This window comes from Mycobacterium sp. (assembly GCF_032159775.1).
Lineage (GTDB): Bacteria > Actinomycetota > Actinomycetes > Mycobacteriales > Mycobacteriaceae > Mycobacterium.
On record NZ_JAVHWK010000110.1, the window covers coordinates 55,234 to 111,740 of the forward strand.

Below are 56,507 nucleotides of genomic sequence, written 5' to 3' on the forward strand. Positions count from 1 at the left end.
CACCGTCCATGCGCAGTGCGGGTGCTGGTCCGGGGATTTCCGCGGCGGGCGATGAATCGGGCGGATCTGGGCCCTGCGGTTGGTCGCGACGGCCGTGGCGTCGAACGTCGGATCCTCGATGTCGTGACACATCCCGCGGACGTAGTCCTCACCCATCGGCTCGACGTCCATGAGCGCACCGCAGTGGTCGAGGTGAAACTCGCCGTGCCAGCGATCATGCACGGTGTACCGGAAGTCCATGAACTGCGGTGGCGCACCGATGTCGAGTTGCAGGCCCTTGAAGATGGTGATGACGTCCTCGCCCTCGTATTTGAGAGCCTTTTGCATGCGCTTGGTATAGATGGGGCTCGCACCCATCCACTCCTCGATCGCGATCTCGAGCATGCCTGGGTGCCCGAAAGGCTTGATGCACCAGCCCATTCCGGACCGATCGATCAACTGGCCGATCAACAGCAGCTCAGGTATCAGAGTCGCGAGCTGATCTCGGGAGAGGCTCGCGAACCTACTTGTCATGAAGGTCCTTGCGCGCGTACATCTGAACGGCCTCGTTGACGTTGTCCTTCTCATCCCTGGCCGCGCCGGTCGCCTCGGCCTTCTTGCGCTTTTGCACCACGCGATGAATCGCCCCATCCAGCTTCGAGCCGAGCGGAAACCCGACGTAATGCGTAAGAAAGATCGAGATTTCTTTCAGCTCGTCGACAGTCAGCTCTCCGTTGGAAAGGATCGCGTTGAGCTGAACTTCCAACAGAGATTCCTGGTTCTGCGCGGTCAGCACGGCGAGCAGCATCAAGCGGCGGTCTCGCATCGACAGACCGTCGCGCGTCCAGATGGTACCGAAGAGGTGGTCGACCGTGAGCGCGAAGAAACGGCCCGGCATGTCGGGCATGTCCCACGCGTAGACCTCCTTCATCTTCTCGAGGCCCTTCTTGCGCAACTCGTCCATCGACTTACTCCTTACCATGAGGCACACCGAGGCCGGGTGCGAGTTCCCGAAGCGCCACTTCGGCCAGAGGGAGGTCCACCCCGGCTTTTTCGCCTAGCGCCAACGCCAACCGAAGATCCTTCTCGCCAAGTCCGCGGGTGTGGATGAACATGTCGTGCAGGAAGTGTTCGGGCTGGAGCGGTTTCGTGTCGTCGCGGTACATGATGGCGCCCGGCCCGCCGCTCTGCTCGTCGCTGTGCCGTACCACCCGGCCGAGCTGCTGCAGGTCGATGCCTGCGGCCTCCGCCAACTTCTGCGCCTCGCATGCCGCCGCAAACCCCGTGAAGGTCAGCATGTTGCGCGCCAGCTTCATTCGCGTGCCGGCACCCGGCTCTCCGGCCCGCACCACCAGCGAAGCCCACCTTTTGAAAACGGGCTTCACTTTCTGGAAGGCGACGTCGTCAGCGCCGACCATCACGGCGAGTTCACCCTTGTCTGCCGCTCCCGCGCCCCCGCTGACCGGAGCATCGACGACGTGAATGCCCTCGGGCTCAAGCTGACGGGACAGCTCTGCCGCTGTGGTGTCGCTGATCGTCGAGTGGATTGCTATCACGGTGCCTGGCTTCGCGTAACGGGCCAGACCCTGCTCACCGGCGACCACATCGCGCACCTGCTCGTCGTTGAGAACGGTCACGCTGATGACGTCGGCGACGGCGACGTCGGCCAGACTGTCGGCGAGGGTGGCGCCCGATTCCGCCAACGGCGTCATGGCGTCGAGACGCACGTCGTACACCACAAGGCCGCCCGGCCAATCGACGAGCCGTTTCGCCATCGGCGCACCTTGGTTACCCAGCCCGACGTAACCCAACTTCAGCTGTTCGCTCATGACCGGATGATCTGGCCGCCGTCGACGTTGAAGATCTGACCTGTGATCCACTTCGCCTGGTCGGAAAGCAGGAACAGACACATGCCGACGAGATCGTCGACTTCGCCCATGCGGGACAGCGGAATTCGCTTCACGATGTCCTCGACCATCTCCTGCGGGGTCGTGGTCCGGTTGGCCTCGGTGTTGATCGGGCCAGGAGCGATCGCGTTGACGCGGATGTTCTGACCGCCTAGTTCGGTGGCCAGCTGCTGGGTCAGGCCGTTGATGCCGACCTTGGCCAGCCCGTAGAAGTTCGAGTACAACCACGCTGCGGTCGACGACTGGCTGACGATCGCGCCGCCGCCGCGCCTGGCCATCTTGCGATACACCGCCCGCGTGCACACCAGCGCACCGTCGAGGTTCACGCTCATGAATTTCTTGTAGTAGTCCCAGTCGACGGTGATGAGGAAATCGAGCTTCATGCCGCCGAAGATCGCGGCGTTGTTGACGAGGTAGTCGATGCCGCCGAACTCGGAAAGTGTCTGCGCGGCCATCTCCTTGGCCGAGTCGGGATCAGATACGTCGACCCGCACCGCGATCGCGTTCCCGCCTTCGCCCAAGATTGCGTCGGCGACCTTCTGCGCGCCCTCGGTGTTGATGTCGGCGACGACGACGGCCGCACCCTCGCGGGCGAGCGCCTCGGCATACGCCTGGCCGATGCCGCCACCGGCACCGGTGACAATCGCCACCTTCTCCTTGAACTGATCACCATAAAGACCCACGCACAGGCCCTCCGCTCTTTCTAGTTGACTCCGGTAGCGATGGCCTTGGTTTCCAGGTACTCCTCGAAACCGGCGAGGCCCATCTCCCGGCCGATACCGGACTGCTTGTAACCGCCGAACGGCATATCGGCCGAATACCAGACGCCACCGTTGATGTTGACGGTGCCGACCCGCATCCGCGCGGCCACACCGGAGGCCCGCTCGGGGTCTGAGCTGAAAACCGTGCCCGACAGCCCGTACGGCGAGTCGTTGGCGATGCGCACCGCGTCGTCGTCGCCGTCATGAGCGATCACCGTGAGTACCGGACCGAAGATCTCTTCGCGGGCCACCTTGGCGTTGTTGTCGAGGCCTGCGATGACGGTCGGCTCGATGAAGAAGCCGGCGTCACGGTCCTCGGGACGTCCGCCGCCACAGGCGAACGCACCGCCTTCGTCGATCGCGGAATCCAGATAGCTCTGCACGCGATCCCGCTGGCGGGCCGAGATCAGCGGTCCGCATACGGTGCCCGCGTCGGTGGGGTCGCCCGGTTTGATGGAGCCCATGGTCGCCGCGGCTGCCTCGACGGCCTCGTCGTACCTGGCACGCGGCACCACGAGGCGGGTGGTGATCGCACAACCCTGGCCGGCGTGCATCGACGCGGTGAACGCCGACATCGCGCATGCGCCGGCGAGATCGGCGTCATCGAGGACGAGGAATGCCGATTTGCCGCCGAGTTCGAGGAAGACCCGCTTCAACGTCGCCGCTCCGTCAACCATCACGGCGCGCCCGGTCGCCGTCGACCCGGTGAACGAAACCATGTCCACCCGTGGGTCTTTGGACAGCAGCGCACCGACGGCATGGTCGCTGGACGTGACGATGTTGACGACGCCGGGCGGTATGTCGGTGTGTTCGGCGATGAGTTGGCCCAGCGCCGCGGCGCACCACGGGGTGTCCGGTGCGGGCTTCAGCACGACGGTGTTGCCTGCGGCGAGCGCCGGTCCGAGTTTGGCGAGGTTGATCTGGTGCGGGAAGTTCCACGGGGTGATGGCGCCGACGACACCGACCGCTTCCTTCGCGATCGTGCGGTGGGTCTTGATGCCCATCGGGGAGGCGATACCCGCATCGGTGGTCCACTGGTAGGACCCGGCGGTGTCGGCGCAGAAGCTCAGGTCGGCGATCGGACCTTCGAGCTGCGCCATGGACGTCAGCATCACCGGCGCTCCCACCTCGGCGATCGTGATCTCGCGCAGTTCTTCGACGTGGTTGGTCAGCACCTCCTGCAACTGCCGGATGCAGCGCACCCGCAGCGCGGTGTCCGTCGACCAGTCGGTTTCGTCGAAAGCGCGACGGGCCGCCTCGATCGCGCGGCCCATATCCTCCTGGCTCGCATCGGCGGCGACGCCAAGCACCTCTTCGGTTGCCGGATTGACCGTCGGGAACGTGCCCGCGCTGCCCGCCACGAGCTTCCCGTCGATGAGCAGCTGACTCTGGCGATCGGCCAGTATCCCCATTCCGACTCCCGTTTGTCGCTGGACAAGTGTCCGAATAATCAACTCGAACGATAGCCGCAGACGGGTGGGAGACGCAAGGTTGACCCGCCTATGCGCAAGAATATCGGCCCGGATAGACGCGGTGTGCTGGCACTTTTGTCGGCGCACTTGCTTGTCGCCGTCTTGGTCCGATAACTTGGACATGTGTCCAGTCATGGGATGGCCACCGTCGCCGACGAGGACGGGGGAACGCCCCGCAACCGTCGGCAGGAAGAGACATTCCGCAAGGTCCTCACCGCAGGTGTGGAGATGCTGCGGGAGTCGTCATACGCCGACCTGACCGTGCGCGCCGTCGCCGCACGCGCCAAGGTCGCGCCCGCGACCGCCTATACCTACTTCTCGTCGAAGAACCATCTGATCGCCGAGGTCTACTTGGATCTGATGCGCCAAGTGCCCTACTTCACCGACGTGAACGACAGCACTTCCGTGCGCGTCGAGCAGGCGCTGCGCGCCATGACTTTGATGATCGCCGACGAACCGGAGGTCGCGGCGGCCTGCACGACTGCCCTGCTGAGCAACGGCGACGCGGCCGTGCGCGCCGTTCGCGACCGCATCGGTGCCGAGATTCACCGGCGCATCCGCTCGGCGATGGGCCCCGACGCCGACGCGCGCACCGTGTCGGCGCTGGAGATGACGTACTTCGGTGCACTGGTGCACGCAGGCAGTGGCTATGTCAGCTATCGCGAAATCGCCGATCGACTGACGTACGTCGTCGGCCTCATCCTTGGAGAAGATCGATGACGGTTCCCACCAGCGAGGCGATCCTCGATCCGTACGACTACGACTTTCACGAGGATCCGTACCCGTACTACAAGCGGCTTCGTGACGACGCCCCGCTCTACCACAACAACGAGCTCGGGTTCTGGGCGCTCTCGCGACACCAGGACGTGCGCGAGGGGTTTCGCAACAGCACGACGCTGTCCAATCGCGACGGCGTCTCCCTCGACCCGATATCCCGCGGTCCGCATGCGAGCAAGACCATGTCCTTTCTCGCGATGGACGACCCCGCACACCTGCGCCTGCGCACATTGGTGTCGAAAGGCTTCACGCCGCGACGAATCCGGGAGCTCGAACCACGGGTCACCGACCTCGCCGTACAACACCTCGACGCCATGTTGGACAGGGCTCACAGCGGCGAAACAGTCGACTTTGTCGCGGAGTTCGCGGGCAAACTGCCGATGGACGTCATCTCCGAGCTGATGGGTGTCCCGTTCGAGGACCGGGACCGCATCCGGGCCATGGCGGACGGCGTCATGCATCGCGAGGACGGGGTCAACGATGTACCTCAGTCCGCCATCGAGGCGTCCATCAACCTGATGGTCTATTACCACGAGATGATCGCCGACCGCCGTAGGAAGCTCACCGACGACCTCACGTCTGCGCTCCTGGAGGCCGAGATCGACGGTGACCGTCTGACCGACGAAGAAGTGCTCGGCTTCCTGTTCCTCATGGTGATCGCCGGCAACGAGACGACCACCAAACTGCTTGCCAACGCGGCGTTCTGGGGCCACCGCAATCCCGACCAGCTGAGCCCGCTGTATGACGACCTCGACAAGATCCCGTTGTGGGTCGAGGAGACATTGCGCTACGACACGTCCAGCCAGCTGCTGGCGCGCGTTGTTGCAGGAGACTTCAACTTGTACGACACCACCATTCCCGATGGCGACATCCTGTTGTTGCTCCCCGGTTCGGCGCACCGCGACGAGCGAGTGTTCCCCAATCCCGACGACTTCGTCATCGGCCGCGAGATCGGTTCAAACCTGCTGAGTTTCGGCAGCGGTGCTCACTTCTGCCTGGGCGCCCACCTCGCCCGCATGGAGGCCCGGGTAGCCCTGGCCGAACTGTTCAAGCGGATCCGCGGGTTCGAAGTCGACGAGTCCAACGCCGTGCGCGTCCACTCCAGCAGTGTCCGCGGGTTCGCCCACCTACCCATGACCGTGGAGGTCTGAGTACATGCCGCGGTTCGAACCCCTCCCCGAACGCAGGCCTGCTCTCGTAGCGGGCGCATCGTCGGGTATCGGCGAAGCCACTGCCATCGAGCTCGCCGCACACGGATTTCCGGTTGCGCTCGGTGCACGTCGTGTCGAGAAACTCACCGAGCTGGTCGGCAAGATCCAGGCCGATGGTGGCGAGGCCGTAGGTTTCCACCTGGACGTCACCGATCCGAATTCGGTCAAATCCTTTGTCTCGCAGTCGGTCGACGCCCTGGGTGACATCGAGGTACTGGTGGCAGGTGCCGGTGACACCTACTTCGGCAAGCTGGCCGACATCACCACCGACGAATTCGACTCACAGCTCCAGATTCACCTCGTCGGGGCGAACCGGCTGGCGGCGGCCGTGCTGCCGGGCATGCTCGAGCGGCGCCGCGGCGACCTCATCTTCGTCGGCTCCGACGTCGCACTGCGGCAGCGGCCACACATGGGCGCGTACGGAGCGGCCAAGGCGGCCCTCGTCGCGATGGTGAACAACCTGCAGATGGAACTCGAAGGCACCGGTGTCCGGGCATCGATCGTGCATCCAGGGCCGACGAAGACCAACATGGGTTGGAGCCTGCCCGCCGATCTGATCGGGCCTGCACTCGAGGACTGGGCCAAGTGGGGACAGGCACGCCACGACTATTTCTTGCGCGCAGCAGATCTCGCGCGCGCGATCACGTTCGTCGCCGAGACACCGCGCGGCGGCTTCATCGCGAACATGGAGCTTCAGCCCGAAGCGCCGTTGGCCGACAACACCGACCGCCAGAAGCTCGCGTTGGGCGACGAGGGGATACGGGAACAATGACAACCGCGATGGTGCCACGCGTATCGGGTGGCGAAGAAGAGCACGGCCACCTCGAAGAGTTCCGGACCGACCCCATCGGGTTGATGAAGCGGATTCGTGACGAATGCGGCGACGTCGGCTGGTTCCAGCTCGTCGACAAGCACGTCATCCTGCTGTCGGGCGCCGAGGCCAACGAGTTCTTCTTCCGTTCGGCAGACACCGATCTCGACCAGGCTGAGGCGTACCCGTTCATGACGCCGATCTTCGGTGAAGGGGTGGTGTTCGACGCCAGCCCCGAGCGGCGTGCCGAGATGCTGCACAACTCGGCGCTGCGCGGTGAGCAGATGAAGGGGCATGCCGCCACCATCGAGGGCGAGGTCAAGAAGATCATCGCCGACTGGGGCGACGAAGGCGAGATCGAGCTGCTGGACTTCTTCTCCGAGCTGACCATCTACACCTCCACTGCGTGTCTCATCGGGCTGAAGTTCCGCGAGCAGCTCGACAGTCGCTTCGCGCACTACTACCACGAATTGGAGCGTGGCACAGACCCGCTCTGCTACGTCGACCCGTACCTGCCGATCGAGAGCTTCCGGCGCCGCGACGAGGCGCGCGTGAAACTCGTTGCGCTGGTGCAGGAGATCATGACCGGGCGCATCGCGAATCCGCCAACGGACAAGAGTGACCGCGACATGCTCGACGTGCTGGTATCCATCAAGGGCGAGGACGGCAATCCGCGCTTCTCCGCCGACGAGGTCACCGGGATGTTCATCTCGCTGATGTTCGCCGGGCACCACACCAGTTCCGGTACTTCGTCATGGACGCTCATCGAGCTGCTCCGCAACCCGGACGTGTACCGCGACATCGTCGCTGAGCTCGAGGATCTGTACGCCGACGGCCAAGAGGTGAGCTTCCATGCGCTGCGCCAGATTCCATTGCTGGACAACGTAGTCAAAGAGACTCTGCGGCTACATCCGCCACTGATCATTCTGATGCGGGTAGCCCAAGGCGAGTTCGAGGTCGAAGGCTTCCCGATTCACAAGGGTGACTACGTCGCCGCCTCCCCTGCGATCTCCAACCGGATAGCCGAGGACTTCCCCGACCCCGATTCCTTCAACCCCGACCGTTACAACAAACCCGAGCAGGCCGACATGGCCAACCGGTGGACATGGATCCCATTCGGCGCGGGCAGGCACCGCTGCGTCGGCGCCGCGTTCGCCACGATGCAGATCAAGGCGATCTTTTCGGTCCTGTTGCGCGAGTACGAGTTCGAGATGGCACAGCCCGCCGACAGCTACCGCAACGACCACTCGAAGATGGTTGTTCAGCTGGCCCGTCCTGCGAAGGTCCGCTATCGCAGGCGCACCTCCTAGGAGCGAATGAGCGTGGGCATCAAGATAGAAGTCGACCTGGATCTGTGCCAGGGCCATGCCATGTGTGAGCTAGAGGCGCCGGACTACTTCAAGGTGCCTAAACGCGGCAAGGTCGAGATCCTCAAGGACACCGCACCGGAAGAGGACAGGGCCGAAGTCGAGCAAGCCGTGTGGGCCTGTCCCACGCAAGCACTGTCTATCACCGATCAGGATTAACGAAAGGGACACGCCAATGCCGTCACTGCCCCGCGAGGACCTTGATAGATGGGTCGACGAATGGCTGGAAGCCAACCGCGTCTGCGAAGAGAAGGGTGACTGGACGCCGCTGGCGAACTTCTACACCGAAGATGCCACCTACGGCTGGAACATCGGCCCCAAGGAAGACGTCATGTGCGTAGGCCGAGACGAGATCCGCGACGTCGCGCTGGGCCTCGAGATGCAGGGCCTGGAGAACTGGAACTACGAGTACCAGAAGGTACTGGTGGACGAGAAGCTCGGCGAGATCGTCGGTTTCTGGAAGCAGATCGTCAACAAGACCGACGGCTCGCGCGACGAGATCTACGGCATCGGCGGCAGCTGGTTCCGGCTCGATGACAACCTCAAGATCGAGTGGCAGCGAGACTTCTTCGACTTCGGTCATGTGTCCAACATGTTCGGAAAGCTGATTCAGTCGGGCGATCTGAGCGCCGGCATGCAGAAGCGGATCGAACGGGCGGTCGCCGGCGAGAAACTGCCTGGTTACTACCCCCTCGGGCAGGCACCCGTCGCCATCTGGTAGCTCCCACCCAAGCGGTTGCTTGGGGGCCGTGTGATGTGGCTAACTAGACCCTCTAGTCTTGTTCAGACGCGCAATCGAAAGCAGGTACAGATGAAGACCAAAGGTGCTCTGATCTGGGAGTTCAACCAGCCGTGGTCGATCGAGGAGATCGAGATCGGCGATCCCGTCAAGGACGAAGTCAAGATCCAGATGGAAGCGTCCGGGATGTGCCATTCCGACCACCACCTGGTGACCGGCGACATTCCGATGGCCGGCTTCCCGGTGCTTGGCGGTCACGAGGGCGCCGGCATCGTCACCGAGGTCGGCCCCGGGGTCGAGGACATCGCTCCGGGCGACCATGTCGTGCTGTCCTTCATCCCGTCCTGCGGCAGGTGTCCATCCTGTCAGGCAGGACTGCGCAACCTGTGCGACCTCGGCGCGGGCCTGCTCGGTGGCCAGGCCGTCTCGGACAACACGCACCGCATTCACGCCAAGGGCCAGCCGGTGTTCCCGATGACACTGCTCGGCACCTTCAGCCCGTACATGGTGGTGCACAAGAGCTCGGTCGTGAAGATCGATCCGTCGATCCCATTCGAGGTGGCGTGCCTCGTCGGCTGCGGCGTGACGACGGGCTACGGCTCGGCCGTCAAGGCGGGTGACATCCGCCCGGGTGACGACGTCCTGGTGATCGGTGTCGGCGGCGTCGGCATGTCGGCGGTGCAGGGTGCCGCGAACGCAGGTGCCCGCAACCTCTTCGTCATCGAGCCCGTCGAGTGGAAGCGCGACGCGGCACTGAAATTCGGCGCGACGCACGCCTATCCGGACACCGACGCCGCCTTCGCGGGTATCGCCGAGGTCACCCACGGCTTGATGGCGCGGCAGGTCATCGTGACGGTCGGCGAGCTCAAGGGTGCCGACGTCGACACCTACGTGAACCTCACCGCCAAGGGCGGCACCACCGTCCTCACCGCCATCGGCAGCCTGCTGGACACCAACGTCAACCTCAATCTGGCGATGCTCACGCTGATGCAGAAGCGTGTGCAGGGCACCATCTTCGGCGGCGGCAACCCGCATTTCGACATCCCTCAACTGCTGTCGATGTACAAGGCGGGCAGGCTCAACCTGGACGACATGATCACCACCCAGTACAAGCTGGAGCAGATCAACGACGGGTACAAAGACATGCTGGAAGGCCGCAACATCCGCGGCGTGATCCGCTACACCGACGCCGACCGGTAAGGCCCAATCATCGTGTCCCAGGGGACGATCGAGCAGACGCCCGCAATGACTGCGTCACAGGCCTCGTGGCGCGCCGTGATGGCAGGTGACAAGGCCGGCTGGCTGGCGCTGATGACCGACGACGTGGTCATCGAAGACCCGATCGGCCCGGCGTACACGAACCCCGACGGCAACGGTGTGGTCGGCAAGGACGGCGTCTCGCAGTGGTGGGAGCGCAGCGTTGGGCTCGCCACCATCACGATCACGTGTGAGGAGACGTTTCCGTCGAGCTCGCCCGACGAGATCGCGCACATCCTGAATCTGCGCTTCACGTTCGGCAACGGGTCGACGAGCTCGGTGCGCGGCATCTTCACCTACAAGGTCAACGACGCCGGGCTGCTGACCAACCTGCGCGGGTACTGGAACATGGACATGATGAGGCCCGTTGAGGGCGAGGGCGATTAGCGCTTCATTGTCCGGCCGCGGTGCCGTCGTCGTCGGCGGATCCCGCGGTATCGGGTTCGAGGTCGCCGCGCTCCTCGCCGCACACGGCGCAGGTGTCGTCGTGAACGGCCGGGACGCCGATGCCGCGACAGAAGCCGCGACACGCATCGACGGTGCGGTCGCCCACCCCGGTTCGCCTGCCGACCCCGCGACGGCCGATGCGTTGATCGACAGGTGCACAAGCGAATTCGGCCGAATCGACATCCTGGTGAACTGTGCGGGCACCGCGGGCCTGGCCAGCGAGTCGATTCTCGAAGTCACCAGTGCACAGTTTCACGACCTACTCGACGGCCATCTCGTCACGACGTTCGAAACCTGCCGTGCGGCGGCGCCGAGAATGGTGCAGGCAGGCGGCGGCACGATCATCAACACCAGCTCGTTCGCGTTTCGCGGCGACTACGGCGGCACCGCCTACCCGGCAGGGAAAGGTGGGGTCAACGGAATGACGCTGGCCATCGCGGGCGACCTCAGGGACTCCGGAGTGCGGGCGAATGTGGTCTGCCCCGGCGCCAAGACCCGGCTGTCGACCGGTAAGGATTACGAGGATCACATCGTCGGGCTGAACCGCAGAGGCCGGTTGGATGCCGCAAGCACACAGGCCGCGCTCGACGCACCTCCGCCGGAGTACGCGGCGCCGATATACGCCTACCTGGCGAGCGACGAGGCCGACGACATCACGGGCAGGATCTTCATCGCCGCGGGCGGATTCGTCGGGGAGTTCGCGCGTCAGAAGACAAGCGTCATCGGCTACCGCGACCATCAGGACTCGCCGCCGTGGTCGGTCGACGAGCTGCACGCCATGATCGCCAGATAAACAGCGCGCGGTTGCGCCACGCGGATTGTCACATGGATTCGCCCGCCAGCAACTTTGATTTTCTGAATACGGCGTGCAGCCGCACAAACGCCCGATTTTGGTTCACAATCAGCTAACTGACATGACTGGAACGAACCAAAGAGGGCAAAAGGAGTCGGCACCCGTGAACCAGCCAGGCGACACCGTCATCAACAGCTCGACTTCGACCCCGGTCACGCTTGTCGTATACCGCGACTTGCGCATCGGCTTGGCGGTGACAATGGCGATGTTTGCAGCGGCGATCATCATCGAAGTGGCAGGGAAACACTGCGTGCAAGGGGCGCTCAGCGAATACTTTTACACGCCCGCGCACAGCATCTTCATCGCAACGCTCATAGGGTTCGGCACGCTGTTCTTCATCTATCGGGGCAGCAGTGACTCCGAGGATGCATTGTTGACTCTGGCCGGGGTCGCGGCGTTGATCGCCGCGCTGGTGCCCCAGGGGCGACCCGAGTTGTGCAGCCCATCCTTCGTGCCGGAGGGCTTCAAGACAGAAGTAATCGTCCGGCCCAATGTCTGGGCCGTCGTGGTGGCACTCATTCTGGGCTGGTCGGTGACGTGGTGGAAAAACCGGTCCAACCATGCCAGCCAAACACGAAGTGCGGGGGGAACACTGGCGCTGTACTTTCTGCGGCTGGTGGTGGTGGTCGGCCTTCTTTGCCTGATCTTCAAGAAGGACTGGTTCCTGATCCATGCACACGGCGCGGCGGGGGTACTGATGCTCTCGGCCTTCATCGCCACCGTGTTCACCACCGCACACCTCGCCAAAAAGGAGGTACGGTCGCCGGACCGGACCGACTACGCGGGTTTCTATACGGCGATCGCCTGGTTGATGGTGGTGACGTTGACTGCCATTGTGGCACTGCATATCACGCGTCCGCATTGGTTCCTTATTCCGTGGATCACTGTTCTCGAAGCGCTGCTGATCCTGGAGTTCCTCGCATACTGGTTGGCTCAAACCGTCGAGCTGTGGGAGACACCTGACCGGGCCGAGCGTCTTTCGGACGCTGACCAAGAACGGCTCGCGCACCAATCCGAGCAGAGTGGTATACCCGGACTGATGACCGAGATGCGGCGAGTCTGGAACGCTCCCGCGGGTGAAAAGCTCATGAACTTCCTGTAGTGCAGCGAATTCAGACCGCGAGGGGCCGGCGGCCGAGCCGGTGCCGGAGGTCGTGAATCGGCAGCGCGCCTGTCGCGAGCGCCAGGCCCACTCGCCAACAACCCAACAGGTCGGCCAGCACCGTCGGCGCGATGTCGACCCACGTCGGCGCGCACCGCCTTTAAGCCGCACTGGGCATCGGAGAAACGGGCGCCGAATGCGGCGCGCAGCAACACGTTGTAACCGCGGGCGACGAACTCACGTTTCGCGCTCCGGACCACCCGCGATGACGGCGCGAACCGCGAGCCGATCGCAAGATCTGAGTGCCCCGAGATCACCGGTGCGACAAGGGGCATCAGCGCTGACAGCTCCGTGGAGAGATCAACGTCCATGTAGGCGACAACGTCGGCGGAGGATTTGGCCCACGCCGTCTGCAGTGCGGCTCCGCGGCCCTTCACGTCGATGTGTATCACCTCGACATCGGCCAGTCCGTCGGCGAGCCGGTGCGCCACCCCGAGGGTGTCATCGGTACTTGCGTTGTCGGCCAACGTGATCCGCGTCGAGTACGGCACGGAGGTGCAGACGTATTCGCTGAGGCGGCGGATACAGCCGGCAAGGCCACGTTTTTCGTTATAGACGGGTATGACGATGTCGAGCACGTGGTCCGACGCGCGTGAATCCGCCGGATCCGTCATATCGACAACCGTCTCCGAGGGAGCTGCCACCCCACTGCCATGCCACTGAGAGCTTGCTGGAATGCTCGCGAGTATGGCTACCGTCTTCACCCAGATCATCAACGGCGACCTGCCTGGCCGGTTCGTATACGAAGACGACGAGATTGTGGCGTTCCTGACGATCCAGCCGATGACGCAGGGACACACGCTCGTCGTTCCGCGCGCCGAGATCGATCAGTGGCAGGACCTCGACTCCGCCGTTTTCGGCAGGGTCATGGAGGTCTCGCAACTGATCGGAAGGGCGGTGTGCAAGGCGTTCGACGCCGAACGCGCGGGCATGATCATCGCCGGGTTGGAAGTTCCGCACCTGCACGTGCACGTCTTCCCCGCCTACAACCTGACCGATTTCGGTTTCGCCAACGTCGACACCGATCCTTCGCGGGAGTCACTCGACGAGGCGCAGGCCAAGATCACGGCCGCGCTGGCCGACCTGTCCTGACCGCTCCTCGCGTGCGCAGTCCTAGCCGACGTGTGCCGCGACGTCGTGTGAGGGGACGTCGGCGATCCGCGGCAGTTTGACGGTGAACCTGCAGCCCCTGCCCGGCGCGGTGGTGACGCTGACGGTGCCGCCGTGGGCGTAGACGAGGGAGTCGACGATCGACAGGCCAAGCCCGGTGCCGCCGCTGGCGCGGTCACGCGAGGAATCGGTGCGGTAGAACCGTTCGAAGATGCGGTGGGCGTCATCGGCGCTCATGCCCGGGCCCTCGTCGGCGACCTCGAGCACGGCGTTGTCGTCGTCCGTGCCCACCCGCACGGTGACGCGGGCGGATTCGGGTGTGTGCTGCAGCGCGTTGGCCACCAGGTTCCCCAGCACCTGGCGCAGGCGAGCCTCGTCGCCAAGTACCTCCGGCGTCCCCGGGCCGTCGATCACCTCCATGGTGACGGGGCGCTTCGGGGCGATCGACCGGGCATCGTGCACGGAGTCGCTGGCCAGCGCCAGTAGATCAACCCGGTGGCGATCCAGAGGCCGCTGCGCGTCGAGTCGGGCCAGCAGAAGAAGATCCTCGACGAGAAGCCCCATGCGGCGCGATTCGCTCTCGATGCGCGACATCAGCATCTCGACATCGCGGGCCGCACCCTGGCGGTACAACTCGGCGAACCCGCGGATCGTGGTCAGCGGTGTGCGTAGTTCATGGCTGGCGTCGGTGATGAAGCGCCGCATCCGTTCTTCGGAGCGGCGGGCGTGTTCGGCCGATGATTCCGACGACGCGACGGCGCGCTGGATCTGCGCAAGCATGCCGTTGAGCGCCAACGACAACCGCCCCACTTCTGTGCGCGGATCACGTTGCGGGATACGACGATCCAGCTGTCCGGCGGCGATGTCTGCGGCTGTCTGCTCGACTTCTGCCAGCGGCCGGAGGCTGCGGTGTACGACCCAGAAGCCGGCCACACCGAGCACCAGCAGCACGGCGGCACCGATGCCGGCCTGCGACCAGATCAACGCACGGACCGTGGACTGAACGTCGGACAGATCGATGGCCACCGTCGTCAACTCGTCATGGGGACCGTGCACCGACATGGCCCGCCACTGGACATGCGAATTGTCTATCGAGCCGACTGTTACCGGTTCCGGACCGACATCGTTGTTCGCGGGTAATTCCGGTTCGGCGGCGCGATCGTTGACGGCCATCCAGATGCGACCGTCGGCGTCGACGCCGCGGACATAGAAGTCCGACGGCGGCCTGGCCGGGTTCGGCCCCTCCAGGGGAGGCGTCGGCATCCGCCGGGGGGCCTGCGCCCAGCTGCGGGACGCGTCGAGCAGCGTCTCATCGACGCGGTTGGTCAGGCTGTGACGCAGGATCGAGGTGACGGCGATGCCGGAAGCCAACAGGCCGAACGCCACTAAAACCAGGGTCGCGGCAACCAGCCCGACCCGCAGCGGCACACCTCGCCCGCCCAGACCCTTCACACCCCTAGTGTTCGCTAAAAACTAGCGCGGTTCCCGCAGAACGTAGCCGACGCCCCGCAGCGTGTGCAGAAGGCGCTTCTCGCCGGTGTCGATCTTGCGTCGCAAGTAGGAGACGTAGGACTCGACGACGTTGACGTCGCCACCGAAGTCGTAGCGCCAGACATGGTCGAGGATCTTCGGCTTGGACAGCACGGTGCCCGCGTTGATGATGAAGTACCGCAGCAGGGTGAACTCCGTCGGCGACAGCGAGACAGGCTCCCCCGCCTTCCATACCTCGTGGGTGTCCTCGTCGAGTTCGATGTCGGCGAACGTCAGCCGGGCACTGCGCGTCTGCTCGACCCCCTTGCCCGTCCGTCGCAGCACGACCCGCAACCGGGCGACCACCTCTTCGAGGCTGAACGGCTTGGTGACGTAGTCGTCACCGCCGAGCGTCAGGCCGGCGATTTTGTCTTGGAGGGTGTCGCGGGCGGTGAGGAACAAAGCGGGGGCGTCGATGCCGTCGGCTCGCAGGCGGCGCAGCACGCCGAAGCCGTCCATTCCGGGCATCATGACATCGAGGATGACCGCGTCGGGTCGCACTTCACGGGCCTTGTCGAGCGCGGCGGGGCCGTTGCAGGCGGTGTAGACCTCGAAACCCTGGAACTTCAGGCTCACCGAGAGAAGCTCGACGATGTTGGTCTCATCGTCGACGACGAGGACTCGGGCCTCCGGGACGTTATCTGGGAGTGCAGCCATGGCCATCGTCCAAATGTCTCCCAACTTCCTGGCAATGAAGCTGCAGGGCGGCTGTCAACTTCCTGTGAATACCAGTGTGCTCTCTTCGGTGGTCCCCAGGGAGCGGATAGCTGGACCCATACACTGAGGCCATGAACCTCGGCAAGAACCTGGTCGATCTCGCGACGGCCCCGGTCCGAGTCGGGCTTGCCGCCGCCGAAACCGGCCTTGACGTGGCCAACGGCGCTCTCGGCTTGGCGCAGCGGACCTTGAATCAGGCGAACTCGACCGCCAGGGGCGGGACGGGCTCGGTCGCCCACCTGCTCGGCATCGACGAGGCGGTCGACCGGGCGAACCGGCTGGCCAGGCTCATGGACCAGGATCAGCCCCTGGGCCGGGCGCTGACTCCAGGCGGGCCCATCGACCGGCTGCTCGCGCCCGGCGGCCTGGTCGACAAGCTCACCATGGAAGGCGGTGTGCTGGACAGGCTGACGCAAGACGACGGCGGCCTGATGCGCGCCATCGAACCGGGCGGCCTCGTCGATCAACTGCTCAACGAGGACGGTCTCGTCGAGCGGTTGCTGGCCGAGGACGGACTGGCCGATCGACTGCTCGCCGAGGGCGGCCTTGTGGACAAGCTGACTGCCAGGAACGGGCCGCTGGAGCAGCTGGCCGACGTGGCCGACACCCTCAACCGCCTTACGCCGGGGCTCGAGGCGCTGGAGCCGACGATCGAGGCGTTGCGCGAGGCCGTCATCGTGCTGAGCCAGGTCGTCAACCCGCTGAGCAATATCGCCGACCGGATCCCGTTTCCCGGCCGTCGGCCACGTGGCAGCCGCTCGTCGTCGCGGTCGGTGACGTCGCAGCGCGTTGTCGACGCCGACGAGTGAAGAGTTCTTGACGCTGACGTAGGCATTTCCCAGAACGGGTATGCGGTTGACCATGACGGTCGTCGGCTTTCACTGTTCGCACGAGCAGATCAGTCCGGCCCAGCTGCTGAAGGACGTCCAGCAGGCCGAACAGGCAGGCTTCACCGCAGGCATGTCCTCTGACCACTTCAGCCCATGGAGTGAACGCCAAGGCGAGTCCGGCTTCGCCTGGTCCTTCCTCGGCGCTGCGCTGGCGACGACGAACATTCCGTTCGGGGTCGTCAACGCGCCAGGTCAGCGCTACCACCCGGCGATCATCGCGCAGGCCATCGCGACGCTGGCGCAGATGTTCCCGGGTCGGTTCTGGGCAGCGCTCGGGTCGGGTGAGGCGTCCAACGAGCGGGTTACTGGAGAAGTATGGCCGCGCAAGGAGATTCGCGACCAACGCCTCATCGAATGCGTCGACGTCATCCGGCGGCTGCTGTCCGGCGAGGAGGTCAGTCACGAGGGTCTTGTGCACGTCAACCGCGCCCGGTTGTGGACGCTGCCCGACACCGTCCCAGACCTCGTCGGTCCGGCCGTCACCCCGCAGACGGCAGCCCGTCACGCCAGCTGGGCGGACGCACTCGTCTCGGTGAACCAGTCCAGGGAGACGCAGCAGTTGGTGCTGGACTCGTACCGGGAGGCCGGCGGCCGCGGACCGGCCCGCCTGCAGATCCACCTCAGCTGGGCCGCCACCGACGACGAAGCGCTGGCGATCGCCCACGACCAGTGGCGAAGCAACGTCTTCGCGCCACCGGCGTGCTGGGACGTCGAGACCGTCGAGACATTCGACGTCATCAGCGAGGATGTGTCGCCCGACCAGGTCCGCAAGTCGGTGAACGTATCCAGCGACCTTGGCAAGCACGCCGCGTGGTTGCAGTCCTACGTCGATCAGGGCTGGGACGAGCTGTATCTGCACTTCGTGGGTCAGAAGCAGGCGCCATTCATCGACGCATTCGGTGAACACGTGCTCCCCCAGCTGTCTCCGACGGCACCCAAGAAGAAAGCCGCGATCGCATGAGACGTGCCGACACCGGAGACCTGTGGTGGAAGAACGCCGTGTTCTACTGCGCGGACATCGAGACGTTCTACGACTGGAACGGCGACGGCACCGGCGATATCCGCGGGATGACCGACCGCATCGAATACCTCTACGACCTCGGCGTGACGTGCCTGTGGTTGATGCCCTTCTACCCGACCGCCCGCAAGGACGACGGCTACGACATCACCGACTTCTTCGGAGTCGACCCCGCGCTCGGAACTCTCGGCGACTTCGTCGAACTGGTGCGTACGGCGAGGGCCAGCGGGATCCGCGTCATCATCGACTTCGTCATGAACCACACGTCGGACCGTCATCCGTGGTTCAAGTCCGCCCGGCGCAGCAAGGACGACCCGTACCGCGACTACTACGTGTGGAGCGCGACCAAGCCCAAGTCGAGCCCACGGGACGTCGTCTTTCCCGATCAGGAGAACAGCCTCTGGGAACGCGACCCCAAGACCAACGAGTGGTACCTGCACCACTTCTACAAACACCAACCCGATCTGAACATCGAGAATCCCAAAGTGCAGGAGGAGATCTCGCGAACGCTCGGGTTCTGGCTCGAGCTGGGGGTGTCTGGCTTCAGGGTCGACGCCGTCCCCTTTCTCTTCGCCAAGGATGCGGTGCCGTCAAGCCCGGACATGTTCAACCCGAACCAGTACCTCGGCGACGTCCGCAACTTCGTCACCCGCCGCGTCGGAGACGCCGTCCTGCTCGGCGAGGTCAATGTCCCGTACAAGGACCAGCTGGCGTTCTTCGGCGGCCCCGACGGCGACGGGCTCAACATGCAGTTCGACTTCATCGGAATGCAGAACATCTACCTGTCGCTCGCCCGCGGCGATGCCCGCCCGATCGCGAAGGCCCTCAAGCAGCGACCGCGCCTCGACGTGACCAGCCAGTGGGCCAACTTCGTACGCAACCACGACGAACTGACGCTCGACAAGCTGAGTGACGATGAGCGCCAGGAGATTTTCGACGCGTTCGGTCCGGACAAGGACATGCAGCTGTACGGTCGCGGACTGCGCCGACGGCTTCCGTCCATGCTGGGCGGCGACGAGCAGCGCATGAAGATGGCCTACTCGCTGGCGTTCTCACTCCCGGGTACCCCCGTCCTGTTCTACGGCGAAGAGATCGGCATGGCCGAAAACCTCGACATCCCAGGAAGATTGGCGGTGCGGACGCCGATGCAGTGGACAGGCGATCCCAACGGGGGCTTCTCGAAAGCGGCCAAACGTCGTCTCTGCCGTCCGCTGCCCGACGGTCTCTACGGTCCGGACCGGGTCAACGCGGCCGACCAGCGACACGACCACCAATCCTTCTGGTGGTTCATGCGCAACCTCATCTATACGTACCGGTCGCAGCCCGAGATCGGATGGTCAACCGTCGATGTGTTGAAGCAGCCCCATCCCGCGGTCCTGGCGCACGTGTGCCGCGAGGAATCCGGTTGGGCGATGGCCGCCCTGCACAACTTCGGTCCGGACAGCGTCATGGTGCCGATCGAGCTGGCAGACGCGCCGCCGAATTCCAAGCTGGTCGACCTCCTCAACGGCCTGTCGGAGCATGAGTTCGACGCCAAGGGCCGGATCGAGGTCAAACTCGAGCCCTACGGCTACCGATGGCTGCGGCTACTGCGACCGCAGGACGACCCGATCATCTGACCCGATAAACTACGGGTTCACAGGCCTCCTTAGCTCAGTGGTAGAGCAACATACTTGTAATATGTAGGTCATCGGTTCAATCCCGATAGGAGGCTCCACCCAGCGTCCGATCCCTGTCGGTGGCCGCTCGTAGCGTCAAACGCATGAGGCAGTGTCGTGGTTGCGGAACCGCACTTTCCAAGCGAAGCCAGAAGATTTACTGCGGCAATGCATGCCAGGGTTCGTTCCGACGCAAGGCCCTGACAAAATTGTGGCTCGAAACCGGTGAGGCGTGGGTCGACGGCCGCCGCGGTCACTACATCCGCGAATACCTCGTCGACGCCCAGTCGGACTGTTGCGCCATCTGCGGTGGGGCCAATTCGTGGCTTGGCCTGCCCCTGGCGTTGGTGTTGGACCATATCGACGGGAACCCGACGAACAACCGTCGGGAGAACCTACGGCTGGTCTGCCCGAACTGCGACTCGCAGCTCGCGACCTACAAGAGCCGAAACCGCGGCAACGGTCGCGCCTTCCGCAGGCAGCGATACGCCAACGGCCAATCGTATTAAAGGCTCCCAGTTACCGTAACCAGCCCTAATATGACGTAACGGCCGGTCGCCGCGACCGCAAGTCCACAGCGCTGCGAGGGGGAATGGATTTGTTCGGGCCACTGCTTGACGGGTTGCGTGTTCAGTATCGGCAGCTATGTCTCCGGCGCGGATGAGCAAGACTCCTCCGGCTCCGGTCGCGATCATCGGAATGGCCTGCCGGCTGCCCGGAGGCATCGACTCTCCAGAACAGCTATGGGAGGCGTTGCTGCGCGGCGACGACCTGGTCACCGAGATCCCGGCCGACCGATGGGACGCCGACGAATACTACGATCCCCAGCCGGGTGCGCCCGGACGGACGGTGTGCAAGTGGGGCGCATTCCTTGATGACGTCGCCGGCTTCGATCCCGAGTTCTTCGGCATCACCGAAAACGAAGCGATCGCGATGGATCCGCAGCACCGCTTGCTGTTGGAAACATCATGGGAGGCAATGGAACACAGCGGACTGACCCCGAAAGCGCTGGCCGGCTCGCGGACCGGCGTGTTCATGGGTCTGATGCATGACGACTACCAGTTCGTGCACGCGGAGGCCAACGTATTGGAGGGGCCTTACGGGTACATGGGCAACAGCTTCGCCATGGGGTCTGGGCGGATTGCCTATGCGTTGGGACTGCACGGTCCGGCGATGACCGTGGACACCGCGTGCTCGTCCGGCCTGTCGGCGGTGCATCTGGCCTGTCGCAGCTTGCGTGACGGCGAAAGCGACATTGCCCTGGCGGGCGGCGCCTCGGTGTCGCTCGAGCCGCGAAAATCCTGTTCCGGTTCTGCCATCGGAATGCTGTCTGCGACCGGGCGCTGCCATGCGTTCGACATCGCCGCCGACGGGTTCGTGGTCGGCGAGGGTTCCGTCGTGCTGCTGCTCAAGCGGCTGGCGGATGCGCTGGCCGACGGCGACCGGATTCTGGCTGTATTGCGCGGCACGGCCGCCAACCAGGACGGCCACACGGTGAATATCGTGACGCCGTCGCGGGCCGCACAGGTCGACGCCTATCGGGCGGCACTGGCAGTGGCGGGTGTGGATGCCCGCACCGTTGGCATGGTGGAGGCTCACGGGCCCGGCACCCCCGTGGGCGATCCCGTCGAATACGCCAGCCTGACAGAGGTGTACGGGCTCGACGGGCCGTGTGCGTTGGCATCGGTGAAGACCAACTTCGGGCACACCCAGTCGGCTGCCGGAGCGCTGGGGCTGATGAAGGCGGTCCTCGCGGTGCAGCACGGTGTGATTCCGCGCAATCTGCACTTCACCCGGCTGCCTGATGCGATGGCCGAAATCGAGACCAACCTCTTTGTGCCGCAAGAGAATACCTCGTGGCCAAGCAACGGTCACCACGGACCTCGACGGGCGGCGGTGTCGTCCTACGGGTTCTCCGGAACGAATGTGCACGCGATCGTTGAGCAGGCTCCCGAGACGACGGCACCTGCCGACGCACAAATCGATCCCGCCATCGACGGACACCTGGTTTTCCCGCTGTCGGCCACGTCGGCCGACGGACTGCGCCAAACCGCGGGGCGGCTGGCTGATTGGGTCGACGCACGCGCGCCGGACCTTTCGCCGTCGGATCTGGCGTACACCCTTGCTCGACGCCGCGCGCACCGGCCGGTGCGCACGGCGGTCCTCGCAGGCAGCCTCGAGGAGCTGACCGAGGGTTTGGCCGATGTCGCACAAAGCGAGTTTCCCTACCAACCCGCAGCCGGGCAGGACGATCGTGGACCGGTATGGCTGTTCTCCGGGCAGGGTTCGCAGTGGGCGGCGATGGGAACCGAGTTGCTTGCCACCGAACCGGTGTTCGCCGCGACCGTCGCCGAGGTGGAACCGCTGATCGCCCGCGAGTCCGGATTCTCTGTTACTGAAGCGATTTCGGCGCCCGAGACGGTGCATGGAATCGATCGGGTCCAGCCCTCACTGTTCACCATGCAGGTCGCGCTGGCTGCCACGATGCGGGCATACGGTGTGCAGCCTGGTGCCGTGATCGGTCACTCGATGGGCGAGGCCGCGGCCGCGGTTGTGGCAGGAGCCCTTTGCCTGGAAGACGGGGTACGCGTGATCTGCCGCCGATCGCGGCTGATGGCCACGATCGCGGGCTCCGGGGCAATGGCGTCGGTGGAACTGCCTGCCGAGCAAGTGCTTCTGGAACTGATGGCTCGCGGTGTAGACGACGTCGAGATCGCAGTCGTGGCCTCGCCGCAGTCCACTGTGATCGGCGGCGCCAAGCAGACGGTATCGGATCTGGTCGCAGCCTGGGAGGCACGCGACGTGATGGCCCGCGAGATCGCCGTCGACGTCGCCTCGCACTCCCCCCAGGTCGATCCGATCCTCGACGAGTTGTCCGAGGAGCTGGCAGATCTCGACCCCAAGACACCGGAGGTGCCCTTCTACTCGGCGACCGCTTTCGACCCGCGCGAGCAGCCCGTGTGCGATGCCTGGTTCTGGTCGGACAACCTGCGTCACATGGTTCGTTTCGCCGCTGCCGTCCAGGCGGCGTTGGAGGACGGCTTCCGTGTCTTCGCGGAGTTGGCTCCGCATCCCCTACTCACTCATGCTGTCGAGCAGACTGCCGCAGGCGTTGGCACGTCGCCGGCCGTACTCGCCGCTATGCGCCGCGAGCAGGAGTTGCCCCACGGGCTGCGCGGCTTCCTCGCGGATCTGCAGAGCGCGGGCGCGGCGATCGACTTCTCGGTGATCTATCCGGGCGGTCGGCTGGTGGATGCACGGCTTCCGGCCTGGAGTCACCGCACACTTATGCTCTCCCGCAGCGGTGAGGAGTCACGGGCACGCGGCGCGCACATAATTGCGGTGCACCCCCTGATGGGCGCGCACGTGCAATTGCACGAGGAGCCGGAGCGTCACGTCTGGCAGGGTGAGGTCGGCACCGCAGCGCACCCCTGGCTTGCCGACCACCGCATCCACAATGTGGGTGTACTTCCGGGAGCGGCCTACTGCGAGATGGCACTAGCCGCGGCTCGCACGGTCCTCGGTGAGGAATTCGAGGTCCGCGACATCCGTTTCGAGGCAACGCTTTTGCTGGACGACGAGACCCCGGTGTCCGCCGCCGCATCGGTGACCTCGCCGGGCGTCGCCGACTTCGCGGTGGAGACCTTCGGTGACGGCGCGCAGACTCGGCGGGCAGCGGCGATGCTGCACGCGGGAACCGATGACGACCGGCCGGCGGCGTACGACATATCCGCCCTACTCGCGGCCCACCCCTGCCCGCTTGATGGGGCCGAGATGCGCAAGCAATTCGACGAACACGGTCTGCACTATGGCCCGGCTTTCGCCGGATTGGCCGCGGTGCACACCGCGAACGACACCGCGGGGACAGTGCTGGCCGAGGTCCGGCTGCCCGGCCCTGTCCGCTCGCAACAGGGCGCCTACGGCGTTCATCCCGCCTTGCTGGATGCCTGTTTCCAGTCGGTTGCGGCTCATCCCGAGGCCCAGGTCGCAGGTAGCGCCGGTCTGCTGCTGCCGCTGCGCGTGCGCCGGATCCGTTCCTACGCTTCCGCCCGCACGGCCCGGTACTGCTTCACGAAAGTGACCAGTGCCGACGGGGCCGGGTTGGCGGCCGATCTCGATGTGCTCGATGAGCACGGGACGGTCCTGCTTTCCGTGCACGGACTGCAACTCGGTATCGGGGCATCCGATAGCGCAAGCCGCGATCGCGTACTGAACGAGCGCCTGCTGACCATCGACTGGGAACGGCGAATGCTGCCCGATGTCGACCAATTCGCACCCCAGACATGCGTGCTGATCAGCACTTCCGCCACTGCAGACGTCGTGGCGACGCGGCTGACCGATGCGTTGAAAGCCGCGGGCGCCGGCTGCGCGACCATGACATGGCCGCAGCATTCCGATCACCAGGCCAACGCCGAACTGCTCGGCTCGCATCTTGTCGGCGGCGAGGCCGACGCAGTGGTCATACTCGCAGGCCCCAGAAACGGCGATCCGGATGAGGAATGCGCCGTGCGCGGCGAGGACTATGTGCGGCACATGGTGCGCATCGCCCGCACGATCACGGAAACCGACGAAAGACCGCCGCGCCTCTACGTCGTGACGCGGCACGCCCAGACCGTCTTGCCGGGCGACGTGACGAACCTCGAGCAGGCCGGGCTCCGCGGCCTGGTGCGAGCGATCAGCACCGAACATCCCCATCTGCGCGCCACCCACATCGACACGGACGAAGACACCGAGGGGGAGCAGCTGGCACGCCAACTCCTGGGCAGGTCCGACGAGGACGAGACGGCTTGGCGGAACGGCCAGTGGCACACGGCGCGCCTGAGCCCCGCACCGCTACGCCCCGAGGAGCGGCGAACCGCCGTGGCGGATCATCCGCATGATGGCGTGCGTTGGCAGATCCGCACGCCCGGTGACCTGGAGACGATGGAACTGGCCGCGTTCGACCGCGTGCCGCCGGGGCGCGGGGAAATCGAGGTCGCGGTAACGGCGTCCAGCCTCAATTTCCCTGACGTGCTCTACGCCTCCGGTCGCTACCCCGGCATCGACGGCGATGCGCCGGAACTCGGTACAGATTTTGCCGGCATCGTGAGCGCCGTTGGTCCCGACGTGACGACTCATCGGGTGGGCGACCGTGTCGGCGGCTATTCCGTGAACGGTTGCTGGGCAACGTACGTGACGTGTGACGCCCGCCTTGCCGTAACGCTGCCGCCAGGCCTCACCGACGGCCAGGCGGCCGCGGTGAGCACCGCTCACGCCATCGCCTGGTATGGCCTCCACGATCAGGCACGGATCGCGACCGGTGACCGGGTGTTGATTCACTCCGCTACCGGAGGTGTGGGGCAGGCGGCGATCGCGATCGCCCGCGCCGCGGGCGCCGAGATCTTCGCAACAGCGGGCAGCGAGTCGCGGCGAGTGCTGTTGCGCAACAGAGGGATCGAGCATGTCTACGACTCCCGTACCGCGCAGTTCGCCGAGCAGATCCGCCGCGACACCGACGGGTACGGCGTCGACATCGTGCTCAACTCACTGACCGGCGCCGCACAGCGCGCCGGGCTGGAGGTGCTGTCCATCGGCGGACGATTCGTGGAGATCGGCAGACGCGACGTCTACGCCAACACCCGGTTAGAGCTCTTCCCGTTTCATCGCAACCTCACGTTTCACTACGTCGATTTGCACCTGATGTCGCAGAGTCACCCGAAGCGGGTCGGCGACCTGCTGCGCACGGTGTACCGGCTGGTCGCAGACGGCGAGCTGCCCATGCCGGAAGCCGTTCACCACCCGCTTGGCGATGCGGTCACGGCTGTCCGGGTGATGGGCGCGGCAGAACACAGGGGCAAGCTCGTACTCGACGTGCCCCAGTCCGGACACACCCCCGTCGTGCTACCGCCCGAGCTGGTGCGCACGTTCCGGGGCGACGGTTCCTACATCGTCTCCGGGGGTTTGGGTGGCATCGGTCTCTTCCTCGCCGAGAAGATGGCCGCGGCCGGTTGTGGCCGTATCGTGCTCAGCTCCCGCTCGGCGCCCAGCTCCAAGGCGATGGAGACCATCGAGCTCATCCGGGCGATGGGCGCCGACATCGAGGTGGAATGCGGCGACATCGCCGAAGTCGGGACGGCGTTGCGTCTGGTGGACGTGGCGACAGCGACCGGACTTCCGTTGCGCGGGGTGCTGCATGCCGCTGCGGTGTTCGAGAACGCGATGCTGGCCACCATGACCGACGAGCTCATCGAGCGCAACTGGCTTCCAAAAGTCAACGGCGCGTGGAACTTACATCAAGCCACCGTCACCGCGCCGCTGGATTGGTTCTGCCTGTTTTCGTCGGCGGTAGGCCTGGTGGGGTCGCCGGGGCAAGGGGCGTACGCCGCCGCCAACAGCTGGCTGGACGCGTTCGCGCGGTGGCGCCGCACCCACGGCCTGCCCGCCACGACGATCGGGTGGGCGCTGTGGGCCGAGGTCGGTCGCGCCGCCGAAATCCGGGCCGAGATCGGGGAAGAGTTGGCGCTCGGACAGGACGGCGAAGGCACAGCAATCGCGCACTGGCGTGACACCGCATTCACCTCCGACGAGGGCGCCCACGCCTTCCAGACATTGCTGTGCCACGACCGCGAGTATTCCGGCTATGCAACGATGACGGGAACGCCGTGGTTCGCCGCCTACGCGCAGCGCAGTCGGTTCGCTGAGATGTTCCGGTCCAAGCGGCAAAGCTCTACGTACACAAGCCAAGTGCTCGGTGAGCTGTACGCGCTACCATCCGCGGAGTGGCCGGGTCGCCTCCGACGCCTGGTCTCCGACGCGGTCAGCTTGATCCTGCGTCGCACCATCGATCCGGATCACCCCCTATCCGAGTATGGCCTTGACTCCATGGGCAACCTCGAGCTGCGCACCCGCATCGAGGCCGAGACGGGTATCCGCGCCACCACCAACGACGTCACCACCATCGGGGGACTGGCCGGCTTGCTCTGCGAGAAGCTGGCTGCACACCCGCCCGCTCACCAGCTGTCGGACTGAGGGGGAAGGGTGTTCGAAGCCGCAGGGTCAGCGCAGGCGCTATTCGTGGGGACAGTCCGTGACTGGGTGCCGGAGCAGGGGAAGGTCGTGGCCTGGGAGGCGTCGCCTGCCTCGCTCGCCAAAGCACGGCAGGCTCCGATAAGTGATGTCCCGCTCAGCGCGATGCAGGAAGCCCATCTTCGCGGCTTTGTCCGCTACGCGGCCCAGGGGCGCGATTATGCACGGCTGGTGATCGGCTCCGGCGACGAACCAGGTCGGTGTGACATTCGAGCGATGGGCTACGTGATCAACTCACACCTTCGTCGGCACAAGACGTATCACAGTTGGTTCGAGCACACGAATACGCGCGGCTTCGTTCGACACACCATCGGCGATTCCGCCGACATCGATTTCATCCCGGTGCGACATCAGGAGATGACGCCGGCTGAGTGGCAACGGTTTGTGCTGTCCACACCTGATCCGCTGCAGTGGGATTGCTTCCGCTTCGGCATCATTCAGGGGGCGGACCACTTCACATTCTTTTCGATCGTCGATCACCTGCACTGCGACCCGACGATCATTTCCGGGCTGTTCACCGAGGTCATCATGAACTACCGCGCACTTGTCCGGGGCGGCGCACTCGTTGCGTTGCCACCTCCGGCCAGTCATGACGATTTCTGCTTGCGCGAGAAGCGCCACCTTGCCGCATTGTCGGTGGAATCCCCCGACGTCCGCAGGTGGATCGACTTCGCCGACCAAAACGGCGGAACCCTGCCGGATTTCCCACTGCCGCTTGGTGATTTGTCGGCATCCACCGGTGGCGACCTCGTGGTCGAACGGTTGATGGACAAGGAACAGACAGCCGTGTTTGAATCTCGCTGCACAGAGGCGGGCGCCCGGGTCAGCGGTGGCTTGTTCGCCTGTGCGGCTCTTGCACAATACGAGTTGACCGGTGCCACTACATATTACGGACTCGCACCGATCGACAAGCGCAGGTCGCTTGCGGAATTCTCAACCATGGGATGGTTCACCGGCGTGGTTCCGTTCACCGTGCCTGTCAACCCGAGTTCGTTCGAAGAGACTGCCCACGCGGCGCAGGTCTCCTTCGATTCGAACCTGGACCTCGCGAATGTGTCGTTCAACGACGTGTTGAAATTGGCGCCTCGACTCAGGCCATGGGGACAGAACTGCACCATGGTCAATTACATGGATGCGGGCCTGCCGCCGTTTTCCGCCACCGTCACATCTGAGATGAAAGACGCGAACGTGAGGATCTATTGCGACCCAAGGGATCCTGCGCACCTCTATATTTCAGTGATTCGTCTGTTCGACGAGTTGTCGATTTGGGTCAACTTTCAGAACAATTCGATCGCCAGGGACTCCGTGCTCCGATATCTGAGTGCGATGAAGTCTGTGTTCGGGCGGGTCACTGGTGGGCGGCACGCGGGGCCACCGATTCACATACCCGGTTAAGGGTGAGTTTCGCCGATGAAGGTTGTCTTGGCCGCGCATGGAACTCGCGGCGACGTCGAGCCCAGCGCCACCGTCGGTCTGGAGTTGCAGCGACGAGGACACGAAGTGCGCATGGCCGTTCCACCCAACCTTGTCAGCTTCGTGGAGTCGGTCGGGCTCGTCGCAGTCGGTTACGGGCCGAATTCCGATGAGCAGGTGATCGCGGTGGCGGATTTCGTTCACCGCGCCTTCACACCGCGGGATCCGGTCCGGATGCTGCGCGCGGGCCGAGAGCTTTTCGTCGAAGGCTGGGCAGCGATGAGCAGGACGCTGATGTCAGTGACGGACGGGACCAACCTGCTCGTGACGGGCCAGACATATCACGGCGTCGCCGCCAACATCGCGGAGTATTACGACATCCCGTTGGCGACGATCCACCACATCCCCATACGCGTCAACGGCCAGCTCGCTCTCCCGTCGATACCCTCCACGCCGTACATGGTCCGCTCCACCATGCGGGGGGTGTGGAGGGTGTACTGGCTGATGACGAGGGCCGTTGACGACGCGCAACGCCGTGAACTGGGCCTATCGAAGGCAGCGGCCCCTGCTGCGATACGGATGACTGAACGTGGATCGCTGGAAATCCAGGCCTACGACGAGGTCTGTTTTCCACACCTCGCGGGGGAGTGGAATGGCCGGCGACCGTTCGTCGGGGCGCTGACGATGGAGGCGCCTGCGTGCTCCGACGCCGAGGTCGCCTCGTGGATCGAAGCGGGAACGCCACCCGTTTACTTCGGATTCGGCAGCACACCGATCCAATCCCACAACGACACGATCGCGATGATCACGATGGCCTGTGCCGAACTGGGCGTTCGGGGACTGATTTACACCGGCCCGAGCGGCCCGGTCGGCATCTCACCGTCCGAATACGTGAAATTCGTTGGTCCGTTGAACTACAGAACCGTCCTTCCCCGGTGCCGCGCGGTGGTACATCACGGTGGGGCGGGCACCACGGCGGCCTGCCTGCGAGCCGGAGTCCCCATGGTGGTCCTTTGGGACGTGGCCGATCAGCCGATCTGGGCGGCGCAGGTCACTCGAATGGGAGTCGGTCGTGCCCAACGCCTGTCGACCATCACAGGGAAATCGTTGGTGGCGCACCTCCGCCACGTGTTCGCGCCGCATTACGCCATCCGAGCCCGCGAAATCGCCCCCAGGATGACCGCGCCTGCCGAAAGCGTCACCGCGGCCGCTGATCTCCTGGAACGGGCCGCTCGCGGGCAGCGCTCTGACTGATACGTAACCTCTCCACGTTCGATTCGATGAGTCGGTAAGGGTAGGAAGTGCGCTGCTCGATGACGCCCCGCAAGTGCGGGATGGATACATGCCATCGATCAGCTTGGCGCGCCAGGACCGTCTTCAGGAAGGGAAATCGGAAGTCCTCGATGAGGTTGTCCCAGTGGTAGAGCGTGCCGTTGTTCTGGCCGACGAGCCGGCCGAGCCAGGGATGGGCCTGCGAGCCATAGGCAGCTTCGATGCTGGCGGCAGAGACGAACGGCTTGACGGTGAGCCCTGCTTGACGCGCGCGCCTGGACAAGCCCACCTCGTATCGCATTATGACGGTGCCTTTGTGGACGACATATCTGAAGTCATCCCAGAAATTGTTGAGGAAGGGACGGGTGTGCACGTTGAGATCCCATGCCAGAAGGAAAGACTGGAGGTGCGGCACCATCTGGCTGTTTTCGATTGCACCGTACATATCGGCTTCGTGGAAAGACCCCCACATCTCCTCGATGGGGAAGAGTGGACCGAAGACACTGTCGTTGGCGACCACGAAGCGGTCGAATTCATCGAGCGACCACCCTCGCTGTCTGAGGATCCACCACGCGAGGTGCCACGAGCCGAAATCGTGGGAAAGGGTGCGGCGGGTGTAGATGCCCGCGCAAAGAGAGCGGATGGGGGCTACCGATTCCGGTGTGAGAGTCGGAGAGCCGGACACGAAAATGATGGCCGCACCGAGCCCGTGCAGCGCCTTCAGGTAATAGACGACATGAGGATCGATGACACCTTCGGGATCGAAGTGTGCGAACAGGACCAGCGTGCGGCAAGCCTGCGGAGGCTTGCGCGGAAGCTCACGGTGCGTTTCGCAGAGGAAGCGAAAAGTGTTGCGGTCCAGCCGGTGGCGCATTGCAGCCAAGGAGCGCTCGGCCTCGGTGCGCAGCATGTTCAACCGTCCAGCCGGGCGAACCCATTCTGTCGGTACCGCTCGACACAAGCCGCTCTTCTGACCTTGCCGCTGGTCGTGATGGGGATCGAGCCAGGTTCTACCACAACGAGATCTGCTACGCCGAGGCCATGCACGTTGGATATCGCCGAGCTGACTTTCCGTTTGAGGACGTCGAAGTTGTCCATCGGATCTTGGTTGGCGGCTGCGCGGTTCTTGCACTCGATGATCGCGACGAGTTTCTCGGTGCCGTCGTCCGCAACGGTGATCGCCGCGCAGCGTCCCGGCGCGACGCTCTGAATCGTTGCCTCGAGGTCGTCGGGTGAATGGTTGCGCCCGTAGACGATCAAGAGATCCTTGATGCGACCGATGACGAATAGCTCTCCGTCGGAGATGAATCCCAGATCGCCAGTTCGCAGCCACTGCGTTTCGGGGAGTCCTGGCGACGGAGCGACCAGCGTTGCGCCGAATGTCTGCTCGGTCTCTCGGGGTTTGCGCCAATATCCGGTCGCAATGTTGTCTCCATGCACCCAGATTTCACCGGTCGTCCCTGCCGGACACTCGATTCCGGTCTCGGGATCGACGATGCACACTTTCGGTGATCGCGGCACACCGTAACTGACCAACGCTGTGCCGCCGCCGGCCGTCGACAGTTTCGCCTTTCCTGCGGTGAGTTCTTCGGATTCGAAGTGAACGACGCGCGGCGGTTGACCCGCCTCACGGGTCGCGACGTAGGCCGTTGCTTCGGCCATCCCGTACCCCGCCCGTACCACAGTGCTTCGGAGGTTGAAGCGGGCGAAGCGTTCCGCAAAGCGTCGCAGGGTCGGGGGTTGTACCCGCTCGCCGGCATTGAGCAGGAAGAGCACGTCTGCCAGATCGAAACCAGCCATGTCGTCGTCGGACGTCTTTCGGGCTGCCAGGTCGAAGGCGAAGTTGGGTGCTGCCGACGTCGCATGAGTGTTGCTGGCCAGCAACTGCATCCATCGGGCCGGCCGCTGCAGAAACGCGATTGGACTCGTGAGCACGGTGTGAAAGCCCGTCAGTATCGGAAAGACCACGCCGAGATGCAGCCCCATGTCGTGATAGAACGGCACCCAGGACACCACTGTCGTGTCCGGCGGGGCGACACCGCCGTGGTCGGCGAAGAAGTCGGCATTCATGTGCTCGAAATTGGCGATGACATTCTCGTGCGAAACCATGACACCGGCGGGGTCGCGGGTGGATCCGGAGGTGTATTGCACGTACTCGGTCCCTGGCGACATGTCGCCGCGCGCCGTCGGCGCCACTTTCGAATCGAGGTCGAGCAGATCAACCTCGATGATCGTTGGAGGGGACTCACCGGACGTCGACTCGACGTATCGAGCGATGTCGTCCACGACACCCGATGTCGTGAGGACCACAGACGGCGCCGCGTCGTGCATCACCGAGTTGATACGTTCCTCACCGCCGACACCCAGCGGAACCGCGACGAGTCCGGACTGCAATGCGCCGAGAAACGCTGCGATGTAGTCAAGTCCTTGCGGCGCGAGTATCACCGCGCGGTCGCCGGGTGACCCGTGCAGTCTGAGCTCCTGCGCGATGTTGACCACTCGCCGATGGAGCCGCGACCACGTCAAACTCTCGGCAACGCCCGCCCAATCCTTTTCGTAATCGATGAATGTGAATGCCGTCCGGTCGGGCTGCAGACTGGCGCGCTCCCGCAGCAGGGCCGGAATGGGCCACCTAGCCATGGCGGTCAGGCTACCCAAGGTGACCCAACGGCGCTGGCCGATTTCTGAATCGCTCAGGCGCGCAAGGGATCAGTATCAGTGACCGCGTCTGTGAAGTCGTGGTTCGTGTCATAATGCCGTGGTGGCGCTCAACCGTACGCCTACCGAACGCCTCATCGACCGACTGAACCGCAACCCAATCTTGCTGAAGATTCTGGATTTGCGCTTCACACTCGGTTACCGCTTGCTCAGCAGCCTGCTTACAAGAGATGACGTGTTGTTCCTCAATTACGGATATGAGGAAGATCCGCCGATGGCCCTGCAGCTGGCTTCGTCCGATGAGCCCGACCGATTTCCCATCCAGCTTTACCACCGCACGGCGACGCAGGTGGATCTCGCCGGCAAAGAAATACTGGAGGTCAGTTGCGGTCATGGCGGCGGCGCTTCCTACCTGATGCGGACGCTGCACCCGAAGTCGTACACGGGCCTGGACCTGAACACCGTCGGCATCGAGTTCTGCCGAAGGAGACACACGCTATCGGGTCTGAGCTTCGTTCACGGCAACGCCGAGAACCTGCCCTTCAACGATCAGTGCTTTGACGCCGTGATCAATGTCGAAGCCGCGATCAACTATCGAGACGTCCCACGTTTCTTTGCCGAAGTACAGCGGGTGCTCCGCCTTGGAGGACGTTTCCTATACGCCGATATTCGCTACGACGACGAAATCGCTACCTGGGAGGCAGACCTTGCCGATATCCCAATGCGGCTGCTTTCTGAACAGGTCATCAACGCCGAGGTCATGCGGGGGCTCGAGAACAGCAGGCTGCTCGACCAGATCTCCCGCCGTCTCCCGCGCGTCGGGTTCGTGCGAGGCCTAGTCAGTGACTACGCAGGCGGGCCCGGTTCCTTGATCTACCGCCGCTTACAGAGCGGCGAAGCCTCGTACCGCTTATTCTGTTTTGGCAAAGACTGAGCGGGATGACGCGCGTCGACGAATGGACCGTTGCGGTAGCACCTCGACCACCGCGACCCGGGCGATGAACACGTTGGCGCATAGTCCCTCGTAAAGTGGTCGACGGCCTATTCTTTGGAGAACCCCTCAAAATGGGTGGGGCGGGTATTGGCGGAGGTCGGATGGCGGCCGGAGCGGCGTGCTGGGCGTGCGGCGCCGGATTGTTCGAGAACGCGCGGTTCTGTCACGCGTGTGGGTCACCAGCCACCCCGTCGACCTCGCACGCGGAATACAAGCAGGTGTCGGTGCTGTTCGCCGACGTGGTGCATTCGATGGGCATCGCGGCTGCCGTTGGCGCGGAGCGGTTACGGGACATCATGGCCGAACTCGTCGACCGCTGCGCCACCGTGGTGAATCGCTACGGGGGCACGGTGGACAAGTTCACCGGCGACGGGATCATGGCAGTTTTCGGCGCACCTGTAGCGATGGAGGACCACGCTTTCCGCGCCTGCCTGACGGCCATGGGTATTCAGGAGGAGATCAAGCGACTTGCCGTCGACATTCGAGAACGCGACGGTGTGGAGCTCGAGTTGCGGGTGGGCCTGAATTCCGGTCAGGTGATCGCGGGTGAAATCGGCTCGGACCCATTCGGGTACACCGCCGTCGGCGAGCAAGTCGGGATGGCGCAGCGAATGGAATCCGTCGCACCGCCTGGCGGTGTGATGCTCAGCGAATCCACCGCCCGGCTCGTTGAGCACATCGCCCTGCTGGCCGATGCCGAGGGGGTACGTTTCAAGGGCGGCGTTGGTCCAGTGCCGGCACGTCGTCTACTCGGTCTGACCGACGGGCCACAACGAAGCACCGCGCTGCAGGGGCCACTGGTCGGGCGCGAACTCGAAGTCGGCACCATCACAAACCTTTTCGAACGATCGCTCGCCGGTCGAGGATCTGTGGTGTGTGTTGCCGGGGCTGCCGGCATCGGCAAGACGCGGCTCGCGGACGAGGCCATCGCGATGGCCCGGGGTCGTGGTGTCGAGGTATTTTCCGCTTTCTGCGAGTCACACACCAGCGACGTCCCTTTCGTAGTGATAAAGCGACTGTTGCGTGATGTTGCCCGCATAACCCAACTCGACGACGAGGCGGCGCGCGAACAGGTGGGCACCATGCTCAGCGAGGCCTCCCTCGACGATTTGCTCCTGATATACGACCTGATGGGCATCCGAGACCCCGATACACCGCCCCCGACTATTCATCCCGACGCGCGGCGACGGCGATTAGCCGCAATGTTCAACTCCGTGTCACTGGCCCGCACCCAGCCGGTCCTCTACATCGTCGAGGACGTGCATTGGATCGATGAGGTCAGCGAGTCGATGTTGGCCGAGTTCCTCGCCGTCATACCTCATACGCCGTCGCTGATGCTGATCACCTACCGCCCCTACTACCGCGGCGTATTGGCTAATGTGCAAGGCGCGCAAACGATCTCGCTGACTCCGTTGGCTGATTCAGAAACCGCAGAGTTGCTCGACGAGTTACTGGGAACCGATCCGTCGATCGCTGGCATCAAAACGCTGATTGCCCAACGAGCGAGCGGGAACCCATTTTTCGCACAGGAAATGGTGCGCGAGCTGACCGAGCGCGCAGTACTCGAAGGTGATCGTGGCGGTTTCACTTGCAACGTTGATCTGGCCGAGGTCACCGTTCCCGCCACCCTTCAGGCAACCATCGCCGCGCGCATCGACCGTCTCGATCCCGACTCCAAGAGGACGCTGAACGCAGCAGCGGTGATCGGCTTGCGTTTCACACCCGACTTGCTGACCGCTGTGGGCAATGTTGCCGTCGTCGATGCACTTGTGGGGGCGGCGCTGATCTACCAGGTCCGGTTCACCCCCGACGCTGAGTTCGCCTTCAGCCACCCATTGATCCGCGCCGTGGCATACGAGTCGCAGCTGAGATCCGATCGCGCCCGGATGCACTCTCGTCTCGCCGCGGCGATCGAGGCCCGTGATCCGGAAGCGGCCGATCAGAACGCAGCGCTGATCGCCGAACATCTCGAAGCCGCGGGCGACCTGCGGGGAGCCTATACATGGCATATGCGGGCGGCTACATGGGCGAGGTACCGGGACATCACCGCGGCGCGTCTGAGTTGGGAAAGTGCCAGGAAGCTTGCCGATGCGCTGCCTGGAAGTGATCCGAACCGGGCGGCGATGCGCATTTTTCCTCGCTCCATGCTGTGCGCCATCGCCTGGCGCGTGCATGTCGACGACGTCGAAGACCGCTTCGATGAATTACGGAAGTTGTGTAGCGCTGTCGGGGACAAGGCGTCGCTTGCCATCGCGATGGGTGGCCTGGTGGTGGGACACACCGTCCAGGACCGGGTGCCCGAAGCGTCACGGCTGGCGTCCGAGGCTGTCTCCCTCATCGAGTCCGTCGGCGATCCGAGCTTGACGGTCGGGCTGTCGTTCATGCCGATGCGCGCCAAGGCGGCGGTTGGCGAGTGGTCCGAGGTGCTCCGCCTGGCGCAGCAGGTGATCGACTTGGCTGACGGTGACCCAGCGAAGGGCAACTTCGTCTTCGGGTCTCCCCTTGCGCTCGCTTTCGCCCAGCGAGGTCTCGCTAAGTGGGCGCTCGGGCAATCCGGATGGCGAGACGACCTGCGGCACGGCGTTTCCGTGGCGCACAGCGCCGATTCGCTGTCCTACGTCACGGTCGTCAGCTACATGTACACCGCAGGAATACCGGCCGGTACGCTGCGGCCCGACGATATCGCGGTGGGCGAGATCGAGGATGCGCTCGCGATCGCCGAACGATCCGGCGACAACCTGCAGTTGGGCTTCGTCTGGCTGAATCTCGGTCTTGCGCTGGTGCACCGCCGCAGCGATGCCGAACGAGACCGCGGACGGAAGCTGCTGGCCGAGGTCCGCGACGTGTTCGTGACCGGTGGGCACTTCTTGTGCGACATACCGTTCATCGACACGTACATCGCGCGTGAGACGGCTCGTAGCGGAGAACGAGACCAGGCCATAACGACAATGCGCGACGCCGTGTATCACCTGGTCAGTGGTGGACAGTTGTTGTGCTGGGGCGTGCTCGCAACAGGCGTTTTCGTGGAGACACTGCTCGACCGCGGGACCGAAGCAGACATGGCTGAAGCCGAGGCGGCGATCGAGGCGCTGGCGGCTCCACCGCCCGAAGGGGATCTGACCATGCGTGAGGTCTGGCTGCAGCGCATGCGGGCGTTACTGGCACAGGCACGAGGTGATGTCGCGAGCTATGAGCAATTCAGGGACCGCTACCGCGATATGGCGAGAACGCTCGGTTTGGAAGGTCATATCGATTGGGCCGAGGCGATGCCGTAAGTACTGACGTATGCCGCTTCGCCGAATTCAGAGGTGGGTACACACAAGTGTCCATGTCGTTCGTTCGGGAAGGCAGCACAACGATGGTTCGTCAAGAAGGCAGCCGGTGGGATGTCGGCACCAAAGACAACGTGATCACGCTCGAGCGGTTCGGCGAGGACGACGAGCGGGTGTCCGAGGACGTGCTGGAAGTCAAGGAAGCCCGCGATCTGGCTGCCCTTCTGACCAAGCACGCTGACAAGATCGAGTCGTCCGACAAAGACGACTCGAGCGACGACGACGATTCCGACGACGATTCGAGCGACAAGGACGATTCGGACGACGATTAGGCCCTAAGTAGCCGCGCCGGGCGCGGACGAGATTGCAGTAGCGCGCTACTGCGCACCGGGCAGCCGGCGCGAGCGACGATCAGCAGCGTGACACCGGTACTGCAGCTCGATGGCGTCGGCAAGACCTACCGCAGGGGCACCAAGCAGTTGCATGTGCTCGTCGACTTCGACTTCACCCTGGATGCGGGTGAATTCGTGGTCGTGACCAATTGCCGAGATTCGGCTGCACGTTGGCCAGCTGTTCGGCGGTCGCGGTGCACACCGACCTCACCAGATCCGCGTCGGAGACAACGATGACCGGCCGAAGAACGGAACGTTGATCTCGAAGATGCGGCCGTGCCGACGGATCCATCTCTGCATCGCCTTGCGTCGAAAGAAGGCGAACCCGACACCTTGGACGAGTTTCGGACTGCGCACCACCGGCGGGCTCAACTGATCGGCGTCGATGTTGCGCACGGATCGGCCACGGCCGCAATCGTCACTCGCCCCCGGCGCGACGATCAGGTAGTCGGCTACTGCAATCACGCCGGCGCCGGCTCGGTATGTACCTAAGACGACGCTCGGCCCGTCACCGTAGCGGTGACGGGCCGAGCAACTCAGCTTCAGCTACTTCTTGAAAGCGTCTTTGATCTTCTCGCCTGCATCCTTGAGGTTCGACTTCGCCTGGTCGACTTTGCCCTCGTTCTCGGTGCTCTTGTCGCCAGTCGCCTTGCCGGTCGCCTCTTTGGCCTTGCCGCCCAAGTCGTCGATCTTGTTGCTGGCTTTGTCTCCTAAGCCCATGATGCGTTCCCTTCGATGGTCCGCGCGCGGCCCGGAAGTCGGGCCTTGCAAGGGATACCTTCCAGCGGCCGATCTCAAACCCACAGTGGCTGTGACCTGGCTCAACAACCGCCACCAGTGTGACGTCTGCGACGACCTAGGGGCTGGAGCTGATGGTCGACCGCGGTACCGGCTGCGGCCCCTCGGCCTGCTGCTCCTCGGCCAACCCGATGCAGGCTCCACTGTCGTGGCCGGTGCACGGGACACCGTCGATCTCAGGGATGTCGGGGTTGGCCGCGTTCGTGGTGAAGCCGCCGTCGGGCGAGTTGGGCACCAGCATGGGAACGCAGGACGTGGTGTAGACGTCTTCCTCCTCGCCGCTGGTACACGCCGCGAGCGGAGTGGATACCACTGCAATCGGCGTCGTCACCGCCAGCAGTGGAGTACAGAAAACCGCCAGCGCCAGCACCGCGGCGGGAAACAGCCGTCGAGCGGGGACCGAGTAGTTCGCCATGGGCACAAGTCCTCATTTCAGTATCGCCAAGCACCTGGCACTTGCTGTGAGCATTCTGCCTTGTAAGGCGCCGCTGGGTCAGCGTTGTACGGCCGCAGGCCGACGAGCGGACATTTCCGGTTGCGGGCTCGGCCTGTTCTGGGGAGGATGAGAATGCTGGTTGGGCATCGCAAGCCGTGGTACGCAGTGGTTTTGAACGAGGCGGTGTCGGATACGCACCGTGCGCGGTGCGCGACGAGGACCCGCCAGGTGTCAGAAAGAGCACTGTAGAGGCGGTGGCCTGAGTTGATTGTCGTCAGTCGTTTGTTCGCAGCAACTGGACTCATCGCGTCCGCCCTGATGAGTCCGCTCATCGCAATCCCAACCGCGTCGGCCGCGCCGTGCCCCGACGTCGAGTTGGTGTTCGCGCGCGGCACCTTCGAACCGCCTGGTGTCGGTGGAACCGGAGAGGCGTTCGTCGACTCGCTGCGCGAGAAGCTGGGAAGCAAGTCCCTCGACGTCTATCCGGTGGCATACCCGGCGTCGCTGGATTTCCAGACGGCCGCTGACGGCGTCATCGACGCGAGCAACAAAGTCCAGGCGGTAGCCGCGGAATGCCCCGACACCAAGATCGTGCTCGGCGGCTTCTCGCAGGGAGCGGCGGTGGCCGGGTACCTCACGGCAGACTCAGTACCGGCGGGCTTCGCGATGCCCGCCGGCCTCACCGGGCCGATGCCTGCCGCGGTGGCCGACCGCGTCGCCGCGGTGGCGCTGTTCGGTAAGCCGTCGAGCGGATTTCTACAGATGGTCGCCAACACCGCACCGCCGATCACGGTCGGACATCTCTATGCGGCCAAGACAACGGATCTGTGTATCCCCGAGGACCCGATCTGCTCACCCGGCGGCGGCGACAGCAACGCACACAACCTCTACCCGGCCGACGGCCTGACAGACCAGGCCGCGGACTTCGTCGCGCAGAAGGTCTCGGCGAGCACGCCCAAGACTGAAGAAACCGCTAGGTAGGGTTGCCGCGCTCGTCGCAGGGCGCCGCAACGCCATTGTCGATGCGCATGAGCGTGCGGGACATCTCGGTCGGCTTGATGCTGCCGTTCCCACCTGTGTACGGGTTGTCGAGGAATACGACGAGGAGTAGGCCCGCACTCACGAGTGCGGCAACGAAGGCGATCGGGATCGCCTGCATGATGGCGCCCTCGCGACGGTCGGCCTGGGCGACCATGTAGGCGAGGGTGGCCGTGGCCCCGATCGCCAGCGCTAACCACAGCGGCAACGGCAGGAACGGAGACGACTCGGCGAGCCGTTCGCGCCGACCATCGCGGCGCTGCGCCACCACGTCGAACCACTGTGCGTACGCCGCTTCCTGTCGGGCTTCGTGGGGAGTGGCAGCCGCGAAGTCGTCGTGCAGCGTGTCGACCCACGACTCCACCAAGGCGCTGGAATTGCCCTCTTGCATTGCAGGCCACTCGTCATAAACCACGGCACGGCCGTAGCACACCAGACCTCCGCGCAGGCGTTCGCTGGTGGGAGGTCCGAAAATGCCTGCGACAGCACTGAGTTCGGTGACCGCGACAGCCTCGACGCTGGCGCCCTCCCTGGCATGTTGATAGCTCTGCAGCGAAAACAGGATCACGAACGCGAGCATCACCGCGAACATCGTTCCGATGACCGACAACGTGCCTGCGCTCCGCGGTGAGTCGGTGAACCAGCCACCCTCGGGCGCGCGACGGCGTGCCAGCAGCTTGGCGGCGACCGCCGTCACCACTACGACCACGATGATGATGGGCGCCAGCCAGGTCAGCACGGCCACTTACTTTAGGTCAGCGGCACGCGCCCAGAGTTGCCTTTGGCCGAGTACTACAGGAAGTGACGGGTCGATTTGCCGACCAGGTAACCCGGCGGGAACGACTTCTCGATCACCTGACACTGATTGTTTTGCAGGCACTCAAGCTCCATGACGACGCCGCCGCCGGGGATCGGCCTAGCCTCGAGGACCTTGTAGTGCTGACACCCGCCATCGGCGTCATAGATCGGATCACCGCAACGAACACTTTCGATCGGCACTCGGTGTGCGTCATCGGGAGATAAGGACATATCCACGAGGGTAGGCCCAGGGCCCGACGTCATGGAAGGGTTCGCCAGCAAAGGTTTACCCCCGGCTTGGCGGCAATAGCTCCGCGGTGCTCGTGTCGCGTGTCGATTTGACGTGTCACTGAACCAGCGAAAAGTTCTCAGCCCCTATGGAATTGGCCGGACACGGGGTCGGCAGGTGCTCGGCAGGCGCATACTCGGTTGATGGCCAAGCACACACCGTTTTGCGTACCAGGAACGTGGGAAGCGGTGGCGGCGGCGAACGGCAACCCCGGCGGAATCACTCCCGGCGCCGAGATCGGCATGCTGCGCGGCGTCACCGATTTGTTGAACCGCAGCGTGTTCGACATCGTCTACGTGAACTACCCGGCGAGCTTCGGTCCGATAGCCGGCGGCGGAGAGGATGTGCTTGCGGCTCTGGGCAACCCGTCCTATCTGAAGTCGCGCGATATGGGGGTCGCCGAGGTGAAGCGGCTGATCGGCGAACACCAGGGCTCGTTCGGCCTACTGGGTTACAGCCAGGGTGGAGCCGTGGTCTCACTGGTCGGGCGTGAACTGGTCTCCGGATCGCTGACGGCTCGGCAACGCGACTGCCGGTGGCTGCACGCGATCGCCTCCCCTCACCGCGGCAGGGGTCGCACCTTCCATCTCGGCAACCAGTTGGCGTACGAGGGCATTTCTGGTGACAACATCGTCAACTCCGGCACCATCGACTGGTTCGACTACTGCCTGCCAGGCGACATCTACGGCAATGCCGATATCCGCGGCACCTATCTGAAGCAGGGATACGATCTGGTGACCCCGCTGTCGCTGATGGACCCGTTCGCGGTGATCGCCCAGATCGCGGCGAACCTCGTGGGGTGGTTGGAGTCCGGCGAGCTGGGACCTCTGAGCATCTTCCGGGCCGTCAAGGCCGGCTTCGATCTCGGTATCTTCCTGCGTGACTATCCGCATGACAAATACGGCGTATGGGACATCATTCCCGGATGGACGGCGCTGCGGCACTCTGCCAACCACCTGAACTTCTGGGGCCGCGCCTCCCGACCAGCATCAATGTCTAGTCGGCTGAGATGAGGATCGGTTTCATCGGGCTGGGCAACATGGGCTCGGCCATGGCCGCCAACCTCATCAGAGCTGGCCACGACGTCACCGTCTACAACCGGTCACGGGCGAAGGTCGACGCGCTTGTCGCCGAGGGCGCGACGCCGGCGAACTCGGTCGCCGAGGCGTGTGCCGGGGACATCGTGATGTCGATGCTCGCCAACGACGACGCCGTCGCCGGGGTGACCTTCGGTGAGGCGGGCATCGTGGCCTCCCTGGCCGACGGCGCGATACACGTGTCCTCGTCGACTGTCAGCGTGTCGCTGTCGGAGCAGATGACCACCGCGCACGCGCAGGCCGGCCAGCGGTTCGTCGCTGCACCGGTGTTCGGCAGGCCTGAGGCGGCGCAGAGGGCCAACCTATTCGTCGTTGCCGCGGGTGAACCCGCCACCCTTCAAGCGGTCTCGGCGGTGTTCGACGCCATCAGCCAGCACGCGTTCGTGGTATCCGACGAGCCGAAGACCGCCAATCTGGTGAAGCTGAGCGGCAACTTCCTGATCACGTCGGTGATCGAGTCGCTGGGCGAGGCGATGGCGCTGGTCGGCAAGGCTGGCGTCGACAAGCACGAGTACCTCGACATCCTCACCTCGACGCTGTTCGGCGCCCCGATCTACAAGACGTACGGGGCACTGATCGCAGGCGAGCAGTTCGAGCCCGCGGGATTCGCCGCGTCTTTGGGGCAGAAGGACATTCGTCTCGTGTTGGCGGCCGCCGAAGAGCTACAGGTACCCATGCCGGTGGCGAGCCTGATCCGTGATCGCTTCCTGACGCTGCTGGCCCGCGGCGGCGCTGACCTCGACTGGTCAGCCATAGGGGCATTGGCCGCTTGGGAGGCCGGAGCAGCTGACCCGACCGACGGCTAGCCGGATACGACGCCGCGAAGGCCATCCGCCCCGAAGATTGGCTCGAGCATTGAGGAGTAATCCGGGCCCCGCCGCACCAGCACGCCGCCGTCGACGTTGATGACCTGACCCGTGATGTAGCTGGCCGCGTCACTGAGCAGAAAAAGGGCAGTGTTGGCGATGTCGGTGACCTCGCCGGGCCGCGGAAGCGGTGTGCAGGCCGCATAGTCGGCGCTCAGCTCGGGCGAATCCAGCACCGGTGCAACGAGTTCGGTCCTGATGAGGCCGGGTCGAATGCAATTGACCCGCACCCACGACGGCCCGAGTTCGTCGGCTGCCAGCTGCATCAGGTGATCGATGCCCGCCTTGGACACTCCATAGGCGCCGAACCACCGGTGGGTGTTGCTGGCGGCGATCGACGAGATCCCGATGAAGGATCCGCCGCCGCCCCGCACCATTTCGCGAGCAGCGTGCTTGAGGACATACATGGTGCCGTTGATGTTCAGGTCGACGGTGCGCCGCCACGCCTCGGAGTCGATCTGGGTGACGGGGCCGATCGTCTCACTGCCGCCTGCGCAGTGCACGACCCCGTGCAGCGTGCCGGTCCAGGCGGTGGCCGCCTCGACGACGCGGTTCACCTCGTCCTCGTTGGTCACGTCAGCGGGTTCGTAGAGCACGTCGCCGCCGTCGGCAGCCACGGCCTTGATCTCGTCGGCTGCGGCCGACAACTTGTCGGCATTGCGGCCGACGATCATCACCTTCGCGCCTGCCGCCGCGGCCGCGGCGGCGACACCCTTGCCGATGCCGCTGCCACCGCCGGTGACCATGACTGTCTTCTCCGCCAGCGAGAGCTGCACCGTTACCCCTTCGACGAACTGAAACAAGTTCCAGTTATCCAACCACGCACCTCAAGGGGTGTCACGACGCGACGGCGTCGGCGCACCGAGCGTGCGCCAATCCGGAACGTCTGGCGGTAGGCCGACGGGATATCTGTTCTCGTTGGCCGCCGCCCAGTGCGCGTGACCGAGCTCGTGGATGTGAAAAGCGTGCCGCAGCGCCTCGGTGAAGCCCATCGCATCGCTGGCCGCGTTGACCGAGTCCTTCACCAGAAGGGCTGCCATCGTGGGCCGCTCGGCGATGCGCCGCGCGAAGTCCAGCGTCTTGTCCTCGAGTTCTGCGCGGGGAAAGACCTTTGACACCATGCCGAGCCGATACGCCTCATCGGCATCGATCGAATCCCCGGTCAGCAGAAGCTCTTTGGCCTTACGGGCACCGAATTCCCATGGGTGCGCGTAGTACTCGACGCCCGGCATGCCCATCCGGACCGCGACGACGTCGCTGAACTTCGCGTCGTCGGCGGCGACGATCAAGTCGCACGCCCAGATCAGCATCAAGCCCGCCGAGATGGCGTTCCCCTGCACCTGGGCGATGGTGATCTTGCGCAGGTCCCGCCACCGTCGCGTGTTCTCGAAGAAGTAGTGCCATTCCTGCAGATACGTTCTCTCGGCGATGCCGCTGCGGGTCGAACCGTGCGAGCGGAACGTCGGATGCTGGTCGGGCCCGGGCTTGCGCTCGAGCAGGGCCGCTTCTGATCCCAGGTCGTGGCCTGCGGAGAAATTCTTCCCCCGCCCGGCGAGGATCACCACCCGCACGGTGTCGTCGGACTCGGCCCTGCCGAACGCCTCATCCAATTGCACGAGCAGCGTGCGGGATTGCGCATTCTGGGCGTCGGCCCGATTCAGCCAGATGCGCGCGATGCGCCCCTCATCGAGGGTCTCATACGTCACCTGCGCGGCCGATTCCTGCGGAACCGACTCGGTATTGGTCAGGTCCGGACTGGCCACCGTGCACACCTCGTTACGTTAAAAGCGTCAGATGTAAACCACCCTACTTCTCCGGCCGCACCCGCTCGCCGCCGGGATGCGCGCCACGTCGACCCGTCATCGCCAAGTTCTGTCCAGCTGCGCCACAGCAACCCAACAGTCAGCTCACAGAGATGTCGCCCAGGCTCCCCGGTTAATGGATATCAGCAGGTGTCATGCGTTTGCCGAGGGTACGCTTGCGCTAGCAGATGCCAACTCCTGCTACAACTTCGGAGGTGGCATAGGCAGGGAACCGGACGACTGCGATCAGCTCGCTGACAGCAACCCTCCCCTTCCTGGACGACACAGTCAGCAAACTAGAGAAAGCGTGACGATGGCGACCTTCCACCTTCCAACTCGACGACTGATCCTTGCGGGGGGATTCGCTGTCGCGATCGCTGCTGCTCCGGCGGTCGCAATGTTCGCCGTTCCGACGAACGCCGGCTCGGCACCGTCGGTTTCGGCATGCGCAGGCGGTGAAACCGAAGACCAGTTCACCAACATCTGCGTGCCCGACATCGTGCCCAACTCGCCGGAATTCAACAGCACCTCCCCGGTTGGCGGCCTCCCGGAGGTCGGTGGCATCCCGTGCACCGGACACAACTCCGGTGAGTGCATCGGGCTCGGCGAAGAGGAGAACGCCGCAGGCCCCATCGCCGTCCCGCATTCGTCGGTCAGCTCAAGCCCGTAAGCAGCCGATCTGGTAGGGCCGGACGTCACTTCTGCGTCCGGCCTTTCCTTTTGCGTCCTGTTTCTGTGGTTGGCCTGGGGAAATCGGGTGGCCAGATTGGCAGGAAACTTTGCGAACTCATGCAGATTGCACGCAGTTTCCATACAATCTCCCCGACGATAACCGTCAGGAGATCTACAGAAAGCGTGACGATGGCGACCATGAAGTTTTCAGCACGACGACTGATCATTGCCGGTGGATTCGCCGTCGCGGTCGCGGCAGCACCGGCGATCGCCTTCGTCGCGACGCCTGCGCCCTCGGCCGGCTCGTTGGCCTGTGCCGGTGGCGAAGAGCCGGATCTCTACACCTCGCTCTGCGTTCCGCACCTGGTGCCCAATGCCGGCCAGCCGTATTCCGCGATCGGCGCCAACCCCGACCTTCCCGCGGTGAACCTGCCCGGCGGCGGCGGGTCCATTCCCTGCACAGGCCATAACTCCGGACAGTGCATCGGCCTGTCAGAGGAGCAGCAGGCACCCGTGGTGACACCGGAGTCGACTATTGGCAGCAGTCCGACGGTCACCGGTTTCGAAGACAACGCCGGGTAGGGCCGGAAGGGCACTCACTCAGAGGTACACCTATATGCTGGTGTGATGGCTACAAAATCTGATCCCGCCGAGCTCGGCGACGTCGAACCGCTAGCCGACAGCACCGCCAGCCAGGCCAGGCGCGTTGTCGCGGCCTATGCGACCGATGCCGACGAATGTCGGGTGTTTCTGTCGATGCTCGGTATTGGACCGGCGAAACTCGAGGCGTAGGTGAGTCCGGGGAGCAGCCAGGACGGCGGCCCCGGCAATTCCGACTTCGTCGTGGTGGCCAATCGGCTGCCGATCGACATGGAGCGGTTGCCCGACGGCACGACGCAGTGGAAGCGCAGTCCAGGCGGGCTGGTGACTGCGCTGGAGCCGTTACTGCGCCGGCGCAAGGGCGCGTGGGTCGGCTGGCCGGGTATCCCGGACAGCGACCAAGATCCGATCGACGAGGAGGATCTCCGACTCTGGCCGGTCCGGTTGTCGGCCGAGGACGTCGCGCTCTACTACGAGGGCTTCTCCAACGCCGCGCTGTGGCCGCTGTACCACGACGTCATCGTCAAGCCGATCTACCACCGCGAGTGGTGGGACCGCTACGTGGAGGTGAACCGACGGTTCGCCGAAGCCACCTCGCGCGCGGCCGCGGACGGCGCGACGGTGTGGGTGCAGGACTATCAGCTGCAGCTGGTCCCGAAGATGCTGCGGACGCTGCGCCCGGACCTCACCATCGGATTCTTCCTGCATATTCCGTTTCCGCCGGTCGAACTTTTCATGCAGATGCCGTGGCGCACGGAGATCATCGAAGGGCTTCTCGGCGCCGACCTGGTCGGCTTCCATCTACCAGGCGGCGCACAGAACTTTCTGATTCTGGCCCGACGCCTGTTGGGCGCCAACACTTCCCGTGCGTCGATCGGTGTCCGGTCCCGCTTCGGTGAGGTGCAAACCGGTTCCCGCACAGTCAAGGTCGGTGCGTTTCCCATCTCGATCGACTCGGGTGCGCTCGACACCAAAGCCAAGGACAGAGACGTCCGCCGGCGCGCCCGTGAGATCCGCAACGAGCTCGGCAATCCGCGCAAGGTACTGCTCGGTGTCGACCGACTCGACTACACCAAAGGTATCGACGTCCGGCTGAGGGCCTTCTCGGAGCTGCTGAAAGAAGACCGGATCAAACGCGACGACACCGTACTCGTGCAGCTCGCAACGCCCAGCCGCGAGCGCGTCGAAAGCTATATCGAGATGCGTGAGGACATCGAACGACAGGTCGGCCACATCAACGGAGAGTTCGCTGAGGTCGGACACCCGCTCGTGCACTACATCCACCGGCCGGTTCCGCGCGAGGAGTTGATCGCCTTCTTCAAGGCGGCCGACGTCATGCTGGTCACGCCGCTGCGGGATGGCATGAACCTGGTGGCCAAGGAGTACGTCGCTTGCCGCAGTGATCTCGGCGGCGCTTTGGTGCTGAGCGAATTCACCGGAGCCGCAGCAGAACTCCGCCAGGCATACCTGGTTAACCCGCATCACCTCGACGGTGTCAAGGACGCGATCTCCGATGCGCTGAATCAGGAGCCGGAAGAGGGCAGACGCCGGATGCGCGCGCTCCGCAGGCAGGTTCTCGTCCATGATGTCGACCGCTGGGCGCGTTCGTTCCTCGACGCGCTGGCGTCGACGCGGACGGATGAGGGCGTCAGATCGGGGTGATGTAGTTGATCAGCCACTGGCCGTCGACCTTGACGTAGTCCACCTTCAGTCGACTGCCGTCATAGACCGGCTTCTTGGACTTGTCGGTCACGGTGCGGTTCAGATACACCATGACAGAGCCCGAATTCCGCTGCGCGGCCAGCACTCCCACGCCAACCGTATTGGCTTGGCTGACAAGCTGCCGCTCCCGCGCCTGCGGGATGATGTCTTTGTTCGCGCGGTCCTTGAACTCTTGGCGGTAGCTCGGTGTGAGCAGCGGGTAGATGTCGTTGAGGCTCCGCTCGACCGTCTGATAGTCGTATCCGAAAACCTTGGGGATCTGATCTTTGGCTTTGTCGGCCAGAACTACGCGCGCATCGTTCTCACCCTGGATCTCGACGCCGGTCCAGTAGTACCAGCCCCCGACACCGGCCAGCGCGACGAAGCCGCACGCCAGCAGGATCGACAGCGCGCCGATCAGTTTCCCGGCCCTCGATGACATCAGTTGCCCCCGTCGGGGTACTTGAGGTCGTAGAAGGACATGTGTCCGTTGTCGTCCTCGGCAACAGTGACCCGAAGGCGATACGGCTTGGACGGTGCGTTGTTTCCGTCCAGGTCGGTGACGGTCACCCGCACCGCCACCAACACGTCGGCCCGATCGGCGACCTTATCGAGCTTCTCCAGCGCGGCGCCGTTGACGACAGCCTCGGCGCTGGCGTTGGTGTCACGGAACAGCAGCTTCAGATTCTCGGTGTTCTGGCCCTGGCTCATCATGTCGCGCAGGGGTCCGCTGGTGTTGTTGACGAACCGGTCGACGTCCTCGTCGATGGACTGCTGTGTGTAGCTGAACATGTTGACGACGAACTGCGATGCGGTGTCGACGAAGAGCTGGTTTTGCGCCTCCTGGGCTTCCTCGGCGTGTTGGTGCCTTGCCGTCACGAAGACCGCCGACCCGAGTGCAGCCAGCGCCACGACGAGCGCCACCAGCGCCACCAGTGCCACCCGCGCGCGGTGGGGTTGCCTGCGCGGCGGTCGACCGGTCGGCCTGGACAGCCGCACCTTGATCGGCTTGGGGGCCTCGACAGGAACGCCTGTGGACGTGGCGGCGGCACCGCTGGTCGGACCGGCGGCCCTCGACGCACGACGCCGTCCCGCCGGCTTCGGCGACTGTTGCGTCGAAGCCGATTCCTCGCTCATCTACGCCTGCCTCGGAGCCATCATCAGATCAACCCAGTTTTCCGCGGGCGCCAGTTTGTCAGCTCCACCCGCGAATACGCCAGTTCCCCCGGCCGGGTCGACGAATGTCCCGCTCTTGTCGTATGAGGCGAAGCTCTGCCCCGACGCCTGCGGTGGCGCCTCTGCTGGCAGCGGCGGGGCGTCGGCGGGCGGCGAGTCCGCGGGCGGTTGCCCCGGCAGCGGCATTGGCTCACCGGCAGGCGGAGGCGGCGGCCGCCCGTACGGGGGCACCGCCTGGTCCGGCGGCGCGTAGAACGGAAACGGCGACGGCAGCGGACCGGGCTCGTTCGGCGGAACCGGCAGCGGGTACGGGCCGTGCGGTGCCGGACCCGGTCCCGGTGCCACGCCCGGCGGCAACTGCACCACCGGCGGACCCGGGTCGGGGTCCACCTGCGGCGGGATGAATGGAAACTTGTTCTGCGGCAGGATCATCCGAGGATCGTCGATCGGTTCGCTGCCGTACGGGACGGGGGGGCCGCGCCACGGATTGCTGCCAATCGGCACATAGCCTTTGGGGTCCCGGCAAAGCTGGATGGTGGGCGCCCGCTTGCCGGGGAACTCCTGGCAGGGATAGTTGCGCGCGCCGCGGACCACGGAGGGGTCGTTCTGCGCGGTCTTGCAGTACAGGTCGGGTGGAATGTCGCGCAGCGTGGTGTCGGCGGGAGACCGGATCAGCGAGGGCGGAATGAATCCGGTTGTGCAGGGCGGCGGGTCCTGCAGATGGATCTTGAAGTCGAGCTTGCCGCCCTCGTCGGCGGGTACGCCACCGGCGACGGTGCCGAGCGCAGCCATCAGCGCGGGGAAGATGACCAGCGCCTGCTCGAGCGACTTGCTGTAGATCACGCCGATCCGGCCGAAGTTCGCGAGGTTTGCGGCGAGCACGGGAAAGGACGGCCGGATACCGCTGAACGTCTCGTTCGCCGCCTGGGTCGCGCCGGGAACCGTCTGCAGCGTCGACCTCAACTGAGGGTCGGCATCGGCGACGTGCTCGGTGAGCCGGGCCAGACCCTCCGACAGCGACTTGATGTCATCGCCGCCGCGGATCTGCGCGTCCAGGAACGGGCCGGCCTGATCGATCAACTGATTGACCTGCCCGTAGTTCGCGTTCGCCTCGTCGACCAACATCCGCGACGACTCGATCATCCGCGCAAGCTCAGGACCGGATCCGTTGAATGCGTTGAACGATTCGCGCAGCAGATCCTTTATTCGGGTATCACCGACGCTGGCGACCAGCCTGTCGGCCTCGTCCAGCAGACCGGAGATGTCCTGACCGATCGCCGTGCGGTCTTGACCGATGCTCGCGCCGTTGCGCAGCTTCGCCGAGGATGGTTTGTCCGGCGGCACCAGGTCGATGTACTGCTCGCCGACGGCGGACACGCTCTTCACCGTCGCGGTGACGTTGTCGGGCACCGGGGTGCCGCTGTTCAGCCGCATGTGCGCGACGACGCCGTCGTTCGTCAGCCCGACCGACTCCACCCGGCCGACTGTCACGCCGCGGTAGGTGACGTTGGCGTTCTGGTAAATGCCTCCGCCCGCAACGAAATTCGCATCGACCTTGTAAGCGCCGATACCGACCGCCGAGGGCACATGAAGATAGGAGATCGAGATGGCGCCCACGGTGAGCACCGTGACGATCGCGAAGATCGTCAGCTGCAGCTTGGTCAGTCGGTCCAGCATCAGGGCCCCTCATGCTGGGTCGCGGTACCCGGCGGGATCTTGAATGGATCCGCCGCCTGGCCCGACAGATTGGCGAGAGCACCGGTCAGGAAGTCGGGGGGATTGATGATCTCGCTCATGTGGGCCATGTTGGTGTCCAGCCCCCACGACGTGGTGAACACCGACTCTCCGAGACGACGCAACGTCAGGTCAAAGGTGGTGTACACGTTCAGGTAGTCGCCGCGCACCGCTCTGCGCAGGTATTTGTAATGGAACGGGAAGGTTGGAAGGAACTCGAGGTCCTTGATCAGATAGTCGACGTTGTCGTTCAGCGACTTGATGACCGGATAGAGATCCTTGAAATCCGCGGCGAAGTCGTCCTTCGTCTTCTGCAGGATGTTGCTGGCGACTCCGGCGAAACGCTGCAGCGCACCGAACGCGTCAACGATGTTGCCGCGGTTCTTGTTCAGCACGTCCAGCGCGGCGGGCAACGTGTCAAGGGTGCGGCCGAGACTGTCCTTGCTGCGTGCCAGGATCCCGGAGAACCGGTTCAGGCCTTCTGCGGCCGCGATGATGTCACCGGTCTGCTGATCGAGCGAGCTCGTCAGCTCTGCCAGTCGCGGCACCAGATCAGTGAAGGTGCCCTCGCGGCCTGCGACCGCGTTATATGCCTCATCGGTGATGTCTTGCAGTGCACCGAGATTGCCCTTGTTCACCACGACACCCAACGACGACAGCACTTCCTCCGTCGTCGGGTAGCGGCCGGTACGGCCCAGCGGAATCTGCGAGCCCTCCTTGAGCCGGCCGACTCCTTTTCCGTCCGCCGGTGACGCGAGCTCGATGTGCTGGGAGCCCAGCAATGACGTCTGCGCAACCTTGGCCGTCGCGTTCTCCGGCAGGTTGACGTTCTCGTCCAGCGACAGCTGCACTGCCGCGTAGAACGTGCCGTCCTGACGCTGCATCGCCTCGATGCCCGACACACTGCCGACCGTGACGTCGTCGACCATCACCGGCGAATTCTGGGGCAGCGTCGCGACGTCGGGAAGGGCAACGGTGATCTTGTACGAGCCCGAGCCGTGCCCCGACGTACCCGGCATGTCGAGCGAGTTCAGCCCGCCGAACGAACAGCCGGCGAGCAGCGTGGCACCCGCAGAGATCGCGACCGTCCGCTGGACGGCACGAGATGTCAAGGCCTGCAGAGGTTTGCGCATCACCCACCTCCCTCGGCCGGTAGCGGGCCCGCGGGCGGCGGCGCAGCCGGTGCATTCGGGTCGGCTGATCCCGGCGCGGGTGCCGGAGCTGCTTCGGGACCGCCTGCGTGTGATGTCGACTGTTCCGGCGGCACCATCAGCGAACTCAGGTCGGTTGCGGCCGACGGCTTCGGCCCGCTCACTCCTGGTGCGGACTGCCACTGCAAATAGGGCACCGGCGTCTCCGCCTTCGCCTCGGTTTGCGGTGTGTCGTAGATGATCTGGCCCTTGTATGCGGTGATGCTGTTGATCGGGTGGAACAGCAGAGGCGGGAAGTTCATCGTGATGCGACGCAGCACAGGTCCCATACGTTGCCTGCACAATTCGGCGCGCTTGTAGTTGTCGGTCGATGTACCGGCGTCGAACACACCGCCGCAGATGAACTGCACCGGGTTGCCGAAGTTCGGCAAGGTGAGCAGGCCGCCGACGGTGCCCTGCGCCGGGTTGTAGATGTTGTAGAAGTTCGCAAGACCGTTCGGCGTGATATGCAGGATCTGTTCGATATCGTCGCTGTGCTCGGTCAGAATGCTGGTGAAATCGGTCAGCTTGTTCACCTGACCGATCAACGCGTCGTTGCTCTCGTTGAGGAACCCCTTCACGTCGCCGAGGGCCTGGTTGAGAGTGCCGAGTGTGTTGTCGAGATCCGTTGTACTGTCGGCCAACACCTGCGATACCGAAGCGACGTGACCAGTGAACTGGACTATCTGTTCGTTGCTGTTCGACAGCGCGTTGATGAGCACCTGCAGATTACGGATGGTGCCGAACAGATCGGTGCGCGAATCGCCAAGCCTGCCCGCCGTCTGCGACAGCTCCCGCAGCGCCTCCCGGAACGAGTCGCCGTTCCCGTCGAAGGTGTCAGCGGCCTGGTTCACAAACGAACTCAGCGGGCCCTGCATGCCTCCCTGCTGTGGTCCGAGTTCCCGGCTCAGCGCCGACAACTGCTCCTTGACCTCGTCCCATTCCACCGGAACCGCGGTGCGGTCAAGCCCGATGCTCGCGCCGTCGGACAGCGACGGCCCGCCGGTGTAGGCGGGTGCGAGCTGAATGAAACGAGCCGACACCAGGTTCGGCGAGATGACGAGCGCCTTCGCGTCGGCGGGCACCTTCACCCCGTCGTGCAGGGTCATGGTGACCTTCACGTCGCTCGCGCGCGGTTCGATCGAGTCGATCTTGCCAACCGGCACACCGACGATGCGGACATCGTCGCCCGGATAGAGACCCACCGTCGATGTGAAATAGCCGACGACCTTGTCGCCGGTCCGCGAGGGCCACACCAGGTAGACGCCGACGGCCAGCACAGCGACCAGCACGGCGGCCAGGGCTATCCGCAGCCAGCGGCTGCGGTCCGGTGACGGATTCGCGTAGGTCATGGTGACTTCGGCCTGATGATCAGTCGTTCGGAGATGTAGCCCTTGAGCATGTCGGAAAGGCTGTCGGGCAGCTTGCCCGGCTGGAAGTACGTGTCGAACAGGACTTCTGCGATCGGTGCGGGCGGCAGGCCATAAAGGTTGATCTGGAAGCCGGGTCCCGAGCCGACGACCTCACCCAGCGCGGTCGCATACGGCGGCAGTCGCTTGAGCGCTTCGCCGATGTGCTCGCGGCGCTCGAGAAGGTTGTCGAGTACCAGGTTCAGCTTCTCCAGTGCTGGCTTGAACTCCTTGCGGTTGTCGGCCACGAACCCCGAAAGTTGTTCGGACACATCGTCGATACCTGCGATAAGGTTACTCAGCGCCTGCCTGCGCTCGTCGAGTGCCGCGAAAAGCAGGTTGCCGTCCAGAACCAACTGGTTCACCTGGCCGGCGCGCTGAGCCAACGTGTCCGAGACCTTCTTGGCGTGGGTCAGAAGCTGCTCCAGCGCCTCGTCACGCTTGTTGATGCTGCGCGACAGCGCGGTGACGCCGTCGAGCGCATTGCGCAGTTGCGGCGTCGAATCGCGAAGAGAGTCGGTGAGCGTCTGCAGCGCCTGTTCGAAGCGCGGCTTGTCCAGCTCGCTGGCGTTCTGGCCAAGGTCCTGCAGCGCAGTGTTGAGGGTGTACGGGGTAGTGGTGCGGCCCACCGGGATAACGGTCGACCGGCCTCCGCCGCGAGGGGTGACCGCCAGCGACTTCTCCCCGAGCACGGTGTCTGTCTTGATGGCGACCAGCGACTGATCGCCGACCTTGACGTCACGGTTCACTGTGAAGGTCACCTTCGCCGCATCGCCCGCGAGTTCCACTCCGGTGACCTTGCCCACGTTGATACCAGACACGTTGACGTCGCTGCCCGGCGAGATACCGCCCGCGTCGGTGAAATAGGCCTCGAACGGCTTGCCTTGCGGCCAGAACGGCAAGCTGGTGTAGCCAAACGACACCAGCACAAGACACGCGACCAGGATGATGCCGAATACGCCTGTGCGGAGCGGATTTCCCTCGTCGGGCCTAGCCATTCTCCGAGCACCTCCCCTTGGACGGATCCGGTGGCCCACCGAACGGGACCAGGATGTCGCTGCCCGCGGGCCCGTTGATCTTCAGCCGCGTCGAACAATAGAAGATGTTGAAGAACGACCCGTATGCACCGAGTGCGTTGAGTCGCAGGTAGTTTTCGGCGAGCGGCTCGACGACCTTGTTGATGTCAGCTTTGCGCACGTCCATCCGGTCCGCCATCGGCCGGACGTTCTCGATCACACCCTGCAACGGGCGACGGGACTTCGCCAACATGTCGGTCAGGTCGTTTTCGGCGGACGCCAGCGGCGGGATGGCGCCTGCGATGGGATCGCGATTCTCGGCCAGGCCGGTGAGCAACTTCTGGAGCTGATCCACGCTGGCGTCGAACTGGGCGCCCTTCTCGTCGACGGTGCCCAGCACGGTGTTGAGGTTGGTGATCACGTCGCCGATGAGCTGGTCGCGCGCCGCGAGGTTCTGGGTGAATGCGCCGGTGGTCGCCAAGAGGTTGGACAGCGCGCCGCCTTGGCCCTGCAACAACTCCATGACGGCGCTGCTGACCTCGTTGATCTTGGCGCCGTCGAGGCCCTTGAGGACCGGCTTGAGGCCGCCGAGGAGCGCATCGAGGTCGAGCGCGGGCTGGGTGTTCTCCCTCGGGATGGTGCTTCCCGGCGGGATCTTGCGCAGATCGCCCGGCCCGGCCGTGATCTCGAGGTAGCGGTCGCCGACGAGGTTCTCGTAGCGGACGGCCGCGCGGGTTGATGAGTAGAGCTGATAGCGCTTGTCGACCTCGAAGGCGACGTCGACGGTGTTGTCCGGATTGAGCTTGATGTCGCCGACCGATCCCACCGGAACGCCTGCGATGCGCACATCCTGTCCGGCCTTCAGCCGGGATGCGTCGGTGAATGTCGCGTGGTACTTGGTCTCCGATGCGAACCGGAACTCCCCGAACACCACCACCAGCATCGCCGCGACCACGAGCATCGCTACGGTGAAGATGCCGACGTTGAGCAGGGTCCGATCACGCTTCATCAGTAGTCGTCCCTTTCCGCGAACGCGCCATTGAACAGGAACTGCGCGGTCGAGGGCGCATCGAACTGCAATTCGGTGTTCGGTTGGTAGGGGATGTACGCATTGTCTGTGACCAGGAACGGCGACTTGTACCAGGAACCGCCGAGCTGTTTGCTCGGAATGTTCGGCAGGCCACGGCAATTGGGCCCGCCGGAGGCGTTCACGATCGGCAGGCTTTCCGGGTAGGTGTACGCCGGCGAACCGGGCAGGAAGTTGGACGACACGAACAGCCCCGGCCGGGTGCCGCCGATGATCGGGGCGAAGAAGTCCACGGCCTGGCCCGTGCCCACCAGGATGCAGCCGAATTCGGGCGAGTAGTCGCCCGCCACCTTCAGCGGCGCACGCAACCGGTTGACGGCGGCGATGTAGTCGTTCTCCGCCGGTTCGAGCGTCGCGGTCCCGTTGTTGGCTAGGCCAGTCGCCGCGAGCAGCGTCGCGTTGAGGTTGTCCTGCTCATCGACGATGGTGTCACTGATCGCGGGCGCATTGTCGAGGATCCGGGCCAGATCCGGTCCGGCATCCCCGTAGATGTTCGCCACCACAGCGGTCTGTTGAAGATCCTGCTGAAGCGTCGGAAGCTTTGGGTTCAATTGCTGCAGATAGTAGTTCAGCCCGGAAAGCAGGGCGCCGAGGTCGTCGCCGTGACCACGGAGGCCTTCGGCGAGTGCGCTCAGCGTCCCGTTCAGGTGCACCGGGTCGATCTTGTGCAGCACATCGGTCAACGTCTGGAAGAGCGTGTTGACCTCGAGCTGGACCGCGGCGGCCTGCACCTGCGCACCCGACCGCAGCGGGGTGCCCGAGGGCTTCTCCGGCGGCACGAACTCCACCGACTTGGCGCCGAAAACCGTTGTGCTGGCGATGCGAACCACCGCGTTGGACGGGATGAACCGAAGCTCTTCGCTCTTGATCGCGAGCGTCAACTTCGCTTGGTCGCCCGCGTAATCGATCGAGTCGACCTCGCCGATCTGGATGCCGCGGTACTTGACCTTGGCGTCGCGATCCATGACGAGCCCAGCTCTCGGCGAGGTCACGGTGACCGTGTCCGTCGACGTGAACGCGGCGGTGTAGGACAGGTAGGTGAATACGACGGCGGCGGCGAGCAGAGTCGCGAGAATCGCGGCTGCGATCCGCACATGGCTGCGCTTGGCGTCTCCGTCAGACATCGTCCCCACCTATCCGGAGAGGTTGAAGTTACCGGACGCGCCGTAGACGGCGAGTGAGATGAACAGGGTGATGGTGACGACCACGATCAGCGACGTGCGGACGGCCTGACCGACCGCGATCCCGACGCCGACCGGACCGCCGGATGCGTTGTAGCCGTAGTAGGTGTGCACCAGCATCACCGCTATCGACATGACGATGGCTTGTAGGAACGACCACAACAGGTCGGTGGGCACCAGGAACGTATTGAAGTAGTGGTCATACAGGCCGGCGGACTGGTTGTTGATGAAGACGGTGGTGAATCGCGCCGCGAAGAACGCCGCCAACACCGACAGCGAGTAGAGCGGAATGATCGCGACCATTCCGGCCATCAACCGAGTGGAGACCAGGTACGACACCGAATGCACGGCCATCGCTTCCACGGCGTCGATCTCCTCGGCGACCCGCATCGCACCGAGCTGTGCGGTGGTGCCTGCGCCGATCGTGGCGGCCAGCGCGATGCCCGCGATGACAGGCGCGACGATGCGCACGTTCAAGAAGGCCGACAGGAATCCGGTCAAGGCCTCGATTCCGATGTTTCCGAGCGACGAGTAGCCCTGCACGGCGATGACACCGCCGGAGGCCAGCGTCAGGAACGCCGCCACACCGACCGTGCCGCCGATCATCACCAGAGCGCCGGTGCCCATCGTCATCTCGGCGATGTTGCGGATGGTCTCCTTGCGGTAGCGCGTCAGCGCGTTGGGGATGTAACGGAATGTCTCGCCGTAAAACAGCGCCTGCTCTCCGACGGTGTCGACAGCCCGTGAGAACCCGCCGAAGAACCGGCGGAACCGCAGTGTGACGTCGTAGCTCATGCCTGTCTCTTCTTCACCCGAGCGCTCATCAGCGAACCAACACCCGGACGCCGATCGCGGTCATGATGACGTTGATCACGAACAGACAGA

At 64.4% G+C, this 56,507-nt stretch carries 54 protein-coding genes, 1 tRNA gene and 1 pseudogene (2 of these 56 only partly in view); 29 read left to right on the top strand and 27 right to left on the bottom strand.

The window, feature by feature from the left end; genetic code table 11:
* The 5 genes in view from QOJ24_RS12745 to QOJ24_RS12765 are tightly spaced (at most 20 nt apart) and all read right to left on the bottom strand, a layout consistent with a single transcriptional unit that may run on beyond the window.
* A protein-coding gene (locus QOJ24_RS12745) for a hypothetical protein (protein ID WP_526261656.1) crosses the window boundary here: on the bottom strand, positions 1 to 513 show its 5' portion. The gene continues 714 nt to the left of window position 1, outside the view; 513 of the gene's 1,227 nt are visible here — the first part of the coding sequence; it begins with the start codon at positions 511 to 513; its stop codon lies beyond the left edge, outside the window.
* A complete protein-coding gene (locus QOJ24_RS12750; protein WP_526261658.1) occupies positions 503 to 943 on the bottom strand; it encodes a carboxymuconolactone decarboxylase family protein in 441 nt (146 codons plus the stop codon). Before QOJ24_RS12750 ends, QOJ24_RS12745 begins: the two co-directional genes overlap by 11 nt.
* Positions 944 to 947: 4 nt before the next feature.
* Positions 948 to 1,808: an NAD(P)-dependent oxidoreductase gene (locus QOJ24_RS12755; RefSeq protein ID WP_526261660.1), complete on the bottom strand. Its 861-nt coding sequence runs from the start codon at positions 1,806 to 1,808 to the stop codon at positions 948 to 950.
* A complete protein-coding gene (locus tag QOJ24_RS12760; protein ID WP_526261662.1) occupies positions 1,805 to 2,569 on the bottom strand; it encodes an SDR family oxidoreductase in 765 nt (254 codons plus the stop codon). The genes QOJ24_RS12755 and QOJ24_RS12760 overlap by 4 nt, the downstream gene beginning before the upstream one ends.
* 20 nt (positions 2,570 to 2,589) lie before the next feature.
* Complete coding sequence (locus QOJ24_RS12765) at positions 2,590 to 4,059, bottom strand: aldehyde dehydrogenase (RefSeq protein WP_526261664.1); 1,470 nt, start codon at positions 4,057 to 4,059, stop codon at positions 2,590 to 2,592.
* A 198-nt stretch (positions 4,060 to 4,257) separates the two neighbouring features.
* Here QOJ24_RS12765 and QOJ24_RS12770 point away from each other — a divergent pair, with 198 nt between their 5' ends.
* From QOJ24_RS12770 to QOJ24_RS12815, 10 genes are all read left to right on the top strand, one after another.
* Positions 4,258 to 4,839: a TetR family transcriptional regulator gene (locus tag QOJ24_RS12770; RefSeq protein WP_526261812.1), complete on the top strand. Its 582-nt coding sequence runs from the start codon at positions 4,258 to 4,260 to the stop codon at positions 4,837 to 4,839.
* Complete coding sequence (locus tag QOJ24_RS12775; RefSeq protein WP_526261666.1) at positions 4,836 to 6,047, top strand: cytochrome P450; 1,212 nt, start codon at positions 4,836 to 4,838, stop codon at positions 6,045 to 6,047. The genes QOJ24_RS12770 and QOJ24_RS12775 overlap by 4 nt, the downstream gene beginning before the upstream one ends.
* Positions 6,048 to 6,051: 4 nt before the next feature.
* A complete protein-coding gene (locus QOJ24_RS12780; protein WP_526261668.1) occupies positions 6,052 to 6,879 on the top strand; it encodes an SDR family oxidoreductase in 828 nt (275 codons plus the stop codon).
* The gene (gene cyp51 / locus QOJ24_RS12785) at positions 6,876 to 8,228 is read left to right on the top strand and encodes a lanosterol 14-alpha demethylase (RefSeq protein WP_526261670.1); all 1,353 of its coding nucleotides are present in this window, start codon (positions 6,876 to 6,878) and stop codon (positions 8,226 to 8,228) included. Before QOJ24_RS12780 ends, cyp51 begins: the two co-directional genes overlap by 4 nt.
* 12 nt (positions 8,229 to 8,240) lie before the next feature.
* On the top strand, positions 8,241 to 8,444 hold the full coding sequence (locus tag QOJ24_RS12790; protein WP_526261672.1) for a ferredoxin: 204 nt from the start codon (positions 8,241 to 8,243) through the stop codon (positions 8,442 to 8,444).
* 16 nt (positions 8,445 to 8,460) lie between these two features.
* Positions 8,461 to 9,006, top strand: a complete 546-nt coding sequence (locus tag QOJ24_RS12795; protein ID WP_526261674.1) for a nuclear transport factor 2-like protein — start codon at positions 8,461 to 8,463, stop codon at positions 9,004 to 9,006.
* 90 nt (positions 9,007 to 9,096) lie between these two features.
* On the top strand, positions 9,097 to 10,224 hold the full coding sequence (locus tag QOJ24_RS12800) for an NDMA-dependent alcohol dehydrogenase (RefSeq protein ID WP_526261676.1): 1,128 nt from the start codon (positions 9,097 to 9,099) through the stop codon (positions 10,222 to 10,224).
* Between the two features lie 45 nt (positions 10,225 to 10,269).
* Complete coding sequence (locus QOJ24_RS12805) at positions 10,270 to 10,668, top strand: nuclear transport factor 2 family protein (RefSeq protein WP_526261678.1); 399 nt, start codon at positions 10,270 to 10,272, stop codon at positions 10,666 to 10,668.
* Between the two features lie 7 nt (positions 10,669 to 10,675).
* Positions 10,676 to 11,521, top strand: a complete 846-nt coding sequence (locus QOJ24_RS12810) for an SDR family NAD(P)-dependent oxidoreductase (protein ID WP_526261680.1) — start codon at positions 10,676 to 10,678, stop codon at positions 11,519 to 11,521.
* Positions 11,522 to 11,594: 73 nt separating this feature from the next.
* A complete protein-coding gene (locus QOJ24_RS12815; RefSeq protein WP_526261682.1) occupies positions 11,595 to 12,683 on the top strand; it encodes a hypothetical protein in 1,089 nt (362 codons plus the stop codon).
* A 19-nt stretch (positions 12,684 to 12,702) separates the two neighbouring features.
* Here QOJ24_RS12815 and QOJ24_RS12820 read toward each other — a convergent pair.
* Positions 12,703 to 13,357, bottom strand: a pseudogene (locus QOJ24_RS12820) (glycosyltransferase); the annotation flags it as partial.
* A gap of 73 nt (positions 13,358 to 13,430) precedes the next feature.
* Here QOJ24_RS12820 and QOJ24_RS12825 point away from each other — a divergent pair.
* Complete coding sequence (locus tag QOJ24_RS12825; protein WP_526261684.1) at positions 13,431 to 13,835, top strand: HIT family protein; 405 nt, start codon at positions 13,431 to 13,433, stop codon at positions 13,833 to 13,835.
* A 21-nt stretch (positions 13,836 to 13,856) separates the two neighbouring features.
* On the opposite strand, the gene QOJ24_RS12830 is transcribed toward QOJ24_RS12825, so the two are convergent.
* Both QOJ24_RS12830 and QOJ24_RS12835 read right to left on the bottom strand, forming a co-directional pair.
* Positions 13,857 to 15,305 (bottom strand): sensor histidine kinase, encoded by a 1,449-nt coding sequence (locus QOJ24_RS12830; RefSeq protein WP_526261686.1) that lies wholly within the window; start codon positions 15,303 to 15,305, stop codon positions 13,857 to 13,859.
* A 21-nt stretch (positions 15,306 to 15,326) separates the two neighbouring features.
* Positions 15,327 to 16,046 carry a response regulator transcription factor gene (locus tag QOJ24_RS12835; protein ID WP_526261688.1) on the bottom strand — a complete coding sequence of 240 codons (720 nt, stop codon included), beginning with the start codon at positions 16,044 to 16,046 and terminating at the stop codon, positions 15,327 to 15,329.
* 125 nt (positions 16,047 to 16,171) lie between these two features.
* Between QOJ24_RS12835 and QOJ24_RS12840 the strand changes: the two genes are divergently transcribed.
* The 8 genes from QOJ24_RS12840 (at position 16,172) to QOJ24_RS12875 (ending at position 29,398) form a co-directional block, all read left to right on the top strand.
* The gene (locus QOJ24_RS12840) at positions 16,172 to 16,909 is read left to right on the top strand and encodes a hypothetical protein (protein WP_526261690.1); all 738 of its coding nucleotides are present in this window, start codon (positions 16,172 to 16,174) and stop codon (positions 16,907 to 16,909) included.
* 52 nt (positions 16,910 to 16,961) lie between these two features.
* Positions 16,962 to 17,951, top strand: a complete 990-nt coding sequence (locus QOJ24_RS12845; RefSeq protein ID WP_526261692.1) for a TIGR03885 family FMN-dependent LLM class oxidoreductase — start codon at positions 16,962 to 16,964, stop codon at positions 17,949 to 17,951.
* Positions 17,948 to 19,627, top strand: a complete 1,680-nt coding sequence (locus QOJ24_RS12850; protein WP_526261694.1) for an alpha-amylase family protein — start codon at positions 17,948 to 17,950, stop codon at positions 19,625 to 19,627. Before QOJ24_RS12845 ends, QOJ24_RS12850 begins: the two co-directional genes overlap by 4 nt.
* A 23-nt stretch (positions 19,628 to 19,650) precedes the next feature.
* A tRNA-Thr gene (locus QOJ24_RS12855) sits at positions 19,651 to 19,725 on the top strand.
* 45 nt (positions 19,726 to 19,770) lie between these two features.
* Entirely contained in the window at positions 19,771 to 20,175 is a 405-nt protein-coding gene (locus QOJ24_RS12860; protein ID WP_526261696.1) for an HNH endonuclease signature motif containing protein, read from the top strand.
* Positions 20,176 to 20,326: 151 nt separating this feature from the next.
* Positions 20,327 to 26,674 carry a sulfolipid-1 biosynthesis phthioceranic/hydroxyphthioceranic acid synthase gene (pks2, locus tag QOJ24_RS12865; RefSeq protein ID WP_526261698.1) on the top strand — a complete coding sequence of 2,116 codons (6,348 nt, stop codon included), beginning with the start codon at positions 20,327 to 20,329 and terminating at the stop codon, positions 26,672 to 26,674.
* Positions 26,675 to 26,719: 45 nt separating this feature from the next.
* Positions 26,720 to 28,126 (top strand): condensation domain-containing protein, encoded by a 1,407-nt coding sequence (locus QOJ24_RS12870; protein WP_526261700.1) that lies wholly within the window; start codon positions 26,720 to 26,722, stop codon positions 28,124 to 28,126.
* Between the two features lie 15 nt (positions 28,127 to 28,141).
* Positions 28,142 to 29,398 carry a glycosyltransferase gene (locus tag QOJ24_RS12875; RefSeq protein ID WP_526261702.1) on the top strand — a complete coding sequence of 419 codons (1,257 nt, stop codon included), beginning with the start codon at positions 28,142 to 28,144 and terminating at the stop codon, positions 29,396 to 29,398.
* Here QOJ24_RS12875 and QOJ24_RS12880 read toward each other — a convergent pair.
* Both QOJ24_RS12880 and QOJ24_RS12885 read right to left on the bottom strand, forming a co-directional pair.
* Positions 29,343 to 30,326 (bottom strand): rhamnan synthesis F family protein, encoded by a 984-nt coding sequence (locus QOJ24_RS12880; RefSeq protein WP_526261703.1) that lies wholly within the window; start codon positions 30,324 to 30,326, stop codon positions 29,343 to 29,345. The two genes, QOJ24_RS12875 and QOJ24_RS12880, sit on opposite strands and share 56 nt — an antisense overlap.
* A 2-nt stretch (positions 30,327 to 30,328) precedes the next feature.
* Positions 30,329 to 32,056 (bottom strand): fatty-acid--AMP ligase, encoded by a 1,728-nt coding sequence (locus QOJ24_RS12885; protein WP_526261705.1) that lies wholly within the window; start codon positions 32,054 to 32,056, stop codon positions 30,329 to 30,331.
* Positions 32,057 to 32,177: 121 nt separating this feature from the next.
* Between QOJ24_RS12885 and QOJ24_RS12890 the strand changes: the two genes are divergently transcribed.
* The 3 genes from QOJ24_RS12890 to QOJ24_RS12900 all read left to right on the top strand — a co-directional run bounded on the left by QOJ24_RS12890 (position 32,178) and on the right by QOJ24_RS12900 (position 36,672).
* The gene (locus QOJ24_RS12890; RefSeq protein WP_526261707.1) at positions 32,178 to 33,008 is read left to right on the top strand and encodes a phthiotriol/phenolphthiotriol dimycocerosates methyltransferase; all 831 of its coding nucleotides are present in this window, start codon (positions 32,178 to 32,180) and stop codon (positions 33,006 to 33,008) included.
* A 161-nt stretch (positions 33,009 to 33,169) separates the two neighbouring features.
* Complete coding sequence (locus QOJ24_RS12895; protein WP_526261709.1) at positions 33,170 to 36,343, top strand: ATP-binding protein; 3,174 nt, start codon at positions 33,170 to 33,172, stop codon at positions 36,341 to 36,343.
* Between the two features lie 53 nt (positions 36,344 to 36,396).
* Entirely contained in the window at positions 36,397 to 36,672 is a 276-nt protein-coding gene (locus QOJ24_RS12900) for a hypothetical protein (protein WP_526261710.1), read from the top strand.
* A 267-nt stretch (positions 36,673 to 36,939) separates the two neighbouring features.
* On the opposite strand, the gene QOJ24_RS12905 is transcribed toward QOJ24_RS12900, so the two are convergent.
* From QOJ24_RS12905 to QOJ24_RS12915, 3 genes are all read right to left on the bottom strand, one after another.
* Positions 36,940 to 37,197, bottom strand: coding sequence for a hypothetical protein (locus QOJ24_RS12905; protein ID WP_526261712.1), 258 nt, complete (start codon positions 37,195 to 37,197; stop codon positions 36,940 to 36,942).
* An 81-nt stretch (positions 37,198 to 37,278) separates the two neighbouring features.
* Positions 37,279 to 37,452 (bottom strand): CsbD family protein, encoded by a 174-nt coding sequence (locus QOJ24_RS12910; RefSeq protein ID WP_526261714.1) that lies wholly within the window; start codon positions 37,450 to 37,452, stop codon positions 37,279 to 37,281.
* 136 nt (positions 37,453 to 37,588) lie between these two features.
* Complete coding sequence (locus tag QOJ24_RS12915) at positions 37,589 to 37,945, bottom strand: intersectin-EH binding protein Ibp1 (RefSeq protein ID WP_526261716.1); 357 nt, start codon at positions 37,943 to 37,945, stop codon at positions 37,589 to 37,591.
* A 339-nt stretch (positions 37,946 to 38,284) separates the two neighbouring features.
* On the opposite strand from QOJ24_RS12915, the gene QOJ24_RS12920 reads away from it, so the two are divergent.
* Positions 38,285 to 38,947, top strand: coding sequence for a cutinase family protein (locus QOJ24_RS12920; protein ID WP_526261717.1), 663 nt, complete (start codon positions 38,285 to 38,287; stop codon positions 38,945 to 38,947).
* On the opposite strand, the gene QOJ24_RS12925 is transcribed toward QOJ24_RS12920, so the two are convergent.
* Both QOJ24_RS12925 and QOJ24_RS12930 read right to left on the bottom strand, forming a co-directional pair.
* On the bottom strand, positions 38,940 to 39,743 hold the full coding sequence (locus tag QOJ24_RS12925) for a bestrophin-like domain (RefSeq protein ID WP_526261719.1): 804 nt from the start codon (positions 39,741 to 39,743) through the stop codon (positions 38,940 to 38,942). The genes QOJ24_RS12920 and QOJ24_RS12925 overlap by 8 nt on opposite strands.
* A gap of 53 nt (positions 39,744 to 39,796) precedes the next feature.
* Positions 39,797 to 40,033, bottom strand: a complete 237-nt coding sequence (locus QOJ24_RS12930) for a hypothetical protein (protein ID WP_526261721.1) — start codon at positions 40,031 to 40,033, stop codon at positions 39,797 to 39,799.
* Positions 40,034 to 40,234: 201 nt separating this feature from the next.
* Here QOJ24_RS12930 and QOJ24_RS12935 point away from each other — a divergent pair, with 201 nt between their 5' ends.
* Positions 40,235 to 41,104 (top strand): hypothetical protein, encoded by an 870-nt coding sequence (locus QOJ24_RS12935; RefSeq protein ID WP_526261723.1) that lies wholly within the window; start codon positions 40,235 to 40,237, stop codon positions 41,102 to 41,104.
* Entirely contained in the window at positions 41,101 to 41,994 is an 894-nt protein-coding gene (locus tag QOJ24_RS12940) for an NAD(P)-dependent oxidoreductase (protein ID WP_526261725.1), read from the top strand. The genes QOJ24_RS12935 and QOJ24_RS12940 overlap by 4 nt, the downstream gene beginning before the upstream one ends.
* On the opposite strand, the gene QOJ24_RS12945 is transcribed toward QOJ24_RS12940, so the two are convergent.
* Positions 41,991 to 42,830, bottom strand: coding sequence for an SDR family oxidoreductase (locus QOJ24_RS12945; RefSeq protein WP_526261814.1), 840 nt, complete (start codon positions 42,828 to 42,830; stop codon positions 41,991 to 41,993). The two genes, QOJ24_RS12940 and QOJ24_RS12945, sit on opposite strands and share 4 nt — an antisense overlap.
* A 51-nt stretch (positions 42,831 to 42,881) precedes the next feature.
* Positions 42,882 to 43,817, bottom strand: a complete 936-nt coding sequence (locus QOJ24_RS12950) for an enoyl-CoA hydratase/isomerase family protein (protein WP_526261727.1) — start codon at positions 43,815 to 43,817, stop codon at positions 42,882 to 42,884.
* Positions 43,818 to 44,169: 352 nt separating this feature from the next.
* Here QOJ24_RS12950 and QOJ24_RS12955 point away from each other — a divergent pair, with 352 nt between their 5' ends.
* The 4 genes from QOJ24_RS12955 (at position 44,170) to QOJ24_RS12970 (ending at position 46,790) form a co-directional block, all read left to right on the top strand.
* Positions 44,170 to 44,526, top strand: coding sequence for an intersectin-EH binding protein Ibp1 (locus QOJ24_RS12955; RefSeq protein WP_526261816.1), 357 nt, complete (start codon positions 44,170 to 44,172; stop codon positions 44,524 to 44,526).
* 191 nt (positions 44,527 to 44,717) lie between these two features.
* Positions 44,718 to 45,110: an intersectin-EH binding protein Ibp1 gene (locus tag QOJ24_RS12960; RefSeq protein WP_526261729.1), complete on the top strand. Its 393-nt coding sequence runs from the start codon at positions 44,718 to 44,720 to the stop codon at positions 45,108 to 45,110.
* Positions 45,111 to 45,155: 45 nt separating this feature from the next.
* Entirely contained in the window at positions 45,156 to 45,320 is a 165-nt protein-coding gene (locus QOJ24_RS12965) for a hypothetical protein (protein ID WP_123025973.1), read from the top strand.
* Positions 45,321 to 46,790: an alpha,alpha-trehalose-phosphate synthase (UDP-forming) gene (locus tag QOJ24_RS12970; RefSeq protein ID WP_526261731.1), complete on the top strand. Its 1,470-nt coding sequence runs from the start codon at positions 45,321 to 45,323 to the stop codon at positions 46,788 to 46,790.
* Here QOJ24_RS12970 and QOJ24_RS12975 read toward each other — a convergent pair.
* The 10 genes in view from QOJ24_RS12975 to QOJ24_RS13020 are tightly spaced (at most 28 nt apart) and all read right to left on the bottom strand, a layout consistent with a single transcriptional unit that may run on beyond the window.
* A complete protein-coding gene (locus tag QOJ24_RS12975) occupies positions 46,777 to 47,271 on the bottom strand; it encodes a mammalian cell entry protein (protein ID WP_526261733.1) in 495 nt (164 codons plus the stop codon). The genes QOJ24_RS12970 and QOJ24_RS12975 overlap by 14 nt on opposite strands.
* On the bottom strand, positions 47,271 to 47,966 hold the full coding sequence (locus QOJ24_RS12980) for an Rv1363c family protein (protein ID WP_526261735.1): 696 nt from the start codon (positions 47,964 to 47,966) through the stop codon (positions 47,271 to 47,273). The genes QOJ24_RS12975 and QOJ24_RS12980 overlap by 1 nt, the downstream gene beginning before the upstream one ends.
* Complete coding sequence (locus tag QOJ24_RS12985; RefSeq protein ID WP_526261737.1) at positions 47,967 to 49,682, bottom strand: virulence factor Mce family protein; 1,716 nt, start codon at positions 49,680 to 49,682, stop codon at positions 47,967 to 47,969.
* Entirely contained in the window at positions 49,682 to 50,872 is a 1,191-nt protein-coding gene (locus tag QOJ24_RS12990; RefSeq protein WP_526261739.1) for an MCE family protein, read from the bottom strand. Before QOJ24_RS12990 ends, QOJ24_RS12985 begins: the two co-directional genes overlap by 1 nt.
* Positions 50,872 to 52,281, bottom strand: coding sequence for an MCE family protein (locus QOJ24_RS12995; RefSeq protein WP_526261741.1), 1,410 nt, complete (start codon positions 52,279 to 52,281; stop codon positions 50,872 to 50,874). The genes QOJ24_RS12990 and QOJ24_RS12995 overlap by 1 nt, the downstream gene beginning before the upstream one ends.
* Positions 52,278 to 53,336: a virulence factor Mce family protein gene (locus QOJ24_RS13000; RefSeq protein ID WP_526261743.1), complete on the bottom strand. Its 1,059-nt coding sequence runs from the start codon at positions 53,334 to 53,336 to the stop codon at positions 52,278 to 52,280. Before QOJ24_RS13000 ends, QOJ24_RS12995 begins: the two co-directional genes overlap by 4 nt.
* Positions 53,329 to 54,363 carry an MCE family protein gene (locus QOJ24_RS13005; protein WP_526261745.1) on the bottom strand — a complete coding sequence of 345 codons (1,035 nt, stop codon included), beginning with the start codon at positions 54,361 to 54,363 and terminating at the stop codon, positions 53,329 to 53,331. The genes QOJ24_RS13000 and QOJ24_RS13005 overlap by 8 nt, the downstream gene beginning before the upstream one ends.
* Positions 54,363 to 55,565 carry an MCE family protein gene (locus QOJ24_RS13010; protein WP_526261747.1) on the bottom strand — a complete coding sequence of 401 codons (1,203 nt, stop codon included), beginning with the start codon at positions 55,563 to 55,565 and terminating at the stop codon, positions 54,363 to 54,365. Before QOJ24_RS13010 ends, QOJ24_RS13005 begins: the two co-directional genes overlap by 1 nt.
* A gap of 9 nt (positions 55,566 to 55,574) precedes the next feature.
* Complete coding sequence (locus QOJ24_RS13015) at positions 55,575 to 56,417, bottom strand: MlaE family ABC transporter permease (protein WP_526261749.1); 843 nt, start codon at positions 56,415 to 56,417, stop codon at positions 55,575 to 55,577.
* Positions 56,418 to 56,445: 28 nt separating this feature from the next.
* Positions 56,446 to 56,507 carry the 3' end of an MlaE family ABC transporter permease gene (locus tag QOJ24_RS13020; RefSeq protein ID WP_526261751.1) on the bottom strand. It continues 703 nt past the right edge of the window, so 62 of the gene's 765 nt are visible here — the last part of the coding sequence; its start codon lies beyond the right edge, outside the window; it ends in the stop codon at positions 56,446 to 56,448.

What these genes read in the sequence shown, in the direction of transcription:
- QOJ24_RS12750 (WP_526261658.1), bottom strand. Translation starts at nt 943, where the DNA reads ATGGACGAGTTGCGCAAGAAGGGCCTCGAGAAGATGAAGGAGGTCTAC.
- QOJ24_RS12755 (WP_526261660.1), bottom strand. Translation starts at nt 1,808, where the DNA reads ATGAGCGAACAGCTGAAGTTGGGTTACGTCGGGCTGGGTAACCAAGGT.
- QOJ24_RS12765 (WP_526261664.1), bottom strand. Translation starts at nt 4,059, where the DNA reads ATGGGGATACTGGCCGATCGCCAGAGTCAGCTGCTCATCGACGGGAAG.
- QOJ24_RS12770 (WP_526261812.1), top strand. Translation starts at nt 4,258, where the DNA reads ATGGCCACCGTCGCCGACGAGGACGGGGGAACGCCCCGCAACCGTCGG.
- QOJ24_RS12775 (WP_526261666.1), top strand. Translation starts at nt 4,836, where the DNA reads ATGACGGTTCCCACCAGCGAGGCGATCCTCGATCCGTACGACTACGAC.
- QOJ24_RS12780 (WP_526261668.1), top strand. Translation starts at nt 6,052, where the DNA reads ATGCCGCGGTTCGAACCCCTCCCCGAACGCAGGCCTGCTCTCGTAGCG.
- cyp51 (WP_526261670.1), top strand. Translation starts at nt 6,876, where the DNA reads ATGACAACCGCGATGGTGCCACGCGTATCGGGTGGCGAAGAAGAGCAC.
- QOJ24_RS12795 (WP_526261674.1), top strand. Translation starts at nt 8,461, where the DNA reads ATGCCGTCACTGCCCCGCGAGGACCTTGATAGATGGGTCGACGAATGG.
- QOJ24_RS12800 (WP_526261676.1), top strand. Translation starts at nt 9,097, where the DNA reads ATGAAGACCAAAGGTGCTCTGATCTGGGAGTTCAACCAGCCGTGGTCG.
- QOJ24_RS12805 (WP_526261678.1), top strand. Translation starts at nt 10,270, where the DNA reads ATGACTGCGTCACAGGCCTCGTGGCGCGCCGTGATGGCAGGTGACAAG.
- QOJ24_RS12825 (WP_526261684.1), top strand. Translation starts at nt 13,431, where the DNA reads ATGGCTACCGTCTTCACCCAGATCATCAACGGCGACCTGCCTGGCCGG.
- QOJ24_RS12835 (WP_526261688.1), bottom strand. Translation starts at nt 16,046, where the DNA reads ATGGCCATGGCTGCACTCCCAGATAACGTCCCGGAGGCCCGAGTCCTC.
- QOJ24_RS12840 (WP_526261690.1), top strand. Translation starts at nt 16,172, where the DNA reads ATGAACCTCGGCAAGAACCTGGTCGATCTCGCGACGGCCCCGGTCCGA.
- QOJ24_RS12845 (WP_526261692.1), top strand. Translation starts at nt 16,962, where the DNA reads ATGACGGTCGTCGGCTTTCACTGTTCGCACGAGCAGATCAGTCCGGCC.
- QOJ24_RS12850 (WP_526261694.1), top strand. Translation starts at nt 17,948, where the DNA reads ATGAGACGTGCCGACACCGGAGACCTGTGGTGGAAGAACGCCGTGTTC.
- QOJ24_RS12860 (WP_526261696.1), top strand. Translation starts at nt 19,771, where the DNA reads ATGAGGCAGTGTCGTGGTTGCGGAACCGCACTTTCCAAGCGAAGCCAG.
- pks2 (WP_526261698.1), top strand. Translation starts at nt 20,327, where the DNA reads ATGAGCAAGACTCCTCCGGCTCCGGTCGCGATCATCGGAATGGCCTGC.
- QOJ24_RS12875 (WP_526261702.1), top strand. Translation starts at nt 28,142, where the DNA reads ATGAAGGTTGTCTTGGCCGCGCATGGAACTCGCGGCGACGTCGAGCCC.
- QOJ24_RS12880 (WP_526261703.1), bottom strand. Translation starts at nt 30,326, where the DNA reads ATGCTGCGCACCGAGGCCGAGCGCTCCTTGGCTGCAATGCGCCACCGG.
- QOJ24_RS12885 (WP_526261705.1), bottom strand. Translation starts at nt 32,056, where the DNA reads ATGGCTAGGTGGCCCATTCCGGCCCTGCTGCGGGAGCGCGCCAGTCTG.
- QOJ24_RS12895 (WP_526261709.1), top strand. Translation starts at nt 33,170, where the DNA reads ATGGCGGCCGGAGCGGCGTGCTGGGCGTGCGGCGCCGGATTGTTCGAG.
- QOJ24_RS12900 (WP_526261710.1), top strand. Translation starts at nt 36,397, where the DNA reads ATGTCGTTCGTTCGGGAAGGCAGCACAACGATGGTTCGTCAAGAAGGC.
- QOJ24_RS12910 (WP_526261714.1), bottom strand. Translation starts at nt 37,452, where the DNA reads ATGGGCTTAGGAGACAAAGCCAGCAACAAGATCGACGACTTGGGCGGC.
- QOJ24_RS12915 (WP_526261716.1), bottom strand. Translation starts at nt 37,945, where the DNA reads ATGGCGAACTACTCGGTCCCCGCTCGACGGCTGTTTCCCGCCGCGGTG.
- QOJ24_RS12920 (WP_526261717.1), top strand. Translation starts at nt 38,285, where the DNA reads ATGAGTCCGCTCATCGCAATCCCAACCGCGTCGGCCGCGCCGTGCCCC.
- QOJ24_RS12930 (WP_526261721.1), bottom strand. Translation starts at nt 40,033, where the DNA reads ATGTCCTTATCTCCCGATGACGCACACCGAGTGCCGATCGAAAGTGTT.
- QOJ24_RS12935 (WP_526261723.1), top strand. Translation starts at nt 40,235, where the DNA reads ATGGCCAAGCACACACCGTTTTGCGTACCAGGAACGTGGGAAGCGGTG.
- QOJ24_RS12940 (WP_526261725.1), top strand. Translation starts at nt 41,101, where the DNA reads ATGAGGATCGGTTTCATCGGGCTGGGCAACATGGGCTCGGCCATGGCC.
- QOJ24_RS12955 (WP_526261816.1), top strand. Translation starts at nt 44,170, where the DNA reads ATGGCGACCTTCCACCTTCCAACTCGACGACTGATCCTTGCGGGGGGA.
- QOJ24_RS12960 (WP_526261729.1), top strand. Translation starts at nt 44,718, where the DNA reads ATGGCGACCATGAAGTTTTCAGCACGACGACTGATCATTGCCGGTGGA.
- QOJ24_RS12965 (WP_123025973.1), top strand. Translation starts at nt 45,156, where the DNA reads ATGGCTACAAAATCTGATCCCGCCGAGCTCGGCGACGTCGAACCGCTA.
- QOJ24_RS12975 (WP_526261733.1), bottom strand. Translation starts at nt 47,271, where the DNA reads ATGTCATCGAGGGCCGGGAAACTGATCGGCGCGCTGTCGATCCTGCTG.
- QOJ24_RS12980 (WP_526261735.1), bottom strand. Translation starts at nt 47,966, where the DNA reads ATGAGCGAGGAATCGGCTTCGACGCAACAGTCGCCGAAGCCGGCGGGA.
- QOJ24_RS12985 (WP_526261737.1), bottom strand. Translation starts at nt 49,682, where the DNA reads ATGCTGGACCGACTGACCAAGCTGCAGCTGACGATCTTCGCGATCGTC.
- QOJ24_RS12990 (WP_526261739.1), bottom strand. Translation starts at nt 50,872, where the DNA reads ATGCGCAAACCTCTGCAGGCCTTGACATCTCGTGCCGTCCAGCGGACG.
- QOJ24_RS12995 (WP_526261741.1), bottom strand. Translation starts at nt 52,281, where the DNA reads ATGACCTACGCGAATCCGTCACCGGACCGCAGCCGCTGGCTGCGGATA.
- QOJ24_RS13000 (WP_526261743.1), bottom strand. Translation starts at nt 53,336, where the DNA reads ATGGCTAGGCCCGACGAGGGAAATCCGCTCCGCACAGGCGTATTCGGC.
- QOJ24_RS13005 (WP_526261745.1), bottom strand. Translation starts at nt 54,363, where the DNA reads ATGAAGCGTGATCGGACCCTGCTCAACGTCGGCATCTTCACCGTAGCG.
- QOJ24_RS13010 (WP_526261747.1), bottom strand. Translation starts at nt 55,565, where the DNA reads ATGTCTGACGGAGACGCCAAGCGCAGCCATGTGCGGATCGCAGCCGCG.
- QOJ24_RS13015 (WP_526261749.1), bottom strand. Translation starts at nt 56,417, where the DNA reads ATGAGCTACGACGTCACACTGCGGTTCCGCCGGTTCTTCGGCGGGTTC.